We start from the raw sequence: 42,774 nt of genomic DNA on the forward strand, positions 1-42,774 counted from the left end.
GCCACCTCCTATGGAGGTGGATTTTTACTTTCAGAATACTTGATTGGCTACATTTTTATACAAAACCACACAGTTACTACACGGCATTTGACGCTATAGTTACAGTTAACAGTAAACTTATCGGCCATAGTTTGTTCTAATCTTAGCTATAACAGCTAAACCACGTCAGGTTTCAGGAGGTCGTAATGCGAAATATACTACTGGCTTGCAGCATAGCTGCACTGGCTGCCGGTGCTGTGCAGGCAGCAGAAGTAAAAGTACAGTGGCAGGAACCGGAAAAATTTACCGACATCCGCCCCGCCAATGATAGCCGTAAAGCATACCGTGAACGGGTAATGAAAAAGTTTGACGGCTTTTTTACTGAGATGGCCGCCAAACTACCGGAGGGTTACAGCTGGCAGGTAACCGTAACAGACATTGATCTGGCCGGTGATATTGATTACTTCGCCGGTGGTGCCGGTAATGCCCTACGGATTGTCAAAGATATCTATTCGCCGGCAATCAAGTTCAGCCATGTGCTGCGCGATAAGCATGGTGAAGAGGTGATCAGTAACGAAGAAAAACTGCGCGATATGGGCTTTATGCATTCATTGCGTTCTGTTGGCGACAATGAAGAGTTCCGCTATGAAAAGCAGATGCTTAGCAGCTGGTTTGATAAGGAGCTTCTGCCCAAGGTAGAGCAATACGCGCTGGCGTTGCCTAAAGTGAGCACTAACTAAGCTAGAGCAAACTGGCTATCTGACGGTAAATATCTAACGCCTCCTGCCGGCTTAACTGGCCGGCAGAGGCCGCGCGGCCAATACTGCTGGACACTCTTACTGATTCACTGCCGCTGTTGTCTGCTGTAACCGCGGCGGTATTGCCGCTTGCGGCAGCAGAAGAAGCATTGAGTAGCGTGGGTTCGCGGCTAACGTTGTTGCTGTCAGCCGCAACTTGTTGGCCAAGCTGCGTAGCGCTGCGATTTACGGCAACCTGCGGGCTTACACTTATCGCTGACATAACTACCTCCAATCATCTTTTAGACTAGTGTAGGCGTCGGTTAGCGTTAGATTATTTTTTGATCAAAATTACCCTGTTATTTTATTTTGTTATAACAGCGCGAAACTCTGCCAGGGTGCTGTGGAGTTGTTTTAACTGCTGCACAACCCGCTGTAGTGTCGCAGTATTAAACTGCTGGCTTTGGCGCATGGCGGCGACTTGTTCAGCTGTTTCGGCCAAGTAAGGCATAAAACGGTTGGCGGATACCTGAAACAGTTTGTTATCGGCAAAAATGCGCTGATGTTTGGCATGGCCTTGCTGCTGCAGGCTATCGAGCAGGGCGTCAGCGTCCAGCGCTTTGCGGTACAGCTCTTTTAAGTTGTCATCAAGTTGGTTAAGTAAGGTATCCATAATACGACTACGCAGTAAAAAGTGGCGTTATTATGCCACAAAGCCACTTTGGCTTCAGCAGACTTAGGCTGGTGCCGGGCCGTTGCAGCATTATTTTTTTTCGCTGAGCATTTCTTTAGCAAACGTTTTGTTATATTATCTCGTTTCTTTATTTTCAGCTGCCAGAGTACGCCAAGTGTTAGCAACAGTAAGAAACGTATTTGATAAAGTAGGTATTACAGTGACGTCGCTTTGCGCCATTCACTGCATTATGCTGCCGATCATTCTGCCGGTTTTGCCGTTACTGGGCCTCAGCGTTGGCCATAATCATGCGTTTGAGCGCGTGATGTTGCTGGTTACTATAGTACTGGGCTTTATTGCGTTGTTTATTGGTTTTCATCGCTATCACCGCAAGCTGTATCCGTTTTATTCATTATTTTTAGGTGTGTTTATCTACTGGCAGCGCGATGTGTGGGGCCATGAATATGAGCATGCGGTGCTGATTGTTGGTGCATCGCTGGTGGTGTTAGCGCATGTGATGAATATGCGTTTGTGTAATAGCTGCAAAAGCTGTCACGATCATTAGGCAGCAAAATATATAAAAAATCCCGCTACGGCGGGATTTTTGCTTTATAGCCTCAGTTTTGCTCTGTTAACCGCTGCCGGCTGCGGGCCGGATAATTACTGAAAATGCCGTCTACGCCGTAGTGTTGCATGCGGGCAATATCATCCTGCTGGTCAACGGTATACACATACACCTTTAAACCCCGCGCCTTAGCATCATCCACAAATGCCTGATTAATAAAACTGACATCGCAGTTGACGGAGTAAGCCTGCAGGGCTTGGGCAAAGGCGGCGTAATCCAGAGGCAGGCTGGCGGTAAGCGCGCCCAGCTTTAGCTCTGGCCTGTGTCGTCTGAGCTCTGCCAGCAGGTGATGGTTAAAAGATGAGATAAGCAGCCGCTGGCTGTCAAACTGGAGCTCTTGCTGTGCTTTATCCAGCAGGGCCAGCAGTGGTGCTACCGTATTGTCGCCTTTAAGCTCTATATTCAGCCATAAGCCTGTTGCTGCCAGCCGCTGCAATATCTGCCACAGCTTAGGAATACGCTCGCCGTGGCCGGCGTCGAGTTGCATCAGTTGCTCTACACTGTATTGATAAATACTGCCGCTGCCATTGGTAGTGCGCGCCAGATGATGATCATGAATAACAATAAGTTCGCCTTGCACGGCGAATACGTCTATTTCTATGGCGTCGGCACCCTGAGCTATAGCCTGCTCAATAGCCAGCAGGGTATTTTCCGGGTAGTCGCCACTGGCACCACGATGAGCAATGATTTGCATGTCAGGTCCTGTTCGTAGGAATTAAAGATAAAACCGGCAGAAGTGAATGCAGAGTATTTTTTTCGGCGACCGTTGCAGGCCAGGATGCTGACAAATTCGCCTGGAGCGAATTTGAACAGCTGCGCTGGTCCGTAGGATAAACTTCATGGATGAAGTTTATAATCGAGCCCCCAAGGATGGGTTCACGGCGTGTTGCAGAAAAAATATACGGCGCATTCACGTTTTCGAAGCGCCGTAGCTGAAGACTAGCTTTAAATTGCTGTATTAGCAAAAGGCGCACCCATGCGGGTAACGCTGCCAGGCTGCTGATCTTCTGGAAATTGCAGCTTGTCCGCCGCAAAGGCCAGTACCACAGTTGACCCCAGCTTGAAGCGGCCCATCTCCGCGCCTTTTTCCAGCGTAATGGCATTTTTGCCGTGCGCCGGGTAGGTCCAGCGGAACACATTTTTACCGGCCGGCGGCGTAACGGTGCCGGCCCAGACAGTCTCAATACTGGCAACGATAGTTGCACCAACCAATACCAGCGCCATCGGGCCCAGTTCCGTGTCAAAAATAGTCACTACGCGCTCGTTACGGGCAAATAAGTCCGGCACGTTTTCTGCGGTTAGCGGGTTTACCGAGAATAAATCGCCCGGCACATAAATCATCTGGCGTAAGGTGCCGCTAACCGGCATATGAATACGGTGATAATCTTTCGGTGCCAGATAAATAGTGGCAAAGTCGCCACCCATAAAAGGCTCTGCGGTAGCCATATCGCCGCCCAGCAGAGCTTGCAACGAATAGTTGTGATTTTTCGCTTGCACCAACTGCCCCTGCACAATGGGGCCAAGCTGGCTGATACAGCCATCTACCGGATGCGCCACTATATCGGCTTCTGTCGCCAAAGGGCGAATGCCGTCTTTTAACGGCCGGGTAAAGAACTCATTAAAACTGGCATAATCTTGCGCCCGTTCAAACTGCGCCTCGGCCATATTAATGCCATAGGCTTTAATAAAGCGGTTAATTAAAAAGTGTGTAAACCAGCCCAATTTTGCGGCGGCTAATTTACCCACCAGGCGTGAAATTAAATGCTTCGGCATCAGGTATTGCAGGGTAATTTTTAAATTATCCATTATGGTCTCGTGAAAGGTTAAAAGTAATTTGGTTTGTCCTGCGCCATGCTGGCGAGGATTTTCAGATAACTGTCGTAACGCTCTGTGCTGACATCGCCGTTCTCAACTGCGTGTTGAATGGCACAGCCCGGATCGGAAATATGCTTACAATCACGGAATTTGCAGCGCCCGAGCCAGGGCGTAAATTCAGTAAAGCCTTGAGTTACTTCTTCCGGCGTTAAATGCCACAAAGCAAACTCGCGGATACCCGGCGAATCAATTAAATCGCCGCCTTCCGGCAGATGGTACAAACGCGATACTGTTGTAGTGTGTTGGCCCAGGCCGGAGTTGCCGGATACTTCCTGTGTGTGCGCTTCAAGCCCCGGCATTAAGTGATTCATCAATGATGACTTGCCCACACCGGACTGGCCGACAAAAATACTGGTACCGCTGTGCAAGTAATCCAGCAGTTGTTGCATGCCAACGCCGCTTTTGGCACTGACAGCTAAAAAGTTATAGCCAAGTTTGCGGTACAACGCCAATTGTTGTTCGGTTTGTGCCAGCTCTGCGCTGCTGAGCAAATCCACTTTGTTAATAACCAGCAAGGGTTTAATGCCGGTCATTTCTGCGGCAACTAAATAGCGGTCGATAATATTCAGCGACAACGCCGGTAATACCGCCGAGACGATAATCATTAAATCAATATTGGCCGCTACCGGCTTTAAGCCGTCGTAGAAATCCGGCCGCAACAGCACGGAACTGCGCTCTTCTACTGCGTCTATTACACCATCGACACCGCCGGTAGGCTGCAGCGAGCGGCGCCAGACTACGCGATCACCGGTAACTAACGACGCCACCGAACGGCGCATATTACAGCGCACAACGGTGCCCTCGCTGTCTTCAACATCGGCGTGTTGGCCAAAACGGCTGAGTATTAACCCGGTTTCGGCTGCAGCGAAGCTGGTGTCATCGACAGATTCGACACCCTTGTTTTTCGGCGCGCGCAAGCGCTTGCCGGCGTTATCGACAATACGTTGCTGTTGGCGCTGAGTGAGATGTTTTTTCTTTGTCACTGCTGCTTTTTTCGCTCTGATATAAAGGATGCTATTACTGCTAAGCTTAGGGCGTGTATGATACCTGTATTCTGTAAATGAACAAAGCAGCAAGCTGCGTAAGGGTTTTTCATGAGCGTAAATGACAACAATTTGATTTGGCTGGATCTGGAAATGACCGGGTTAGAACCCAAGACCGATGTCATTCTGGAAATGGCTACCATAGTAACCGACAGCCAGCTGAATATTCTTGCTGAAGGGCCGGTATTTGCCATTAAGCAACCGGATGCGGTATTGGACAATATGAGCGCCTGGTGTGTCGAGCAACATGGCAAAAGCGGTTTGACGGCGCGTTGCCGCGCAAGTACTACTACGCTGGCAGATGCAGAACAGCAAACCATCGCGTTTTTAAGCCGGTATGTAGCTGCCGGTAAATCGCCGATGTGCGGTAACAGTATCGGTCAGGACCGGCGTTTTCTGGCGGAATATGCGCCAACGCTGGAAGCATTTTTCCATTACCGTAATTTAGATGTCAGCACTGTAAAAGAACTGGCGCGGCGCTGGCACCCGCAGGTGCTGAATAAAGTACAAAAAGCCGGCAGCCATTTGGCACTGGATGATATTCGGGAGTCGATTGCTGAATTAGTAACCTATCGCGAGCATTTTTTTAAATTACCGCAATAAAGTGCTTGCATAAGCTAACTGATTTTGTAAAATGCGCGCCATCACGACGTAACAACGTTAGTTGATGCGAGTATAGCTCAGCTGGTAGAGCGCGACCTTGCCAAGGTCGAGGTCACGAGTTCGAACCTCGTTACTCGCTCCAAATTCGATAAGAAACCGCACCTTGCGCAAGCACAGTGCGGTTTTTTGTTTTCTGCGATATAGTTAATGCATTTTTAACACACTACCGGCCCGCTATGTCTGAGTCTCCCTGTGTGCGCAATTGTTGTTTGGATCAGCAAGACTGTTGCCTGGGTTGCGGTCGCTTGTTGCAGGAAATTATTGAGTGGCACACTGCAGATGTATTGCGGCGTGAGCAAATTTTACACCAGGCTGCACAGCGTATGGCACAACGTGAAGCCAGCGGTGCGGTTATGCGTCCCGCGGTAAGCCTTTTTGAATAATCCGCACCAGCCGCTCTGTACTGCGCGGCAATAACGATTCAGCCTGCCAACTTTTGCGTTTTTGTTGTGCTAACGCCCAGTGAATATGTTCGGCCACCAGCTCGCTGGCGCTATCAAGTTTAGTTGTTAATGCCTGGATAATTTCCACCTGATAAGGCGCATTACCCAAAGCGATGGCAATATTGCGCTGCCAACGCTCAAAACCAATACGGCGGATGGCACTGCCTTCGGTATAGTTTAAAAATTCATGCTGCTGCCAGGCAAATAAACTGAGCAGACTTTGGCTTTGCCATTGTGGCCGGCGTTGAAAATCACCTTCTATACTCAGCGGTGCGTCACGGTTTTCCGGACACACCAGTTGGCAATCATCACAGCCATATATGCGGTTGCCCAGCAGAGGCCTGAACTCTTCCGGTATGGCCCCTTTTAACTCGATGGTCAGATAAGAAATGCAGCGTCTGGCGTCGACAACATAAGGTTCCACGATAGCGCCGGTGGGGCAGCTTGTTATGCAGGCAACACAGCTACCGCAATCACCTTGGTGCGGTGTATCGATGGGCAAAGGCAGGTTAACCAGTAACTCGCCTAAGAAAAACCATGAGCCGGCACTGTTATTGAGTAACAAACTGTGTTTGCCAACCCAACCCAGCCCGGCTTGTTGTGCCAGCGGCCGCTCCATAATGGGTGCAGAATCGGTAAAAGGCCGGTAACCCAGCTCAGCCACCTGTTGATTAATACGCTCGCCTAATTGCTTCAGCCGGCTGCGTATCAGCTTATGGTAGTCGCGGCCCAGTGCATAGCGGCTGATATAGGCTTGTGTCGGGTCGGCCAGGTTGGTAGCAAAACCGGCGCCTTGCGGCAGATAATCCATGCGCACGCTTAATACCCTTAAAGTACCGGGTACCAGCTCTGCCGGGCGGGCGCGCAACATGCCGTGGCTGGCCATATAGTCCATTTCGCCGTGGTAGCCGGCATCCAGCCACTTTTGCAACTGGCGCTCAGCATCCGGCAAGGACACGCCGGTAATACCCAGTTGGGCAAAGCCGAGTTCTTTTGCCCATTGTTTTATCTGCTGCGCTAAAGTGGCGTAATCTATAGTCATGCTGTTGGTAGTTAAGAAATCACAGTGCAATTTAACACATAGTACACTAAGGCGGGTGATGGGCGGGAACCTTGCTGCGTTGCGGGCAGTCATAAACACGGCCGGCAGTTTTACTGGCTCAGCAGATGATTAATTTGTTAACATAGCGCCGGTAATGCCTTGGCAATCGTAAGAGTGGTGGTAAGTGGCGCAAATTCAGTGTGTATTAAAGGATGAGGCGGCAACCTTGTTGTTGGCGCAGCAGTTAGCCCGCCATATCAGCGGTGGCCTGACCATATTTTTACATGGTGAACTTGGCGCCGGTAAAACTACGTTTAGCCGGGGGTTGATTAATAGCCTGGGGCATAAAGGCAACGTAAAGAGCCCGACTTATACTCTGGTAGAACCCTATCAGTTGGCGCAGTTGGTGGTGTACCATTTTGATCTGTATCGCTTGCGCGACAGTGAAGAGCTGGAGTTTATGGGTATCCGCGATTATTTTCGTGCCGATAGTCTTTGTCTGATTGAATGGCCGCAGCGTGGGGCCGGATATTTACCTGTGGCGGATCTCGACATACACTTAATTTTTGAACAGGAGCACCGGCGGGCTGAATTAACAGCCAATACTGCTGCCGGGCACCGCATATTAAAAGCTGTAGCGGATGATGAAAAATAATTATTACAAAATCAAAAGCTGGTTGCTGCTGAGTCTGACGCTGCTCAGCTTTAGTACTGTAGCCGCGAACCAGGTGCAAAGTGTGCGCGTATGGCCATCCCCTGACAACACCCGGGTAGTGTTTGATATGTCAGCAGCACCTGAGCACAAGAGTTTTAGTTTGGATAAGCCTGACCGGCTGGTGATTGACTTAAGCAATATTAAAGGCGGCAGCAGTTTGCCGGAGATATCCGGCGAGTCCGCGTTAATTAAAGCCATTCGCAGCAGTGGCGATGCTAACAGTATGCGTATTGTGCTGGACTTAGCCAAGCAAAGTAATGCCAACGTGTTCACCTTACCGCCAACACCGCCTTACGGTCATCGTTTAGTGGTCGATTTACCTGACAATCAGCCGGTGCAAAATTTACCGCCGCCGGCCATCAGAGCTGCGCGCGATATTGTTATTGCCATTGATGCCGGCCATGGTGGTGAGGACCCGGGCTCGATTGGGCCAAGTGGTTTTTACGAAAAGAACATTACCTTGCCCATCGCTAAACAACTGGCGCAGTTAATTAACAACCAGCCCGGCATGAAAGCTATGATGGTGCGCACCAACGATTACTATATTCATGTTAACCGCCGTACCGAGATTGCACGCGGCCAACAGGCCGATTTATTAGTATCGATCCATGCTGATGCTTTTACCACGCCACAACCACGTGGTGCTTCGGTGTGGGTGCTATCGCTGCGGCGTGCGACATCAGAAGTGGGCCGTATGCTGGAGCAAACCGAACGCCATTCTGAATTATTGGGTGGTGTCGCGGAAATTATTAAAGACTCAGCTAACGAGCGTTATCTGGCACAAACGGTGCTGGATTTGTCGATGAACCATTCGATGATCACCGCATACCAGGCCGCAAATGAAGTCTTGCAGGAGCTGGGTAAGGTGGCTTATCTGCATAAAAAAGAACCCCAGGCTGCCAGTTTAGGTGTGTTGAAAGCGCCGGACATTCCGTCTATTTTGGTCGAAGTCGGTTTTATTTCCAACCCGAAAGAGGAGCGGCAGTTACGCTCGTCTGCTTATCAAACCAAATTAGCGCAATCATTGTTTACGGCGTTAAAACGTCATTACGAAAAATCGGCTCCGGCAGACTCGCTGTTTGCTCAGCAACGGGCCCGTGAGCACAAAGTCAGCGCCGGTGAATCGCTGTCGCTACTGGCACAGCGTTATAACGTTTCTGTGGATGATTTACGCAATATTAATCAATTGGCTAACGACAGCATTCGTGTCGGTCAAACGCTGCGGATCCCTTAATTATGCCTATCCGTATTTTGCCGCCGCAGCTGGCTAACCAGATTGCGGCCGGTGAGGTGGTTGAACGTCCCGCTTCCGTTGTTAAAGAGCTGGTAGAAAACAGCCTGGATGCCGGGGCCGGCCATATTGAAATTGATATTGAAAAAGGTGGCAGCAAGCTGATCCGCGTGCGTGACAATGGTAGCGGTATTGCAGAGCAAGAGCTGGTATTAGCGCTGAGCCGGCACGCCACCAGTAAAATTACCGATCTGGACGATCTGGAAGCTATTAACAGCCTGGGTTTTCGCGGTGAGGCTCTGGCCAGTATCAGCTCGGTATCACGTCTTACGTTAACATCAAAAACTGCAGAACAAAGTGCCGCCTGGCAGGCCAGTGCTGCCGGCAGAGAGATGCAGGTGGACGTGCGTCCGGCAGCGCACCCGGTGGGCACCAGTATTGAAGTGCTGGATTTATTCTTTAACACCCCGGCCAGACGCAAGTTTATGCGCACCGATAAAACCGAATTTGGCCATATTGACGAGCTGGTAAAACGCTTAGCGCTTAGCCGCTATGATGTCAGTTGGCAGCTAACACATAACGGCCAGAGTGTGCGACGCTTAAAAGCAGCGGTTACTGATGAGCAACGGCAAAAACGGGTCGCCATGCTGTGTGGCCGCGCTTTTGCCGGGCAGGCAGCCTTTATTGAAAACCGCTACGGTGATGTGCGGATTTGGGGCTGGATAGTGCAACCGCAAGCCTGCTCAGCGCAGCTGCAATGCCAGTACAGCTATGTAAATGGTCGTATGATGCGCGACAAGTTGTTAAATCATGCTATTCGTCAGGCCTACGGTGATAGTCTGGGCCCAGAGCAACAGCCGGCTTTTGTGCTGTATCTGGAGCTGGATCCCCGTCAGGTAGACGTCAATGTGCACCCGGCCAAGCACGAAGTACGCTTTCATCAGGCGCGGTTAATTCATGATTTTGTGGTATCGGCACTGGCAGATGCCCTGGCGCAGCTAAGGCCTGTTGCCGTTGCAGCCGCGGCGGTATCTTCCGGCTATGCTGAAGACCATGTGCGGGAAGCCGCAGGTGGAGGATACCGTGCGCACGGCGGCTATCAGGCACATCAGCCGGCAGCTGCGCGGGTAAACCGCGAGCTGTCATACTGGCAGCACAGCAACAACGCCGGACAGACTGATACCGCCGCGCAAAAACAAATTGCGGCAACGACAGCTGATACCCGGCTGGCAAAACCACTGATTGCCCGCAACCGTTATTTATTGCAGCAGCATGGTGATGATATTGTGTTGACTGACCTTGCCGCTTCAATGGCTGCTTATTGTGCGGCGCAGCATATTTCGCCGGTGCCGTTATTATTACCGCAACGGCTGAAACTCGACCGTGAGCAAACATTAGTATTAACGCAGCAGGCCGGCATGTTTAGTGCCGCCGGTTTTGATATGGTACTGACCGACGATACCTTAATTGTCCGCGCTGTGCCCGACTGGCTGCGCCATACCACATTAAGCCATTGGTTACCGTTATGGTTAACGCAGCTGGCACAGTCGCCGCACGACAATCCGTTGTTTTGTTTGTTGTCTATGCTACTGAATGCAAACGGGCTGGATGCTGCACGTTTGTTAGAATCTTGCCCGCAATTAACCGCAGATGCTCACAGAGTATCTGTGCCACTGCAGTTAGATGCCAGCATAGCGTTTTTGCAGGAACAAATCGCATGAGCCACAACTCAACCGGGGTAATTTTCCTGATGGGGCCTACTGCCGCCGGTAAGACTGCGCTGGCAACAGAACTGTATCAGCGGCTGCCGGCAGAATTAGTCAGTGTCGACAGTGCGCTTATTTACCGAGGTATGGATATCGGCACTGCCAAACCAACGGCTGAAGAATTGCAACTGGCGCCGCATCACCTGATTGATATTCGCGACCCTGCACAAAGCTATTCTGCGGCAGACTTCCGCGCAGATGCGTTGCATTTAATTGCTCAAATTCAACATCGTGGTAACATTCCCATCCTGGTTGGTGGTACAATGCTGTACTTCAAAGCGCTGCTTGAAGGTATATCACCGCTGCCGCAAGCGGATCCTGCTGTGCGTCAGCAGTTGGAACGGGAAGCGGCAGAAAAAGGCTGGCCGGCGTTACATGCCGAACTGGCGATAGTTGACCCGGTTTCGGCGCAGCGGATCCACCCGAATGATCCACAACGTATTAACCGTGCATTAGAAGTATTCCGTATTACCGGACGCAATTTAACGCAACTTACAGCAGAAAAAGGGGAACCTTTTGGCTTTCCGGTGCACCAATTTGCTGTTGCACCGGAAGATCGCGCAGTGCTGCACCAACGTATAGCGTTAAGATATGAGCAAATGTTGGCGGCGGGGTTTGAGCAAGAAGTTGTCAAACTGAAGCAACGGACAGATTTGCATGCTGATTTACCCGCCATGCGCTGCGTGGGCTATCGCCAGATGTGGCAGTATCTGGACGGTGAATGCAGTTATGCTGAGATGACAATGCGTGGCATAGCGGCAACCAGGCAATTGGCAAAACGTCAGCTTACCTGGTTAAGAAGTTGGCATGATTTGAACTGGCTAAAAAGTGATGCGCCAATGTCGGAAAACTTGCAAGCCGTTTTATCTTCGCTAAGCTAAACAAGATGGATAAAAAAGACGTTTTAACAACTTGAAATAAAAAAAATAATACCAATATAAGTCGGACTAATAAAAAAAGGAAAGCGGCACATGGCAAAGGGCCAATCTTTACAAGACCCATTTTTAAACACCTTGAGACGGGAACGTATTCCGGTATCAATTTATTTGGTGAACGGCATTAAACTTCAGGGTCAAATCGAGTCTTTTGATCAGTTTGTGATACTGCTGAAAAACACTGTGAGCCAGATGGTATATAAACATGCCATTTCCACAGTAGTACCGGCACGGGCTGTCAACACTATGGTGGCTCAAAGCAATGGTCAAAGTGACGAAGACGACACGGAATAACAGCAGGGGTTTCCCGCTTGTCTGACATTAGCGCGTTACCGGAACAAGCGATCCTTGTCCATGTGAACTTCTCGCAACAGCATACCAGCGAAGATTTAGCTGAGCTTAAGCTATTGGTGTCGTCGGCTGGTGTTAACAGTATTGATGTGGTTAGCACCAATCGCAGCGCCCCTGATGCAAAGTTCTTTGTCGGTTCAGGCAAAGCGCAGGATATTGCTGATTTGGTAGAACAGCATCAGGCCTCAGTGGTTATTTTCAACCATGCGTTAAGCCCGGCACAAACCCGTAATTTGGAGCGTTTGTGCCTGACGCGTGTCATCGATCGTACCACGCTTATTCTGGATATTTTTGCGCAGCGCGCCCGTACTTTTGAGGGCAAGCTGCAGGTAGAGTTGGCTCAGCTAAAGCATTTAGCCTCGCGTCTGGTGCGTGGCTGGGACAGTCTTGACCGGCAAAAAGGTGGTATAGGTTTACGCGGGCCCGGCGAAACTCAGTTGGAAACAGACCGGCGCTTGTTACGCGAGCGGGTAAAGGCATTACAACTACGACTGAATAAACTGGAGCGGCAGCGTGAGCAGGGCCGTCGGGCACGACAACGTTCTGCTGTGCCGGTGGTGTCGGTGGTGGGTTATACCAATGCCGGTAAATCGACTTTGTTCAACCGTGTTACCCACGCGGATGTCTACGCTGCAGATCAATTGTTTGCCACGCTTGACCCCACCTTACGTAAGTTAAAGCTCAAAGGCGTTGGCGAGATAGTATTGGCCGATACCGTGGGCTTTATCCGCCATTTGCCGCATGACCTGGTAGCAGCATTTAAATCTACTTTGCAGGAAACCCGCGAAGCAGACTTACAGTTGCATGTTGTTGATGTTGCTGATCCGCGCAAAGACGACAACATGCAGCAAGTGGCTGCCGTGTTGCAGGAAATTGAAGCAGATCAGATACCGCGATTGGTGGTGTACAATAAAATTGACCTGCTTGAGCAACAGCCACGTATTGAATACAACGAATTTAATCAGCCGGTAGCAGTATATTTATCTGCGGTAACCGGTGCCGGTATTGAACTGCTGACGCAGGCCATAGCGCAGTTGTTATCAGAGCGTTATATCGATATCACTTTGGCCCTGCCGCCTGACAAGGGGGCATGGCGTGCCCGTTTTCATCAACAGCATTGCATAATGCAAGAGCAGTTTGATACTGACGGCTATTGCCAACTTACACTCAGACTGAGTGAGTCAGTTTGGCAACGCTGCGTAAAGCAATCGCAGGGGGCATTGGAAAACTATGTCGTCAGCGCAGCGGTTATTTGATACATTAACCCTTATTTTGCAACTTAAACTGGAGTAGAGCATGGCTTGGAATGAGCCGGGCAACAACGGCAAGAATAACGACCCCTGGAAACAGGGTGGTCGTGATCAAGGCCCGCCCGATTTAGATGAAGTGTTTCGTAACTTAGGCAAAAAGTTCGGCGGCATTTTCGGTGGAGGCAAATCTTCAGGCGGTAGCAGTAATGGTGGTGCTTCAGCGGCACTGATATTGGTACTGATTGTGGCAGCTTTGGTATGGGCGTTTAGTGGCTTTTATACCATTAAAGAATCTGAGCGTGGTGTCGTGCTGCGTTTCGGCCAGTATCTCGATGAAGTTGGCCCCGGCATTCACTGGAAACCTACTTTTATCGATACTGTGCTGCCGGTAGATGTTACCAGTGTGCGTTCTTTGCGCAGCGACGGTTTTATGCTGACGCAAGATCAAAATCTGGTGCGGGTCACTTTTGAAATTCAGTACAAAGTATCAGATGCCAGATTGTATAAATTCTCGGTTGTCGATGCCGACAGCAGCTTGCATCAGGCAACAGATGCGGCACTGCGTTATGTTATCGGCCACTCCATTATGGATGACGTACTAACCCGCGGCCGTGAAGTGGTGCGGCAAAACACCCGCCAGGAACTGGAAGGCATTATCGAGCCCTACAAGATGGGTATTGTGCTGGTAGATGTTAACTTCCGCGATGCGCGGCCACCGGAAGAAGTGCGTGACGCTTTTGACGATGCCATTAAAGCACAGGAAGACCAGGAGCGGTTTATCCAGGAAGCTCAGGCTTACGCCCGTGAAATTGAGCCGCGTGCCCGTGGCCAGGTTAACCGCGTGATGCAGGAAGCCGAAGCGTATAAGCAGCAAATTGTGTTAAAGGCACAAGGTGAAGTAGCCCGCTTTGAAAAACTGTTACCAGAGTATCTGGCTGCACCTAAGGTAACCCGCGACCGTATGTATCTGGAAACTATGGAGCAGGTATACAGCAATACCTCCAAAGTGCTGGTTGACGTTAAAAATGGTAATAACATTATGTATTTACCATTAGACAAGATGTTAAATCAGGGCAGTAGCGGTACCGCACAGTCATCAGGTGCTATGCCATTAATTCCGTCGCGCAGCACTACGGACAGCAGCAGTCAAAATCGTACTGACAGTTCTCGCGGCAGTTCTACACGCAGTGGCAGGGGGTAAGTGATGAAGAATTTTACAGTTGCCATTATTGTTGTTATTGGTTTTATTTTTTTGTCAGCGTTGTTTGTCGTGCCGGAAGGCCAGCGTGGCATAGTGATTCAATTTGGTAAAATTCAGCGTGATGCTGAGCAAAATGTCGTGGTGTATCAGCCGGGTTTGCATTTTAAGTTGCCGCTAATTGAAACCGTACGCAAGCTGGATGCCAGGGTGCAAACGCTTGATGATTCACAGGACCGTTTTGTTACCGCAGAGAAAAAAGACTTGCTGGTGGACAGTTATGTGAAATGGCGTATTAATGATTTTGGCGCTTACTTTTTGGCTACCGGCGGTAATACCAGCAGAGCAGAAGACTTGTTAAAGCAATATATTAACAACGGCCTGCGTACTGAGTTTGGTGCTCGCACCATTCAGGAAATTGTCTCAGGTGAGCGTACGCAGTTAATGCAGAGTGCGTTACAGCAAGCCGGTCAGGCTTCGAAAGAGCTGGGTATTGCAGTGGTAGATGTGCGGGTTAAGCAAATTAACCTGCCACAAGAAGTCAGCAGCTCAATTTTTGCCAGGATGGAAGCTGAGCGTCATGCTGTAGCGCGTGAACACCGCTCTAAAGGTATGGAAGAAGCTGAAATTATCCGTGCAGACGTAGACGCCCGGGTTACCGTAATGGTGGCAGATGCTGAGCGTAATTCACGTAGTGTGCGCGGTGAAGGTGATGCCTTAGCCGCTAATGTGTATGCCGAAACCTTTAATAAAAACGCTGAGTTTTACTCTTTTATCCGCAGCCTTGAAGCTTATAAAAACAGCTTTAACAGCAAGGATGATGTGTTAGTAGTACAGCCGGACAATGATTTTTTTAAATATATGAAGTCAGACAAGGTGCAAAACTAACAACTACAGTGTTTAAAAAAGGCCCGTAAGGGCCTTTTTTGTCTGTAACGGCCGAACGGGGGAGCCATGTATCAGCAGTTTTATCAGCGTTTCTTGCAAGCTAATCAGGGCAAGCAGCATTTCGCCTGCCACTCGCATCATTATTGGCCGGATGTCAGTCGTGATGCCATGTTGGAATACTGGGACGATACCGCGCGCCTGGTCGATGACAAATGGCGCTATATTTTCGGTGAAAAAGTACCGCAAACTCAGCAGCTAATCGCAGACATTTTACAGTTGCCACAGCCGGAACAAATTGTGTTTGCACCGAACACTCACGAGCTGGTGATGCGCCTACTCAGCTGCTTTGACCTGCGCCAACCGCTGCGTATTTTGACAACCGACAGTGAGTTTTACAGTTTTTCGCGCCAGGTAAAACGCTTGGCCGAGTACGATAATGTTCAGCTGGATATTATTGCCAGCGAACCTTTTGCCAGTTTTGAACAGCGTTTTGCCGACGCTGCGGCAGCACATCATTATCAGCTGATTTTCTGTAGCCAGGTGTTTTTTAATTCAGGTGTCGCAATTCGTGATTTAACCGGTTTTGTGCAACAAATTGCTGCCGTCAGTGATGCGATGATCGTAATCGACGGCTATCATGGCTTTATGGCGTTACCAACCGATTTATCGGCTATTGCTGAGCGCATTTTTTATCTGGCCGGCAGTTATAAATATGCCCAGGGTGGTGAAGGCTGCTGCTTTATGGCAGTGCCGTTAGGCAGCACAGAGCGGCCGCTGTACACCGGCTGGTTTGCTGAGTTCGGTACTTTGGCGGCAGAGAAGTCAGCTACTGTATTGTACAGTGAAGACGGTTATCGCTTTGCCGGTGCCACCATGGATTTTTCTGCTTTATATCGTTTAAATGCGGTGCTGAGATTATTCAAACAACAAGGCATCAGTGTCGGACGCATCCATCAGTATGTGCAGCAGTTGCAGCAGGTATTTTTGCAAAAGCTGGCCTCAGTGCAACATGCTGACTTGCATGCCGGCAATCTGCTGCTGCAAGACTTCAGTTGCCATGGCCACTTTCTGACGTTCCGACCAGGCAATGCAGCAGAAGTGGCAGAGCTGGCGGCTTTTTTGAAACGTGCCGGTATCGAAACAGACTATCGGGCAGACCGTTTACGTTTTGGCTTTGCGTTATACCACAACAGCGCAGAATATGATCTAACTTGTTTAGCTTGATATATTGTTTAACTGGTTGATTAAAAACCACTAAATAAGCCGCTGTGAAAAAAGCGGCTTTTTTTCATCCGGACGGCTGAAACTTGGCTGGCTATTTGGTAGAATCCACGCCTGATTTTTTCCATGATGTAGGAACCATGGCCAAGAACGTAGTAGTGCTCGGCACCCAATGGGGTGACGAAGGTAAAGGTAAAATCGTCGATTTATTAACAGATAAAGCCAGTTTTGTGGTGCGCTATCAAGGCGGCCATAACGCAGGGCATACTTTGGTTATTGACGGTGAAAAAACCGTATTACATTTAATTCCCTCAGGTATTTTACGTGCTAACGTAAAATGCGTGATCGGTAACGGTGTAGTGTTATCTCCTGAAGCGTTCTTAAAGGAAATGACCATGCTGGAGCAGCGTGGCGTGCCGGTAAAAGAGCGTTTACTGCTAAGTGAAGCTTGTCCGTTGATCCTGCCGTTTCACGTTGAGCTGGATAAAGCGCGTGAACTGGCGCGTGGCGACAAGCCTATTGGTACTACAGGCCGTGGTATTGGCCCGGCTTATGAAGATAAAGTAGCGCGCCGCGGTTTGCGGGTTGGTGATTTATTCAATCCTGCGCTGTTTGCTGAAAAGCTGAAAACCGTGATGGAATTGCATAACTTTACGCTGACGCAGTATTACAAAGTGCCGGCAGTGGATTATCAAACCACGTTGGACAATGCCTTGGCGATTGCAGAAATTTTAAAGCCACTGGTAGTAGATGTTACCGATTTACTGGATCGTGCCCGCAAAGCCGGCCAGGAAATTATGTTCGAAGGTGCTCAGGGTACCTTGCTGGATATTGACCACGGTACTTATCCTTATGTTACCTCGTCCAATACCACTGCAGGTGGCGTAGCAACCGGTGCCGGTTTTGGCCCGCGTTATCTCGACTATGTGTTAGGTATTGTTAAAGCTTATACCACCCGCGTGGGTTCGGGCCCGTTCCCTACCGAACTGGGTTGTGCTGTGGGTGAACACTTAGGTGTTAAAGGCCATGAATTCGGTGCTACTACCGGCCGTAAACGCCGCTGTGGCTGGTTTGACGCTGTTGCAGTTAAACGTGCCGTGCAGTTAAACAGTATTTCCGGTTTTTGCTTAACCAAGCTGGATGTTCTGGATGGCCTGGACAGCATTAAAATCTGTATCGGTTACCGTGACGCTGCCGGCAACGTCAGCGAAGTGCCACCATTGGCAGCAGAAGGTTTTGATTTGGTTACGCCGGTATATGAAGAAGTGCCGGGCTGGCAGGACAGCACTTTTGGCGTACAGTCGCTGGATAAGTTACCGCAAGCTGCGCGTAACTATATTACGCGGTTAGAGCAATTGACCGGTGTACCGGTTGATATTATCTCTACCGGACCTGATCGCGTACAAACGATAGTTCTGCGTCATCCGTTTGCCTGATCCTGACGTAAAGCTATAACAGGATAAAAAACGCTGCCACCAGGCAGCGTTTTTGATTTATGCTGGCTAAAACAGCAGCAGACGGAGTTATGGCTATGCGTATACTGATATTGATTACCGCGTTATTTACCCTCAGTGGCTGTGGCGGAGGCGGCAGCGATGCTACGCCGGCAGCGACAGCGGCTTGCCAGCGTGCTGATATTAATTCTCAGGTGTTTTGTGCGCTGCAACAAGATTATCTGTGGTACAGCGAGCTACCCGCTGATATCAATCCCGGCAGTTATGCGTCCCCCGGCGCAATGTTAGATGCTGTAGCAGCACCGCAAGACCGCTATAGCTTTATTTTAACGCGCCAGGAATATGAAGACCGTTTTATAAACGCCACATTTTTCGGTTACGGCTTCTCCAGCGTCAGAGCCGACAATAACACTGCCTTGCAAATTGCCTATGTGTATGACGATGGCTCAGCAGCGCAAAACGGTTTGCGTCGCGGTGATAAAATTATCGAAATTGAAGGTATCAGCGTCACCGAATGGCTAAGCCGGCTGGATGCCGGTACCGCGACCAATGATGATGTGTATGGTCCCAACGAAGCCGGTGTTATGCGCCAGTTTGTCTGGAAAAAGCCGGATAACACCGAACAAGTTGCCACTTTCAGTAAGAGTGAAGTCAGTACTAATACCGTATTACACCGCTCAGTTAGTACTGTGGGTGATAAGCGCGTAGGCTATTTGGTGTTCAACACCTTTATTGAGCTGTCGGAAACTGAGCTGGAACAGGCATTTGCATATTTTGTTGCCGAAGGCGTTGATGAGCTGGTGCTGGATGTGCGCTACAACGGTGGCGGTTTAATCCGCGTTGCGAATCAGCTGAGTACGCAAATTGCGCTTAATGCTGTGCTGGGCGAAGTATTTGTTAAGTATCAATACAATGATAAAAACAGCAGCAAAAATACCACAACGCTGTTTTCGTTAGGCGCCGCTGACAGTGCATTAGATTTGGGGCGGGTGTTAGTGCTGACAACTGCCGGCAGTTGCTCTTCCAGTGAATTGGTGGTTAATTCCCTGGCACCTTTTGTCGATGTGGTGCAAATCGGCGCCACTACCTGCGGTAAACCTGTTGGCCAACAGCCGGATATTATCGGTGATTATGTATTGTTTGCTATTAACTTCCAGACGGTAAATGCGCTGGACCAGGGCGAATATTTTGACGGCTTACAACCTAACTGTCCGGTTACTGAAGTGATTACCGGCGACTGGGGCGTAGCTGATGATCCGTTATATGCCGAAGCCATTAACTACATAACCAACGGCAATTGCAGCGATGTGGCAGTAAGCAGCGCCGCAGTTAACACTAAAGCCGTTAAGCCGCGACTGGCTGCCCCCTGGGTGTTAAACAATGAGCAATAACAGGCGCGAAACTTGCTTTAAAAAAGCGGGTAGCAGCCGATAAGGCTTAAAGTGACAATTTTCAGGCGCATAAAATGAGTAAAAAATGTTGGATGCTGGCGATAGGGTTACTGTTGCCGGCGGTCACTCAGATACAAGTACAGGCACAGGAGCTGGAAGCAGTGCAGTTGTACAGCCAGGATGAACTGTTGGCATTAATCCAAGCCAACAGTCACCTGAAACGGGTGCGTGATGACGACTGTCAGCTGGTACGTGATATCGATGCCCGCGCCGACATTATGCAATTACCGGCTTATCAGTTTTTGTATGGTGATATGCTGGCCTATGCGGTCTGTGTGCCGCGTAACGTTGAACGTGGCTGGGATTTAATGTTGCAAGCCGCAGCCCAGGGCTTGCCGGAAGGACTGGAGCAGGTAGGTCGCTATTATCATATTGGCCGCTTTGTGCAGCCTGATATTGATAAGGCGATAGTATACTTACGTGAAGCTTCGGCATTGGGTAATTTAAAAGCGCAATTACGCCTGGCGCAAATTTTGGCTGATGGCCACGGCAGCCCGGTTGATTTTGAACAAAGCTATCGCTGGCTGCATAACGCCATTACGGCCGATAGCGCTACACACAAGCAAATACAGCAACTGCTTAGCCGGCTAGCGCAGAAGATGCCACCACGGGTGGTAGCCAATGCGAAAAAGCCGGTAAAATGAAGTTCATACTCATAAGGCCGTTTAGCTGTTACACTTAACACAATTCAGGAAACAAAAGATAACTTAATGACGGTAAATGATCCGCATCTTGCGCGTGAGCAGGAAAAATATGACAACCCTATCCCCAGCCGTGAATTTATTCTCGAGCACATCGAAAAACGCCAGAGCCCCGCTTATTTTGAAGAATTAGTTGCCGAGCTGGGTTTAACTGATGATGATGCCATTTTCGCGCTGAAAAAGCGCCTGCGCGCCATGGAGCGCGATGGCCAGTTAATCTATACCAAAAACCGTCGCTACGGCCTGGTCGATAATATGGACCTGGTAAAAGGTACGGTATTGGGCCATCGCGAAGGTTTCGGCTTTTTAAAGCTGGAGCAGGGCGGGCCGGACTGGTTTATCCCCAATTTTGAAATGCAGCGCTTGTTGCATGGCGACATCGTGCTGGCAACAGCACAAAGCGTAAACAGCAAAGATAAAATTGAAGCCCGCGTGGTGCGCGTGTTAGAGCCGCGCAGCGAGCCGATAGTCGGCCGCTATTACAAAGATTTCGCCTTAGGTGTAGTGGTACCGGACGACCCGCGCATTACCCAGGATATTGTCATTCCCGACGGTGCGCAGGGCGAAGCCCGGCACGGTCAGGTGGTGCTGGTGGAGATAACCCAACGCCCATCCAAGCGCGTTAACGGCATTGGCAAAGTAACTGAAGTACTGGGCGAGCATATGGCGCCGGGTATGGAAATTGAAATAGCCATTCGTAACCATCAAATTCCGCATGTGTTCTCTGATGCCGTGCTGAAACAAGTGGCCAAGTACGGCGAAGAAGTGCCGGCAGAGGCTAAACAAGGCCGTGTTGATTTAACTCAATTGGGTTTAATTACCATTGATGGTGAAGATGCACGCGACTTTGATGATGCGGTATATGCTGAAGCCAAAGACAATGGCGGCTGGCGCTTATGGGTGGCGATTGCCGATGTCAGCGCTTATGTGTTGCCTTATACAGTGTTGGATAACACCGCTATTGAACGCGGTAACTCGGTGTATTTCCCTGACCATGTAGTACCTATGCTGCCGGAAGCGTTATCGAACGGCCTGTGTTCACTTAACCCGCATACCGACCGGTTGTGTTTGGTTGCTGATATGCATATCAGCGCCAGCGGTAAGCTGGACAGCTACCAGTTTTACGAAGCGGTAATGCACTCCAGTGCGCGTTTAACCTATAACAAGGTGCATAAGATACTGCAGGGCGACCCGGAATTACGCGCACAATACGCAGCGAATTTAACCAATATTGAAACCCTGAACAGCCTGTATAAAAAGCTGGCTAAAGTGCGCGGCCAACGCGGTGCTATTGAATTTGAAACGGTAGAAACCCGTTTTGTGTTTAACAGCCACCGTAAAATTGAGCAAATTGTACCGGTGCACCGCGTAGAGTCGCATAAGATCATTGAAGAATGCATGATCATGGCCAACGTGGCGGCGGCACGCTTTATTGAAAAGCACGAAGCCCATACGCTGTTTCGTGTGCACGAGCGCCCCGATGCCGACCGTTTTGATAACTTCCGCCGATTTTTAGCTGAGTTGGGTATCGACGCGAATTTATCGGCTGAGCCAACCCCGCTGGAGCTTACGCAAACGCTGGAAAAAATCGGCGACCGACCGGATCGCGAGCTAATTGAAACCACTATGCTGCGCTCGATGAAGCAGGCGGTATATCAGGGCGATAACCAGGGCCACTTTGGTTTGGCACTGGAAGCTTATGCCCACTTTACCTCGCCAATCCGCCGTTACCCGGACTTAGTATTGCACCGTGGCATTAAAGCCTTACTGGCCAAGCAAGGCCAGAAAGTCACAGGCGCGCGCGAATACACCGAAGCGGAAATTACGCCACTGGGCGAGCAGTGCTCAATGACTGAACGCCGCGCCGATGATGCCACCCGCGAAGTCGCCGACTGGCTTAAATGCGAGTATATGCAGGACCACTTAGGTGCTGAGTTTGATGGCGTAGTGTCTACTGTTACCAGCTTTGGCCTGTTTGTGCGCTTAACCGAGTTGTATATTGAAGGCCTGGTGCATGTCACCTCGTTGCAAAACGACTATTACCACTTTGACGCCGAGCGTCATACCTTAAGCGGCGAGCATGGCAAAGTCACTTATCGTATGGGTGATTTACTTAAAGTGAAGGTGGCTGCGGTTAACCTGGAAGCGCGTAAAATTGATTTAGTGTTGGTCGGCGAGCCAAGACGGATTGTTAGCAAAGAGCAAATTAAAGCGTCCAAGCAAGGTGCTGCCAAAGGCGGTAAACGTGCGACCGGTAAAGCAGCAAGCGCACCGGCCAAAGCAGGCGAAGCCAAGCCTAAAGGCGCGCGTAATATTACTGCGCGTAAAAAGCCACGGCGTAAGGCTAAGTAACGATTGGTTTAAGCACTAACGAACCAGTATGCCCACGCCAACACGCCGTGAATATGTCCCTATAGGCTCGACTCAGGCATCCATGCCTTCAACGGTTGGCTTAGAGCATACTGGTTCGCTAATTTCGGAATCTAAGGTAAACTGCCGGCCTTTTTTACGTGTCGGCATTAAGGGTTAACAATGAACGCAGATCTGGTCTTTGGTATTCATGCGGTAGGCGCATTACTGCAACGTGCACCGCAGGATGTGCTGGAATTGTTCGTGATGAAAGATCGCGACGACAAGCGGATGCAGCCGTTAATTCAGGAAGCACGGCAAAACGGCGTATCAGTGCAGTTTTGTAACCGCAAAACCCTGGACGATATGGTCGGCGGCCAGCATCAGGGCATTATTGCTAAAGCCCGGTTGCAAAGCAGCGGCAGCGAAGCCGATTTAGCCGCTATTGTTGCGCAGCATGAAAAACCGTTTCTTCTGATCCTTGATGGCGTAACTGATCCGCATAACCTGGGCGCTATTTTACGCAGTGCCGATGCTGCCGGTGTGCATGCGGTGGTATCGCCAAAAGATCGTTCAGTAAAGCTTACCTCAGTAGTGCGTAAAGTGGCCTGTGGCGCAGCAGAGAGCGTGCCTTTTATTACCATAACCAACTTAGCCCGTACCTTGCGCGAATTGCAGGATGCCGGTGTGTGGGTGGTGGGTACTGCCGGTGAAACGGAAACGACGATTTACCAGGCTGATTTTAAAGGCCCGTTGGCGATAGTGCTGGGTGCTGAAGGTGAAGGCCTGCGCCGCTTAACCCGCGAAACCTGCGACAGTCTGGTAAAAATCCCGATGTTTGGCAGCGTATCCAGCCTTAATGTATCGGTAGCCGCGGGTATTTGCTTGTTCGAAGCGGTACGCCAGCGCCAGTAAACTTCACGCCCGATTGCTTTTGGGCGATAGCAAAGGCTAGGTGTTTCGATTGCGCAGCCACAGAGTGTCTGAGTGAGCGCGTAAGCAGCGAACGAGTTGCTGTGGCGAGCACAGCGAAATAGCTGGCCTTGCTGTATCTTTAGCGGTGCCTCTTAAGTTAGGTTGCAAACCGGTTAGCACAGCCACAAACCCTTTTCGCGCTAGCGAAGGCGGGTAACAAATTCGTCAGGAACGAATTTGGTCAGCGTTAGCTGGCCCGCCAGATTGAGGGCAGGATTGCCCGAAATTCCGTTGTGGCGAGCATAAGCGGAGTTGCAACCGGCAAGCTATCACTCACTTTTACCTGCTATGTCTATTTAATCAAACTACTTTGTAGCTTTCTGCTTGTTATTTACCCGCCGAGTCCGTAAAATACGCGACCTTCGGCCATACACTAACGTTCCTTGCCTCCATGAGAACCCCGGCCGAGTTCCCCCGAGGCTTACTAACCGTAAGGAGCTACAATGCGTCATTACGAAATCGTTTTTATGGTTCACCCTGATCAGAGTGAACAAGTACCTGGCATGATTGAGCGTTACACTGGCGCAATCAAAGAAGCGGGTGGTTCTATTCACCGTCTGGAAGATTGGGGTCGTCGTCAACTGGCTTACCCAATCCAGAAGTTGCATAAAGCTCACTATGTTCTGATGAACGTAGAAGCACCACAAACTGTGATTGATGAGCTGGAAACTAACTTCCGCTACAACGACGCAGTATTACGTAACCTGATTATGCGCACAGACAGTGCCGTAGTTGAGCCATCACCAATGGCTAAAGTACGTGATGAACGTCGTGAACGTGCTCCTCGCGAAAATGAAGAGCAAGTAGCAAACGAAGAGTAAGTTGTTGTTAATGGACAATAGCACCGTACTGGTTGGCAGTATCTGCCGTCAACCGGAGCACAGCGAAAGTCCTGCGGGCATCCCGCATACGGTTCTGGTGTTAGAACACCGCAGTAACCAGACAGAGGCCGGTTTAAACCGCCAGGCTTATGTCAGGATCCAGGTAGTACTGACCGGAGCCGCACTAACACAGCATACCCGACAGTTAACGTTGGGCAACATGGTAAAGGTGACAGGTTTTTTAAACCGCCACCAAAGCCGCAGCGGACAAGCAAAGCTGGTGCTGCATGCGCAACAAATTGAACATATAAGTTAGGAGACAGGCAAATGTCACGTTTTTTCCGTCGCCGTAAATTCTGCCGTTTTTCTGCAGAAGGCACTGTAGAGATTGATTACAAAGATACCGCTGTTCTGAAAAACTACGTTACAGAAAGCGGCAAGATCGTACCTAGCCGTATTACTGGTACCAGCGCTAAGTATCAGCGCCAACTGGCTCGTGCTATCAAGCGCGCACGCTACCTGGCTCTGTTACCGTACAGCGACTCACACAGTTAATACAGAAGGGGTATAAGTAATGCAAATTATTCTGTTAGACAAAGTCGCTAACCTTGGTGGTTTAGGTGACAATGTAGCTGTTAAGTCTGGCTATGCACGTAACTTCTTATTCCCACAGGGTAAAGCAGTTCCGGCTACCAAGGCTAACATCGAGAAATTCGAAGCCCGTCGCGCTGAATTAGAAGCTAAATTAGCTGCTGATTTAACTGCTGCAAACGACCGTGCTGCTAAAATTGCTGCGCTGGGTGAAGTGACTATCGCTTCTAAAGCCGGTGACGAAGGCAAACTGTTCGGTTCAGTTGGCACCCGTGATATCGCTGATGCGATCACTGAAGCCGGCGTTAAAGTATCTAAAGCAGAAGTTAAACTGCCTACAGGTACTTTACGTGAAACTGGCGAGTTCGAAATCGACGTTCAGTTACACGCTGAAGTTACTGCAACTGTAAAAGTTGTCGTAATCGCAGAAGCTTAATAAGCTTTAAAGCGCACTGTATCTGCAGTGCGCTTTTCCCTTCGTTTTCCCCGCTGATGTTTACCCGCTCCGTTTCGTTAAACTACTAAAAAATATCTGACACTTCGCTTTGTGATCTGCCGTAGGCGGGTTAGCATTATGCTGTTTTCGCCAACTGAAACAGGTGTTATGAGTAGTATTAAAGACAAGCAGGTTGCAGCGGTTAAAATGCCGCCCCATTCAATAGAAGCTGAGCAGTCGGTTCTTGGCGGCTTAATGCTGGACAATGAAGCCTGGGATCGGGTGGCAGAAAAAGTGGTCGAGCAGGATTTTTACCTGCGCGCGCACCGGTTTATTTTCGCGGCTATGTCACGTTTGGCTGAGGCTACCCAGCCGATAGATATCATTACCGTATCCGAAGATTTAGAAGCCAACCTGCAGCTGGATGATGTTGGCGGTTTTGCCTATTTGGGCGAAATTGCCAAGAACACCCCCAGTGCGGCCAACATTCTGGCCTATGCCGAAATCGTGCGTGAGCGTGCCGTTGTGCGCGACATGATTTCTGTGGCACACGACATTGCCGACGCCGGTTACGACACCCAGGGCCGTACCTCGGCCGAACTGCTGGACTTTGCCGAGACCAAAGTCTTTAAAATTGCCGAACAGCGCACTAACGCCAATGAAGGCCCCGAGCCAATCAATAGTATTCTGGCCAAAACCATTGAGAAAATTGATGAGCTGTTTCGCTCGCCGTATGACGGTGTTACCGGTGTATCAACCGGTTATGTCGATTTAGACAAAATGACCAACGGCATGCAGCCGTCAGATTTAATTATCGTCGCAGCCCGGCCATCGATGGGTAAAACCACCTTTGCTATGAACCTGTGTGAACATGCCGCCATCACCTCAGATAAGCCGGTACTGATTTTCAGCTTAGAGATGCCGTCAGAACAAATTATGATGCGTATGCTGGCCTCCTTAGGCCGCATTGACCAAACCAAGGTACGTACCGGCCAGTTGGAAGATGAAGACTGGGCGCGGTTATCCTCGGCTATTGAGCTTCTGAACACCAAAGGCAAAATGTATATTGATGACGGCTCCGGCTTAACGCCTACGGAAGTACGCTCACGGGCGCGGCGTGTGGCGCGTGAACATGGCGGCTTAAGTATGATCATGGTCGACTACCTGCAGTTAATGACCGTGCCTGGCATGAGTGAAAACCGTACGCTGGAAATTGCCGAAATTTCCCGCTCGTTAAAAGCTTTAGCAAAAGAGCTGAAAGTGCCGGTAGTGGCGCTGTCGCAGCTGAACCGTTCATTGGAGCAACGCGCCGATAAACGGCCGGTGAATTCTGACTTACGGGAGTCCGGTTCTATCGAGCAGGATGCTGACTTAATTATGTTTATCTACCGCGACGAAGTGTACAACGACGATAGCCCGGATAAAGGCACGGCTGAGGTCATCATTGGTAAGCAGCGGAATGGCCCGATTGGCCGCGTGCGGCTAACCTTCCACGGCCGTTATTCGCGCTTTGATAACTACGCCGGTAGTGCGCGGTTCGAGGAAGATTAATGCACAGCCGACGGCCACAGGCCATTATTGATCTTAATGCCTTAAGCCATAATTATCAGCAGGTAAAGCAGCTGGCACCCGACAGTAAAGTGTTGGCGGTGCTCAAAGCTAACGCCTATGGCCACGGTATGCTGGCCGTAGCGCAAGCCTTAAAGCATGCTGATGCATTAGGCGTGGCTCGCATTGATGAAGCTTTAGCATTGCGGGCAGGCGGTATAACCAAGCCTATAGTGTTGCTGGAAGGCTTTTTTCACGCCGATGAATTACAGCAGGTGGTGGCGTCTAACCTGCAGCTGGTTATCCACCATCGCGAGCAGGCTGAAGCGTTGTTGGCGGCAGTTTTGGATGCACCAGTAAGGGTGTGGCTAAAAATTGATTCTGGTATGCACCGGCTGGGTATTTATCCGCATGAATTTGCCGGGCTACATCAGCGTTTACAGCAAAGCCCGAATGTACAAGGGCCAATGCGGCTGATGACGCATTTTGCCAGCTCAGATGAACTGCAAAACCCGGCCACACTAAAACAGCTACAGCTGTTTCAACAGACCTTGCAAGGTGCGCCTGGCGAGTTATCGCTGGCAAACTCAGGTGCTGTGCTAAATTGGCCGCAAAGCCATGCTGACTGGGTACGGCCGGGGCTAATGTTGTACGGTGTATCACCTATGGCTGAGCTATACGGTGCCGATCATCAACTGCAACCGGTCATGACACTTTGCAGTAGCGTTATTGCGGTGCGTGACGTTAGCGCAGGTGATGCTGTTGGGTACGGTGGTAGCTGGATAGCCGCACACAACACACGTTTAGCCGTTGTAGCCATGGGTTATGGCGACGGCTACCCGCGTGGCGCAGGAAACAACGCCGATGTGCTAATTAACGGCAAACGGCATCCTATTGTTGGGCGGGTATCAATGGATATGATTACGGTAGATATTGGTACTGCCCCTGTTGTTGTTGGCGATAAGGTGATCCTTTGGGGCGCTGATTTACCGGTAGAAGAACTGGCCCGGCGGGTTGACACCATTCCTTACGAGCTGCTATGCAATATCACCAGCCGCGTGCAGTTTAGCTATATTAGTTAACCACAATAAACAAAAAAGCCGGCATCAGCCGGCGTTTTCTGAAAAAATCGTCGCTACTTATCAAAGCTGACTTCGATATGCACCTTGCCAAAATCCGAATCAAACGGCATTAAAATCTTAGCGCCTTCAGATTTATGCGAAATAGTATGGTTTTTACCGGATACCACTACCGGGGTGGCCATGGTGAAGTCGTAGCCTTTCTCGCCCAGCACGCGTTTGGCACCGCCGGTAACCATATTGGTGATTTCACCGACCATGTCGGTAACGTCGGCCGTAATGCCTTTTGGCCGCTCACCGAGCATACGAAACATAATTTCTACCGCCAGTGACTCTTCAAAGGTAATAGAAAACGAGCCTTTGGTTTGCGGGCTTACCATACCAATTAAGCCGGATACGTCGCCGCGGGCCACTTCATCCTTTTTAATTCTGGGTTGCCCCGGAACAATAGTGGTATTGGCCATGGTGCTGAGCACATTTACTAACGAAGATAAAAACGGGTTTATAAATTCAACATTCATGTCAATGCCTATCAAAGAAAACGAAACACAGGATAAAGCTTGCTTAAGAGTAGAAATATTTTAGTAAATGCACAAGCCATAGCGTTGTTTTTAGTAAGGTTTATTCAGCGACTTTACAATTGGCACAAAGGCCATGCGCTTCAATGGTTTGATGTTTAATAACAAAACCATGTGTTACTGCCTGACGGTTGAACTCTTCTTGCAGTAAGCTTGAGTGTAACTCGGTTACGTTACCACATTGGTCACAGATCAACAGCTGCGCCGGATGATGCTGGCCGAAATGATGACAGAGTAAAAAGGCATTGCTGGACTCTATTTTATGAATAAAGCCTTGCTCGGTAAGAAACTCCAGTGCACGGTAAACCGTGGCAGGCTTAGCGCCGGGTTCAGTTTGCTTTAACTGTTCCAGCAATTCATAAGCACCGATACCACCATTAAGATTGGCCAGCAGTCGAAACACTTTTTCGCGTATTGATGTAAAGCGGGCGCCGTTATTTTCACAAATAACGCGGGCGCGGTTAACCAGAGTTTCCGTCGACATTGTCAGCTCCTGTCAGCAGTTACCGGCAGTGTAACATATCAGCCGCCAACTGCCACACAGTCGCGATAGCTAAAACAACAGCCGTTACAAACGGTTGATCTGATCTTTAAGCTGATACGATTTATCGGTGACAATGCTTTCCAGCGTGGCAATACGTTGTTTCAGTTTTTCCTGCTCAGCTTTGAGTTGCTCTAATTCTGCGCTGCCCGCTTTGCCCTTATTATCGTTGTATACCTTAAAGGCCGATAATCCTATACCGCCGATAATGGCCAGTGCTGCTATTTCAAAAGGTCCCATTGTGTACTCCTGTTATTCTTTGTATTAGTTTGACCACGCTATCTGCAACTCAGGTTTGCAAATCAGATGCCAATTAACAATATGTTTATATATCAATATATTGAGTTGCACGCTTAATTGGCGAAAACAACAAACGCACAAAAGTTTAGCTAAATTCACCAGAATATAGTGGTAAACTCAACGGCTATTCCAGCAATTAATTGTAAGCCGTTATGACTGATGACGATTGGATGCGACAGGCTATCAGGTTAGCAGCCAAAGCAGAACAGCAAGGCGAGGTACCGGTAGGCGCCTTACTGGTGAAAGACAATAAAGTGCTTGGCGAAGGCTGGAACCAGATGATTAGCCTGAATGACCCTTCAGCACATGCTGAAATGCAGGCAATACGCGCCGCTGCAACTAACATGGGTAACTACCGTTTGCCGGATTGCACCTTATACGTGACACTGGAACCTTGCAGTATGTGCGCCGGGTTAATGGTACACAGCCGCATTAAGCGGCTGGTGTTTGGTACTACAGACATAAAAACCGGCGCGGCAGGCTCGGTATTAAACCTTGTGCAGCAGCCACAGTTTAACCATCAGCTTGAGGTAGTGCAGGGCGTGTTAGCCACAGAATGTGCCACCCAGTTATCGGCGTTTTTTCAGCGCCGGCGCAGGGAGCAAAAGGCGGCTAAACAGGCTCGTCTGTCTGATTAAAAAAGCTCAGGTAGTGCCGGCGACGTTGATGCAATTTAGCCACAGCGATATGGCGTTTTATCCGTCGTCTGCTGGCTGCAACATCAACCAGCCGGCGGCGCAGGCTGCTTAGCCGCGGTTTTTTACGTTTTAACATAGCATCTCTTACTCAGTTAACTATGCCTGTACTATGGGCTTGTCGTGACAAACTTTCAAGCACCCGGCTGTGTGCCGGCTGGCGGATTGTCCGGCAAGTTTTCGGTACCCAGTTGCTCAGACAACCGCTGTTTTTGCTGCTCTAAGCGTTGCTCAGCCTGTTGGCGTTCATCAACCCAGAGTAAGGTGTCATAGTAGCGACGGATGTTTTCTACGTAACTAACGGCTTCATCACCACGGGCATAACCGTATTTGGTAGTTTGATACACGCTTTTTTGCCGCAATAACGGCAGACGCTGTTTAACGTCGAGCCATTTATCCGGGTCAGCGCCCTGCTGCTGGGTAATAATACGTGCATCTTCAACATGGCCCCAACCCACATTGTAAGCCGCCAGTGCAAACCAGAGCCGGTCCGGCATGCCAATACGCTCTGGTATGCGCGTTACTAACCGGTGCAGATAGCGGCTGCCGCCGCGGATACTTTGCTCGGGGTCAAGCCGGCTGGCAACGCCCATTTGCTGCGCGGTAGGCAGAGTCAGCATCATCAGACCGCGCACTCCTGTGGGGCTTTTGGCTTTAGGATTCCAGTGCGACTCCTGATAACTCAGCGCCGCCAATAAACGCCAGTCCAGTTCGCCGGCATAATGTACAAACCAATGTTTAAATTTCGGCAAACCGGTTTCTATGGCTTCAATATATGCCAGCGTATCGACATAATCGAATTGCTGCACATGGCCAAAATAGCGATCTTCCAACGCAATAAGTTCGCCGCTTTGATACATGGTGCCGAAAAATTCTATTAACACCGCATACAGTGAGTCATCAGTGTTATCGGCCAGCAGCCAACTCACCGGCAGATTATCCCTGACAGTAAAGGCAATGCTCAGATTGGGATAAAAGCGCCGGTTCAGCGCCAACTGATTTGAGTCTGTGATGGTGTAGGCAATATTACCGTCGATAACCTGCTGCAGAATTTCGTCGGCATCCAGTGTCGGGTGTTGTTGCCAGTCTAATCCGGGGTGCTCTGCACTAAGCTGTTGCAGGGTTTCGGCGTGGCTGCTGTCTTTTACCACGACTATGCTGTCGGTTACTTCGTCCAGGCTGCGTGGCCAACTGTTACCTTGCTTAAATACCAGCACTTCGTTGATCCAGCGGTAAGCGGGGGAGGCACGATACATACCGCGGCGCTGTCCGGTCAACGTTAAACCGCCGGCAATGTAGTCAACCTGGCCGTTTTGCAGTTTGTGCAGTAACTCGTCCAGGTGATAACTGGGAAAAAGTGCTAATTCGACGCCAAGTTTATCTGCCAGCGCCTGGCTGAGCTCCAGCTCAAAACCCGTAGGGCCATCAACGCCGACATAATAGCTGGTAGGGCCGTGCAGTATGCCAACCTTTATTTTATCGCGTTGATATATATCATAAAGCTGGCTTTGTGTTGGCTCGGGTGTACAACCTGCGAGGCAGAGCAACAACACTAACCAGGCCAAACTTTTCTGCATCCGCATCCATCCGTTACTGCTTAATCTGCGCTGTTATAGCAAACTTCTGTCGTTACGTCAGTGTTTACTCATACCACTTAGGCAGAAATTTCTTTATAATGGCGCGCCTGTTTCAGGTTCCATCGTCGTTCAACCCACGGGAAAAGAAAGCCTATGTTGATCCTGCGTGGTGCGCCAGCACTGTCCGAATTCAGAATTCAAAAGTTACTCGACCAATGCGCCCAAAGTGGCTTAACCATCAGCGGTATTTATGCTGAGTTTATGCACTTTGCTGATGTCAGCAGCGCCTTGACTGACGCACAACAGCAAACGCTGGATAAACTGTTAACTTATGGTCCGGCTATCGCCAGCCACGAGCCTCACGGCCAGTTAATTCTGGTTACGCCACGGCCGGGCACCATTTCGCCCTGGTCATCTAAAGCGACAGATATTGCCCGTAACTGTGGTTTAACGCCGGTGTCGCGTTTAGAGCGCGGTATTACCTACTATATTGAAGCCGCCACCAGCTTAACCACAGCACAGCTGCAGCAGGTTGCTGCCTTACTGCATGACCGCATGATGGAAGCGGTGTTTACGGAGTTAACGCAAGCGCAGGCTTTATTTACCAAAGCTGAGCCTGCAATGCTTAGCTCAGTGGATATTAAAAACGGTGGCCGTGCTGCGCTGGCTGCGGCCAATATCGACATGGGCCTGGCGCTGGCCGATGATGAAATAGATTATCTGTTTGATAACTTTACTGCGCTGGGGCGTAACCCAAACGACATCGAACTGTATATGTTTGCCCAGGCAAACTCTGAGCATTGCCGGCACAAAATTTTTAATGCTGACTGGACTATCGATGGTGTTAAACAGCCGAAATCGCTGTTTAAGATGATTAAAAACACCTTTGAGCAAACACCGGATTATGTGTTGTCAGCCTATAAAGACAACGCAGCGGTAATGGAAGGTTCTACCGCCGGGCGCTTTTTTGCCCAGCCGGGTAACCTGACGTATCAGTATCACCATGAGCCTATTCATGTACTGATGAAGGTAGAAACCCATAACCACCCCACCGCTATTTCACCTTACCCGGGCGCGGCAACCGGCTCTGGCGGTGAAATTCGCGACGAAGGTGCTACCGGTGTTGGCTCTAAACCTAAAGCCGGTTTAGTTGGTTTTTCGGTGTCTAATTTACGTATTCCGGGTTTTGAACAGCCGTGGGAAACCGATTTTGGTAAGCCGGATCGTATCGTATCGGCGCTGGATATTATGCTTGAAGGCCCGCTGGGCGGCGCGGCCTTTAACAATGAATTTGGCCGGCCGGCAATTAACGGTTATTTCCGTACCTATGAAGAAAAAGTGCCTAGTCATAACGGCGACGAAGTTCGCGGTTACCATAAGCCGATTATGTTGGCCGGTGGTTTGGGTAATATCCGTGCCGAGCACGTACAAAAAGGCGATTTGCCGGTAGGTGCGAAGTTAGTGGTATTGGGCGGCCCGGCGATGAATATTGGCCTGGGTGGCGGCGCGGCATCCTCTATGGCGTCTGGTCAATCAGCAGAAGATTTAGACTTCGCTTCAGTACAGCGCGAGAACCCGGAAATTGAACGCCGTTGTCAGGAAGTAATCGACCGCTGCTGGCAATTGGGTGACGACAATCCGATCGTATTTATCCACGACGTTGGCGCCGGTGGTTTATCTAATGCCTTCCCTGAGCTGGTAAACGACGGTGGTGTCGGTGGTAAGTTTGAACTGCGCAATGTGCCGAACGATGAACCGGGTATGTCGCCGCTGCAAATTTGGTGCAATGAGTCACAAGAGCGTTATGTGATGGCGATACCGGCGGATAAAATGCCGGTATTCGAGCAAATTTGTAAGCGTGAGCGTGCCCCTTTTGCTGTGGTGGGTGAAGCTACCGGCGATCAGCATTTAACCCTGAGCGACAGCCACTTTGGCAGCACTCCAATAGATTTACCGCTAAATGTATTACTGGGTAAAGCGCCGAAAATGCACCGCGATGTACAAAGCGTGCAAACCGCGGGTAAAGCGTTAGATTTAGCCGGCGTAACGGTAAAAGACGCCGCCGAGCGTTTACTGCGTTTACCGGCGATTGCAGAAAAAACCTTTTTGGTGACCATTGGCGATCGCAGTGTTACCGGTTTGGTAGCGCGTGATCAGATGGTTGGCCCCTGGCAGGTACCGGTAGCTAACTGTGGTGTTACTGCGGCCAGCTACGACACTTACCATGGTGAAGCTATGGCAATGGGCGAACGCACGCCGGTGGCACTGCTCGACTTTGCTGCCTCAGCCCGGTTAGCGGTGGCAGAAGCTATTACTAACATCGCTGCGACTGATATTGGTGAATTAAAACGCGTTAAGTTATCGGCAAACTGGATGGCCGCGGCCGGTCATCCGGGTGAAGACGCCGGTTTATATGCAGCGGTGAAAGCCATAGGCGAAGAGCTGTGCCCGGCACTGGAAGTGACTATTCCGGTGGGTAAAGACTCGATGTCGATGAAAACCAAGTGGCAGCAAAACGGCGCTGAACATGCCGTTACCTCGCCGTTGTCGTTGGTGATCACCGCTTTTGCCCGGGTAGAAGATATCCGCAAAACGGTCACGCCACAGTTGCGCACCGATAAAGGCGACACCAGCCTGTTGTTAATCGACTTAGGCCAGGGCCAGAACCGTTTGGGTGCGTCCTGTTTAGCTCAGGTTTATAAGCAACTGGGCCAAACGCCGGTCGATTTAGACAGCCCTGAACTGCTGATTAACTTCTTTAATGCGCTGCAACAGTTAACGCGTGAACAAAAACTGCTGGCCTATCATGACCGCTCAGACGGTGGTTTATTTGTTACCCTGGCCGAAATGGCCTTTGCCGGTAAAGCCGGAGTGCGTGCCGACATCAGTGCCCTGGGCGCAGATGATATGGCGGTACTTTACAGCGAAGAGCCGGGCGCGGTGATCCAGGTAAGCAACAGCGAACTTGAGTACGTCAAGCAAGTGCTGGCACAGTATCAATTGGCCACTTGCAGCCATGTTATCGGTAGCGTAAGCACTGCAGACGAGTTGGTATTCAGCCGTGGCGATAAGCTGGTGTTAAGCGACAGCCGCACTCGTTTACGTTGTATCTGGGCGGAAACAACTTACCAAATGCAGGCGCTGCGGGATAACCCGGAGGGGGCTAAACAGGAGTTTGCCGCTAAAGCCGATGCCGCCGATCCTGGTCTGAATGTAAAACTCAGCTTTGATATCAACGAAGATGTTGCCGCGCCGTTTATCCTTAAAGGTGCCGCACCTAAAGTGGCTATTTTGCGCGAGCAGGGCGTTAACTCGCATGTTGAGATGGCGGCGGCGTTTAACCGTGCCGGCTTTACTGCTGTTGACGTACATATGAGCGATATTTTAGCCGGTCGCGCTAAGCTGAGTGATTTTAACGGCTTAGTTGCTTGTGGCGGTTTCTCTTACGGTGACGTACTGGGCGCCGGCGAAGGCTGGGCTAAATCTGTGCTGTTTAACGACATTGCCAGACAGCAGTTTGCTGAGTTTTTTGCGCGCCAAAGCACCTTCTCGCTGGGGGTGTGTAACGGCTGTCAAATGATGTCTAACTTAAAGAGCCTGATCCCTGGCGCTGAGCTGTGGCCACACTTTGTCCGCAACAAATCTGAGCGCTTTGAAGCCCGTTTCAGCCAGGTTGAAATTCAGCAAAGCCCGTCGCTGTTGTTTAGCGGTATGGCTGGCTCACGCATGCCTATCGCCGTATCGCACGGTGAAGGCCATGCTGAATTTGCCAGCAACGAAGCCTTTATGAAAGCCAACCATAGCGGCACAGTAGCGATGCGTTTTATTGACCACTACGGCAAGGTGACCGAGCAATATCCGCATAACCCGAATGGCTCTGCCGCCGGTATCACCTCGTTAACCACCACCGATGGCCGGGTAACCATTATGATGCCGCACCCGGAGCGGGTATTCCGCGCTGTGGCTAACTCCTGGCAGCCGGATGGCTGGCAGGAAGACAGCCCGTGGATGCGGATGTTCCGCAATGCCCGTGTCTGGTTAGGTTAAACCACCACAACTGACTAACCCTGCTACGGCAGGGTTAGTTTTTTCCGCAGGGTTAATTCGTATCCGGCTGTTTTTAAGCTGTATTAAATTGCGGCAACGCCGCATTGCAGCAGCTACACTTAGTAACATTTTAGCTTACTGTCTTCCCGGTCACTGAGGTGGCTATGCAAAAATCCGCGGTTATTACTTTACAACAAGCACTGCAGCTTAACGACGCCTATGTTGACGGTGCGCTGAATACTCAGACGCTGGCGGCATGCACACAATGGCTGCAGACAAACGGCGCGGCTGTGGCGGCGCTACACTGGCAAAGCTGGCCTTCACAGCGTCAGGCTGTGTTATGCCTGCAACTGTGTTGCCGCCAGGCCGGAGTGAACCCGGGCGAGCCGGACGGCTGGTGGGGGCCGCAAACCGCTTACGCCGCTGAGCAGTTAGCTGCTGTGCAACAACAGGGTAAATTGCCACCGGCATGGCGTGACAGCTTTACCACCCCCGGCAACCCGAATCAGTGGCCGCTGGATAGAGAAGCTGAACTGCGGGCATTTTATGGCGAACCGGGCAGCCAGCTGGTTAAGCTGAGTTTGCCTTATCCGCTGCGGCTGGCATGGGATTTATCTACAACGGTACTCAGCACCCAATGTCACAAAAAAGTGGCTGCCAGCCTGCAAAAGGTGTTAGAGCAGGTAGTGCTGTATTACGGCTTCGATGCCGTACAACAATTACGGCTGGATTTATACGGTGGTGGCTTTAACCTGCGCGCCAAACGCGGCGGTAGTAGTTTATCTACCCACAGTTGGGGCATTGCTTTTGACTTTGACCCTGAGCACAATCAACTGAAATGGAACAGCAGCAAAGCGGCATTTGCCGGGCCGGATTATGCTTACTGGTGGCAGTGTTGGGAAGACGAGGGCTGGGTAAGTTTAGGCCGCAGCCGCAATTTTGATTGGATGCATGTGCAGGCTGCGCGCCTGTAGCAGAAAATTACAGTTAAGTTTGGATATTTTATTATATTTTAATAGCTTGCATAATAAGTAGTGATTATAAGCTCGCCCCTTTTTTCCAGGATGGCGAAAGCAGCTTTAATTTTGATCTGATAATTATCTAGCCTGATTGGCCTTGTACGGCCTCCGGGTTAATAGCTATTTTTTGATTGCCGTCGAAAAATTCTATCACCATTGGAGCTCTGGATTTTTCTTAAAACTTATGACTTAAAACTGCCTTTAATTAAATGTTTTAGTGGTTTTGTAGGGCTTACACGTTAAATCTTAAGTAAATAACATCAACTCGTTCACTAACAATGAAAAAGCAACCTTACATATACTTATGAATTATATTATTTACAGTTGCCAAACTTAATTTAACTGTATTTTTTAATTTTTGTTTGAACAGTAACCCAATAGGTTGCTCGTCGTTCTTAATGCAGTTAAAAAACCACGCCCCCCACTAAAAAACCACGATTTTTACCACGTTTTGTTACTCGGTCCTGGTATAGGTTAGGTTGGATTTGTAACACTAGGGAATATAATCGCATGAGAAATATAGCAATTTTCACTCGTTCAGCAATAATGCTAACGTGCCTGAGCCTTAGCGCTTGTGGTGGTGATTCAGAATCACCACCAACTCAAGCTCAGCAACTGGCAACAACAAACGCTCAGTCTGTCGGGGCATTGCCCGATACAGCAGGATTAACCTCTACCGGTACCATAAATGAATCTGCACTCCCGGATGTTTGGACTAGTGTCGATGTGGGCACTCCGGACCTGGCTGGATCTGCCAGTTATAGCGATGGTCAAATCCTTTTATCAGGCAATGGTTATAGTTTAGACACTAATGACTCTTTGCATTTTATTTATCAGCCTTTACAAGGTGATGGGCAGATTGTTGCTCAATTAACCAATATCTCTGATGCCGGTAAATGGGGATATCATGGGTTGATGGTCAGGGAAACGCTTAATAATGACTCGCAATATGCGAGTAACCATTATTTCGAAGATGAAGCGATTTCGTTTTTTAAAGGACGCCGCGATGGCGTTGGGATCAATGTTCCTATTGAAGACAAACAGGTCCATTTGCCAAATGTATGGCTAAAATTGGAAAGAGTGAGCGATGTTTTTATTGCCTCTATTTCTAATGATGGTGAAACCTGGCAAGAAACACATCGAGAAACCGTAGTGATGAGGGAAAATGTGCTTATTGGCCTGGCCGCTAATGCTCATCATAAAAGGAAAATAACCACAGGTACTTGGCAAAATGTCGAGGTGTCATCCACAGGCAATTCACCTGATATTGTAAATTCACCAACCAATTTAACCGCTGTGGCACGTGGGATGAAAGCAGTGGCATTAACTTGGCAAGATAATGCTGATAATGAAACAGGGTATAGAGTAGAAAGAGCCGAAGACGCTGACTCGCTTGAGTTTGAATCATTTGCGGTGCTGTCGCCGAATTCTACCTATTTAGTCGATAATGCCTTAGAGCCAGAGACGACCTATCATTACAGAGTAAGTGCTTTAATGGGCGAGATCGCCTCAGGTTACAGTAATGTGGTCAACAGGACGACGATGGCAGATGAGTCGAAATTGCCTGATGCCTGGAGCAGTACCGACATTGGCTCTCCCGCCATAGCCGGTTTCGCAACTTATACTGACGACCAGTACTCTGTATCAGGTAACGGATATATTCGCGGTACCTTCGATTCTTTTCATTTTGTTTATCAACCTTTAGAAGGAAATGGTGAGATTGTTGGTCAGTTACTAAGTGCTGAGAATACTGGGACGGTGGGTTATCACGGAATTATGATCAGGGAAACGTTAGATACTGACTCACAATTCGTGAGTAATATGTACCATAGAAGCCGTGCTTTTTTTAAAAGTCGTAGTAACGGGGCAATAGAAGAACAGAGTGAAGAAACAAAAAACCTATTACCTTTATGGTTCAAATTAGAACGGTTAGATGACCTGTTCATTACTTATATTTCAGATGATGGTGAAACCTGGCAAGAAACACATCGAGCCACTGTAGTGATGGGCGATAATGTGTTTATTGGTTTAACTGCTAACGCACATTCCCTGGATAAAATCACCAAAGGTACTTGGCAACATGTACAAGTGTTTGCAGATGCAGAACGATTAGCACCACCAACAAACGTAACAACCGAGGCAAGTATTAATGATGAAGTAACATTGACTTGGCAGGATAACTCTAATAACGAAACCGGTTTTAGAATTGAAAGGGCCGTCCGGGGCAATCCATTGGTGTTTGAAGTCGTGGCCGAAGTAGGGGCTAATACAACGTTCTATCAAGACGATGGTTTAACACTTGGTACCCACTATGTTTATCGAATAGTCGCTGTAAAAGGTAACGCATCATCACATTTTAGTGAACAAACTACAGTCGAAGTACTTGCGTATGAAAATGCAATTCTTTATATGCAACGATTAGCCGGCGATTATGATAAAACCGATAGACATAATAGCATCAGCGTCACGACGACCGGGGATAGTGCCAATAACTTACTAAGACACCCCGGCATGATAGGTAAAGAGATAAACGTTGAATTAGAGAGGAGCTTATCTGCCTCAGACGGCACTATCTCTTTTAAAATAAAGCCTAATACGCATCAGCAAACGACAGAGTTTTTTAGCTCCGACGCACTTACTATTAGTCAAGTTGAAGAGCAGTTGCTTATCAGTGCTAATGGCATAAATAATATTTATAATGTGCGACTGGATACACTCACATGTAATCACGTGGCTATCCGTTTTAAAAACGGCGTTATGTCGCCGTATGTAAATGGTAAATGGTTTGATGATGTTAATGTCGGCTCGTTAGAGATTGATTCTTTTAACCTGCAAGAATATGACGGAAACGTTTGGGATGTATTATTAACTAACTCGCAAATATCCGACGAGGTTATTTATGAGCGCAGTGCGCGTTGTACAGAGGCAGTAGAGCCAACCCATCTTCCTTTTGCAGATTACCCATTCAGACTCTGTGGTGTATATACATGTCTTTGGCTAAAAAGTGAGGAACAACTGCTGGAAGAGAAAAAGCGAGTTTATCTTCATGCACTTGACATAGCATATGACCGGAATACATTTGAAGCCCAAATGTTTAAGTATGATGATGTAGATCGTCAGGCTAGTCTGGATCGTTGGGTTAATCGAGAGAACAATTCTTTATCTAATAGCGCTACCAGAAGGTTTGAGATTTTCACTTTGGATAACCTGTTTAGTACAGATGGTAGTGTGAATACTCATTACTGGCTGCATGAGAACTTCCACGGTTATCAAATGCCCTTGTTCGGAGGTGGTAGATGGCTGGCCGAAGCAACGGCAAGTTGGGCCTCATGGAATTTTAACCATAAATCTCCTGCAGGTTATAGCCATGGAGCATTTACCTTGAATCCTCATTTGGGGATGTATGAATTGACTAAAGAGCTGGGTAAGAAAAGATATTACCATACTTCAATAATGTTTGCTTATATAACGGCTTTTGTTACAGGTGATAGCATTATAGGAAAGTTATATAATTCACCTGAAATTGAATCGGATGCTTTCAAAGCGCTTATAAAAGTGGTCGAAGATGAAGGGCATGACTTCCCTCAGGTGTTTGCTGAATTTGCCGCCAGAACGACAGTTTGGGATTACCCGGACCCTAAAGTTAGCGATGACTTAAAAGCAGTTCAGAAAAAAGCGATTGTTGTCGGTGAAGAAGATAATACTCTGGCGGCAACCTGGCCGGCAGAAGGCACTTATGGTATTTACCATTTGGCACCAAAACGCTATTTGCCTGGTGCCTATGGATGGAATAGCTACAAAATCGAGTCGACAGCAGCTGGTACTTATACGTTAAAAGTAAAAGGCAGTGATCAAAATACCGGAGACTTAAACTTCATCGGCAAAGTGGTTAAAGGAAAGCCTGGTGCTTATGAATATGTTGATTTACCTATCGGGACTGAAGTCTCATTAGGCAATGGCGAAGCGGAACTTGAAGTAACAACGCAGGAAGGCGAAGAACTATTCTTAGTCGTTGTTGCCATAAGTGAAGATCATCTTTCAGGTGAAAACGTAGACTTTGTTTATGAATATGCCATTGAGTCAAGTGCACATCCATTACCTAATGATCATATCCGTACCTTTGTTTTGCCTGAGCAAACAGGGCCTGCGATTGTTGATCATAAAAACTACATTGTGACCAGTGAAGTTCAGCGTGGTACTGATGTGTCGGTATTATCGCCAACGGTTACGCTTTCTGATGGTGCGTTTAGTTCAATTCCAAACGGTACTCTAGTCGACTTTACCCACCCGGTTGTTTATTCAGTTACAGGATTGAGTAATGCTGAAGCCAAAGATTGGGTAGTAACGGTTGAAGCTGTGCCACTGCGAACTGACACTGATTTTGTTACTTTTGAGATAGAAAATATCACCCCGTTTTTTACCGTTGATAAAACAGAACATACTGTATCTGCCAATTTATTATCGGTGGCAGATTTAACCGCAGTGAGGCCTGTCTTTAGCTTGTCTGATGGCGCAACTAGTGTCCCTGAAAGTGGTGAAATAGTTGATTTAACAAATCCTGTCACTTATACGGTGACTGCTGAAGATGGTACAACGATACAAAGTTGGACCGTTTTGGCTAGAGATTTTCGACCATATATTACCACTTGGCAAACCGATGAAGCCAATACTGACATTAACCTGAGTTCTGGTGACTTTGATGGTAACTACGAGTTTACATGGAAAGATGCCTACGGGTTACCCGTACAAAGTGGTAGCGTTTCGTCTGAAAAAGAACAGTTTTTTCAGACTACCTTAGTGGAACCAGGAACGTATACTCTTGAGATTAAAGGTTATTATCCTTATTTCCATACTCCTGACATTGAGTATCTAAAGGATGTAAATCAGTGGGGAGACATTCCCTGGAAAAGTTTGACTTTTGGTGGATGGAACGGGGATGGCTTTAGCGCGACTGATTTACCAAATCTCTCCAACGTAACTTCTATGTACCAGATGTTTGCTCGTGCTAAAAACTTTAATAGCGATATTAGCCAATGGGATACAAGCAACGTCACCAATATGACCAGTATGTTTTCCAGGGCTGCTGCATTTAACAGTGATATCAGTGGCTGGGATGTTAGTAACGTGACCTCGATGGACAGTATGTTCAGAGAAGCCTTCGCTTTTAATAGAGATATTGGTCAATGGGATACAGCTCATTTACAGATCACATCACAAATGTTTTTTGGAGCAAGAACTTTTAATCAAAATTTAGGATCTTGGAATATAACCAGTATTGTAAATATGGAAAAAATGTTTAGCAGTGAGACTTTTTCTCAGATTAATTATGATAAAACGTTGACGGGCTGGGCTGGGCAAAATGCTCGGGGATATGTTGTTTTTGGTGCAGAACGCCTGAGATATTGCGAAGCAGAAACGTCTCGTTATTTCTTGATCAATGAACTAAATTGGACGATTACCGGCGATGAGTTAGTATGCCCTTAATATGTAGCGATTAACTTATTAAGTACATTAGAAGCGGAGGTTGTTTCGCTTCAAAATAAGTTTATTGCGATAAAAAGAGAAAAGCATAAAAGGCACCTCGTTATATAATGCCGTTCACTTAAGGTGAGCGGCATTTTTTCATTTGGTTCCCCTTTTTCCGGGTCAAGAGTTACCGGCCGGCAACGGATTTATCACGCTATGCCGGGCCTGGTTGCGGCCTTGTTGCTTGGCCTGGTACAGCAGCAAATCTGCCTGTTGCATTATTTCGCCGGATGTCAGCTGGTGGCCGGGATAATTCAGTGTTACCACGCCGATAGACGCGGTAAGCACGCCAAGCGGCGAAGCGCGGTGCGGTATCGCTTGTGCAACCAGTTGTTGTGGTAATTGCAGTAAGCCGGGCGGCTGAGCGGTTGCATGTTGTTCTACCAGAATAAATTCTTCCCCACCAAAGCGCACTACGGTAATACCCCCTAAAAATAACTGACGTCAAAAG

General features: G+C 49.0%; 40 protein-coding genes and 1 tRNA gene. 29 read left to right on the forward strand and 12 right to left on the reverse strand.

Translation table 11 applies throughout. From position 1 onward, the window contains the following. Window positions 1-185 precede the first annotated feature (185 nt). Window positions 186-719, forward strand: a complete 534-nt coding sequence (locus tag HRH59_RS17260; protein ID WP_173502522.1) for a DUF3016 domain-containing protein — start codon at window positions 186-188, stop codon at window positions 717-719. 1 nt (window position 720) lies between these two features. Here the strand turns inward: HRH59_RS17260 and HRH59_RS17265 are convergent, their stop codons facing one another. Both HRH59_RS17265 and HRH59_RS17270 read right to left on the reverse strand, forming a co-directional pair. Beyond that, a complete protein-coding gene (locus HRH59_RS17265; protein WP_173502523.1) occupies window positions 721-999 on the reverse strand; it encodes a hypothetical protein in 279 nt (92 codons plus the stop codon). Window positions 1,000-1,080: 81 nt separating this feature from the next. Further along, the gene (locus tag HRH59_RS17270) at window positions 1,081-1,389 is read right to left on the reverse strand and encodes a primosomal replication protein PriC (protein ID WP_173502524.1); all 309 of its coding nucleotides are present in this window, start codon (window positions 1,387-1,389) and stop codon (window positions 1,081-1,083) included. A gap of 175 nt (window positions 1,390-1,564) precedes the next feature. On the opposite strand from HRH59_RS17270, the gene HRH59_RS17275 reads away from it, so the two are divergent. After that, window positions 1,565-1,954 carry a MerC domain-containing protein gene (locus HRH59_RS17275; RefSeq protein WP_068228461.1) on the forward strand — a complete coding sequence of 130 codons (390 nt, stop codon included), beginning with the start codon at window positions 1,565-1,567 and terminating at the stop codon, window positions 1,952-1,954. Between the two features lie 52 nt (window positions 1,955-2,006). Here the strand turns inward: HRH59_RS17275 and HRH59_RS17280 are convergent, their stop codons facing one another. The 3 genes from HRH59_RS17280 to rsgA form a co-directional block, all read right to left on the reverse strand. Further along, on the reverse strand, window positions 2,007-2,708 hold the full coding sequence (locus HRH59_RS17280) for a glycerophosphodiester phosphodiesterase (protein WP_173502525.1): 702 nt from the start codon (window positions 2,706-2,708) through the stop codon (window positions 2,007-2,009). A 251-nt stretch (window positions 2,709-2,959) separates the two neighbouring features. Then, window positions 2,960-3,820, reverse strand: a complete 861-nt coding sequence (asd, locus tag HRH59_RS17285) for an archaetidylserine decarboxylase (RefSeq protein WP_173502526.1) — start codon at window positions 3,818-3,820, stop codon at window positions 2,960-2,962. 17 nt (window positions 3,821-3,837) lie between these two features. Continuing rightward, window positions 3,838-4,872, reverse strand: coding sequence for a small ribosomal subunit biogenesis GTPase RsgA (rsgA, locus tag HRH59_RS17290; protein ID WP_173502527.1), 1,035 nt, complete (start codon window positions 4,870-4,872; stop codon window positions 3,838-3,840). Between the two features lie 111 nt (window positions 4,873-4,983). Between rsgA and orn the strand changes: the two genes are divergently transcribed. From orn to HRH59_RS17305, 3 genes are all read left to right on the forward strand, one after another. Then, window positions 4,984-5,535 carry an oligoribonuclease gene (gene orn / locus HRH59_RS17295; protein WP_173502528.1) on the forward strand — a complete coding sequence of 184 codons (552 nt, stop codon included), beginning with the start codon at window positions 4,984-4,986 and terminating at the stop codon, window positions 5,533-5,535. Between the two features lie 66 nt (window positions 5,536-5,601). After that, window positions 5,602-5,677: transfer RNA gene (locus HRH59_RS17300), tRNA-Gly, on the forward strand. Between the two features lie 94 nt (window positions 5,678-5,771). After that, complete coding sequence (locus tag HRH59_RS17305; RefSeq protein ID WP_173502529.1) at window positions 5,772-5,978, forward strand: DUF1289 domain-containing protein; 207 nt, start codon at window positions 5,772-5,774, stop codon at window positions 5,976-5,978. Here HRH59_RS17305 and queG read toward each other — a convergent pair. Further along, window positions 5,947-7,080 (reverse strand): tRNA epoxyqueuosine(34) reductase QueG, encoded by a 1,134-nt coding sequence (gene queG, locus HRH59_RS17310; RefSeq protein WP_173502555.1) that lies wholly within the window; start codon window positions 7,078-7,080, stop codon window positions 5,947-5,949. The two genes, HRH59_RS17305 and queG, sit on opposite strands and share 32 nt — an antisense overlap. Before the next feature lie 184 nt (window positions 7,081-7,264). On the opposite strand from queG, the gene tsaE reads away from it, so the two are divergent. From tsaE to alr, 20 genes are all read left to right on the forward strand, one after another. Further along, window positions 7,265-7,735, forward strand: a complete 471-nt coding sequence (gene tsaE, locus HRH59_RS17315) for a tRNA (adenosine(37)-N6)-threonylcarbamoyltransferase complex ATPase subunit type 1 TsaE (RefSeq protein ID WP_173502530.1) — start codon at window positions 7,265-7,267, stop codon at window positions 7,733-7,735. After that, entirely contained in the window at window positions 7,722-9,029 is a 1,308-nt protein-coding gene (locus tag HRH59_RS17320; RefSeq protein WP_231702552.1) for an N-acetylmuramoyl-L-alanine amidase, read from the forward strand. The genes tsaE and HRH59_RS17320 overlap by 14 nt, the downstream gene beginning before the upstream one ends. A 2-nt stretch (window positions 9,030-9,031) precedes the next feature. Next, complete coding sequence (mutL, locus tag HRH59_RS17325) at window positions 9,032-10,747, forward strand: DNA mismatch repair endonuclease MutL (RefSeq protein WP_173502531.1); 1,716 nt, start codon at window positions 9,032-9,034, stop codon at window positions 10,745-10,747. After that, on the forward strand, window positions 10,744-11,673 hold the full coding sequence (gene miaA / locus HRH59_RS17330) for a tRNA (adenosine(37)-N6)-dimethylallyltransferase MiaA (RefSeq protein WP_173502532.1): 930 nt from the start codon (window positions 10,744-10,746) through the stop codon (window positions 11,671-11,673). Before mutL ends, miaA begins: the two co-directional genes overlap by 4 nt. Before the next feature lie 90 nt (window positions 11,674-11,763). Beyond that, the gene (hfq, locus tag HRH59_RS17335) at window positions 11,764-12,021 is read left to right on the forward strand and encodes an RNA chaperone Hfq (RefSeq protein WP_173502533.1); all 258 of its coding nucleotides are present in this window, start codon (window positions 11,764-11,766) and stop codon (window positions 12,019-12,021) included. Between the two features lie 17 nt (window positions 12,022-12,038). Continuing rightward, window positions 12,039-13,334, forward strand: coding sequence for a ribosome rescue GTPase HflX (gene hflX / locus HRH59_RS17340; RefSeq protein ID WP_173502534.1), 1,296 nt, complete (start codon window positions 12,039-12,041; stop codon window positions 13,332-13,334). A 40-nt stretch (window positions 13,335-13,374) separates the two neighbouring features. Then, on the forward strand, window positions 13,375-14,529 hold the full coding sequence (hflK, locus tag HRH59_RS17345; RefSeq protein WP_173502535.1) for an FtsH protease activity modulator HflK: 1,155 nt from the start codon (window positions 13,375-13,377) through the stop codon (window positions 14,527-14,529). A gap of 3 nt (window positions 14,530-14,532) precedes the next feature. Continuing rightward, window positions 14,533-15,414 carry a protease modulator HflC gene (hflC, locus tag HRH59_RS17350; protein ID WP_173502536.1) on the forward strand — a complete coding sequence of 294 codons (882 nt, stop codon included), beginning with the start codon at window positions 14,533-14,535 and terminating at the stop codon, window positions 15,412-15,414. Window positions 15,415-15,480: 66 nt separating this feature from the next. Then, window positions 15,481-16,638 carry an aminotransferase class V-fold PLP-dependent enzyme gene (locus tag HRH59_RS17355; RefSeq protein WP_173502537.1) on the forward strand — a complete coding sequence of 386 codons (1,158 nt, stop codon included), beginning with the start codon at window positions 15,481-15,483 and terminating at the stop codon, window positions 16,636-16,638. Window positions 16,639-16,775: 137 nt separating this feature from the next. Further along, a complete protein-coding gene (locus HRH59_RS17360) occupies window positions 16,776-18,071 on the forward strand; it encodes an adenylosuccinate synthase (RefSeq protein WP_173502538.1) in 1,296 nt (431 codons plus the stop codon). 95 nt (window positions 18,072-18,166) lie between these two features. Beyond that, on the forward strand, window positions 18,167-19,480 hold the full coding sequence (locus HRH59_RS17365) for a S41 family peptidase (protein WP_173502539.1): 1,314 nt from the start codon (window positions 18,167-18,169) through the stop codon (window positions 19,478-19,480). 74 nt (window positions 19,481-19,554) lie between these two features. Beyond that, window positions 19,555-20,184: a tetratricopeptide repeat protein gene (locus HRH59_RS17370; RefSeq protein ID WP_231702553.1), complete on the forward strand. Its 630-nt coding sequence runs from the start codon at window positions 19,555-19,557 to the stop codon at window positions 20,182-20,184. A 66-nt stretch (window positions 20,185-20,250) separates the two neighbouring features. Beyond that, window positions 20,251-22,593 (forward strand): ribonuclease R, encoded by a 2,343-nt coding sequence (gene rnr, locus HRH59_RS17375; protein ID WP_173502540.1) that lies wholly within the window; start codon window positions 20,251-20,253, stop codon window positions 22,591-22,593. Window positions 22,594-22,773: 180 nt separating this feature from the next. Continuing rightward, a complete protein-coding gene (gene rlmB / locus HRH59_RS17380; RefSeq protein ID WP_173502541.1) occupies window positions 22,774-23,505 on the forward strand; it encodes a 23S rRNA (guanosine(2251)-2'-O)-methyltransferase RlmB in 732 nt (243 codons plus the stop codon). A 503-nt stretch (window positions 23,506-24,008) separates the two neighbouring features. Beyond that, window positions 24,009-24,386, forward strand: a complete 378-nt coding sequence (gene rpsF, locus HRH59_RS17385) for a 30S ribosomal protein S6 (protein ID WP_173502542.1) — start codon at window positions 24,009-24,011, stop codon at window positions 24,384-24,386. A 10-nt stretch (window positions 24,387-24,396) separates the two neighbouring features. Next, a complete protein-coding gene (gene priB / locus HRH59_RS17390; RefSeq protein ID WP_173502543.1) occupies window positions 24,397-24,702 on the forward strand; it encodes a primosomal replication protein N in 306 nt (101 codons plus the stop codon). A gap of 11 nt (window positions 24,703-24,713) precedes the next feature. After that, window positions 24,714-24,941, forward strand: coding sequence for a 30S ribosomal protein S18 (rpsR, locus tag HRH59_RS17395; RefSeq protein ID WP_008218940.1), 228 nt, complete (start codon window positions 24,714-24,716; stop codon window positions 24,939-24,941). Window positions 24,942-24,960: 19 nt separating this feature from the next. Next, entirely contained in the window at window positions 24,961-25,413 is a 453-nt protein-coding gene (gene rplI / locus HRH59_RS17400) for a 50S ribosomal protein L9 (protein WP_173502544.1), read from the forward strand. 168 nt (window positions 25,414-25,581) lie between these two features. Then, window positions 25,582-26,964, forward strand: coding sequence for a replicative DNA helicase (dnaB, locus tag HRH59_RS17405; RefSeq protein ID WP_173502545.1), 1,383 nt, complete (start codon window positions 25,582-25,584; stop codon window positions 26,962-26,964). Then, a complete protein-coding gene (gene alr / locus HRH59_RS17410; protein WP_173502546.1) occupies window positions 26,964-28,043 on the forward strand; it encodes an alanine racemase in 1,080 nt (359 codons plus the stop codon). The genes dnaB and alr overlap by 1 nt, the downstream gene beginning before the upstream one ends. 53 nt (window positions 28,044-28,096) lie before the next feature. Here alr and HRH59_RS17415 read toward each other — a convergent pair whose 3' ends face one another. From HRH59_RS17415 to HRH59_RS17425, 3 genes are all read right to left on the reverse strand, one after another. Next, window positions 28,097-28,561, reverse strand: a complete 465-nt coding sequence (locus tag HRH59_RS17415; protein ID WP_027672328.1) for a chemotaxis protein CheX — start codon at window positions 28,559-28,561, stop codon at window positions 28,097-28,099. A gap of 100 nt (window positions 28,562-28,661) precedes the next feature. Next, the gene (locus HRH59_RS17420) at window positions 28,662-29,102 is read right to left on the reverse strand and encodes a transcriptional repressor (RefSeq protein ID WP_173502547.1); all 441 of its coding nucleotides are present in this window, start codon (window positions 29,100-29,102) and stop codon (window positions 28,662-28,664) included. 84 nt (window positions 29,103-29,186) lie between these two features. Beyond that, entirely contained in the window at window positions 29,187-29,399 is a 213-nt protein-coding gene (locus tag HRH59_RS17425) for a hypothetical protein (protein WP_173502548.1), read from the reverse strand. Window positions 29,400-29,611: 212 nt separating this feature from the next. Between HRH59_RS17425 and tadA the strand changes: the two genes are divergently transcribed. Then, window positions 29,612-30,097, forward strand: coding sequence for a tRNA adenosine(34) deaminase TadA (tadA, locus tag HRH59_RS17430; RefSeq protein ID WP_173502549.1), 486 nt, complete (start codon window positions 29,612-29,614; stop codon window positions 30,095-30,097). Here the strand turns inward: tadA and HRH59_RS17435 are convergent. After that, entirely contained in the window at window positions 30,072-30,233 is a 162-nt protein-coding gene (locus tag HRH59_RS17435; protein ID WP_173502550.1) for a hypothetical protein, read from the reverse strand. The genes tadA and HRH59_RS17435 overlap by 26 nt on opposite strands. A 55-nt stretch (window positions 30,234-30,288) precedes the next feature. Then, complete coding sequence (mltF, locus tag HRH59_RS17440) at window positions 30,289-31,731, reverse strand: membrane-bound lytic murein transglycosylase MltF (RefSeq protein ID WP_173502551.1); 1,443 nt, start codon at window positions 31,729-31,731, stop codon at window positions 30,289-30,291. Window positions 31,732-31,884: 153 nt separating this feature from the next. Between mltF and purL the strand changes: the two genes are divergently transcribed. The 3 genes from purL (at window position 31,885) to HRH59_RS17455 (ending at window position 42,281) form a co-directional block, all read left to right on the forward strand. After that, window positions 31,885-35,778 (forward strand): phosphoribosylformylglycinamidine synthase, encoded by a 3,894-nt coding sequence (purL, locus tag HRH59_RS17445; protein WP_173502552.1) that lies wholly within the window; start codon window positions 31,885-31,887, stop codon window positions 35,776-35,778. A gap of 164 nt (window positions 35,779-35,942) precedes the next feature. Then, window positions 35,943-36,752, forward strand: a complete 810-nt coding sequence (locus HRH59_RS17450; protein ID WP_173502553.1) for a M15 family metallopeptidase domain-containing protein — start codon at window positions 35,943-35,945, stop codon at window positions 36,750-36,752. Between the two features lie 555 nt (window positions 36,753-37,307). Beyond that, on the forward strand, window positions 37,308-42,281 hold the full coding sequence (locus HRH59_RS17455) for a BspA family leucine-rich repeat surface protein (RefSeq protein ID WP_173502554.1): 4,974 nt from the start codon (window positions 37,308-37,310) through the stop codon (window positions 42,279-42,281). Between the two features lie 162 nt (window positions 42,282-42,443). On the opposite strand, the gene HRH59_RS17460 is transcribed toward HRH59_RS17455, so the two are convergent. Next, window positions 42,444-42,737: a diguanylate cyclase gene (locus tag HRH59_RS17460; protein ID WP_331460207.1), complete on the reverse strand. Its 294-nt coding sequence runs from the start codon at window positions 42,735-42,737 to the stop codon at window positions 42,444-42,446. Window positions 42,738-42,774: the final 37 nt, after the last annotated feature.

Source organism: Rheinheimera lutimaris (assembly GCF_013283795.1).
Classification (GTDB): Bacteria; Pseudomonadota; Gammaproteobacteria; order Enterobacterales; family Alteromonadaceae; genus Alishewanella; species Alishewanella lutimaris.

Coding starts and splice junctions, on each gene's coding strand:
- HRH59_RS17320 (WP_231702552.1), top strand. CDS start 7,722: ATGATGAAAAATAATTATTACAAAATCAAAAGCTGGTTGCTGCTGAGT.
- alr (WP_173502546.1), top strand. CDS start 26,964: ATGCACAGCCGACGGCCACAGGCCATTATTGATCTTAATGCCTTAAGC.
- hflK (WP_173502535.1), top strand. CDS start 13,375: ATGGCTTGGAATGAGCCGGGCAACAACGGCAAGAATAACGACCCCTGG.
- rpsR (WP_008218940.1), top strand. CDS start 24,714: ATGTCACGTTTTTTCCGTCGCCGTAAATTCTGCCGTTTTTCTGCAGAA.
- HRH59_RS17420 (WP_173502547.1), bottom strand. CDS start 29,102: ATGTCGACGGAAACTCTGGTTAACCGCGCCCGCGTTATTTGTGAAAAT.
- HRH59_RS17455 (WP_173502554.1), top strand. CDS start 37,308: ATGAGAAATATAGCAATTTTCACTCGTTCAGCAATAATGCTAACGTGC.
- HRH59_RS17270 (WP_173502524.1), bottom strand. CDS start 1,389: ATGGATACCTTACTTAACCAACTTGATGACAACTTAAAAGAGCTGTAC.
- rplI (WP_173502544.1), top strand. CDS start 24,961: ATGCAAATTATTCTGTTAGACAAAGTCGCTAACCTTGGTGGTTTAGGT.
- dnaB (WP_173502545.1), top strand. CDS start 25,582: ATGAGTAGTATTAAAGACAAGCAGGTTGCAGCGGTTAAAATGCCGCCC.
- HRH59_RS17415 (WP_027672328.1), bottom strand. CDS start 28,561: ATGAATGTTGAATTTATAAACCCGTTTTTATCTTCGTTAGTAAATGTG.
- HRH59_RS17450 (WP_173502553.1), top strand. CDS start 35,943: ATGCAAAAATCCGCGGTTATTACTTTACAACAAGCACTGCAGCTTAAC.
- HRH59_RS17360 (WP_173502538.1), top strand. CDS start 16,776: ATGGCCAAGAACGTAGTAGTGCTCGGCACCCAATGGGGTGACGAAGGT.
- queG (WP_173502555.1), bottom strand. CDS start 7,080: ATGACTATAGATTACGCCACTTTAGCGCAGCAGATAAAACAATGGGCA.
- purL (WP_173502552.1), top strand. CDS start 31,885: ATGTTGATCCTGCGTGGTGCGCCAGCACTGTCCGAATTCAGAATTCAA.
- miaA (WP_173502532.1), top strand. CDS start 10,744: ATGAGCCACAACTCAACCGGGGTAATTTTCCTGATGGGGCCTACTGCC.
- priB (WP_173502543.1), top strand. CDS start 24,397: ATGGACAATAGCACCGTACTGGTTGGCAGTATCTGCCGTCAACCGGAG.
- HRH59_RS17305 (WP_173502529.1), top strand. CDS start 5,772: ATGTCTGAGTCTCCCTGTGTGCGCAATTGTTGTTTGGATCAGCAAGAC.
- hflC (WP_173502536.1), top strand. CDS start 14,533: ATGAAGAATTTTACAGTTGCCATTATTGTTGTTATTGGTTTTATTTTT.
- mltF (WP_173502551.1), bottom strand. CDS start 31,731: ATGCAGAAAAGTTTGGCCTGGTTAGTGTTGTTGCTCTGCCTCGCAGGT.
- HRH59_RS17280 (WP_173502525.1), bottom strand. CDS start 2,708: ATGCAAATCATTGCTCATCGTGGTGCCAGTGGCGACTACCCGGAAAAT.
- HRH59_RS17260 (WP_173502522.1), top strand. CDS start 186: ATGCGAAATATACTACTGGCTTGCAGCATAGCTGCACTGGCTGCCGGT.
- rlmB (WP_173502541.1), top strand. CDS start 22,774: ATGAACGCAGATCTGGTCTTTGGTATTCATGCGGTAGGCGCATTACTG.
- tadA (WP_173502549.1), top strand. CDS start 29,612: ATGACTGATGACGATTGGATGCGACAGGCTATCAGGTTAGCAGCCAAA.
- HRH59_RS17425 (WP_173502548.1), bottom strand. CDS start 29,399: ATGGGACCTTTTGAAATAGCAGCACTGGCCATTATCGGCGGTATAGGA.
- hfq (WP_173502533.1), top strand. CDS start 11,764: ATGGCAAAGGGCCAATCTTTACAAGACCCATTTTTAAACACCTTGAGA.
- HRH59_RS17370 (WP_231702553.1), top strand. CDS start 19,555: ATGAGTAAAAAATGTTGGATGCTGGCGATAGGGTTACTGTTGCCGGCG.
- orn (WP_173502528.1), top strand. CDS start 4,984: ATGAGCGTAAATGACAACAATTTGATTTGGCTGGATCTGGAAATGACC.
- HRH59_RS17435 (WP_173502550.1), bottom strand. CDS start 30,233: ATGTTAAAACGTAAAAAACCGCGGCTAAGCAGCCTGCGCCGCCGGCTG.
- HRH59_RS17355 (WP_173502537.1), top strand. CDS start 15,481: ATGTATCAGCAGTTTTATCAGCGTTTCTTGCAAGCTAATCAGGGCAAG.
- rnr (WP_173502540.1), top strand. CDS start 20,251: ATGACGGTAAATGATCCGCATCTTGCGCGTGAGCAGGAAAAATATGAC.
- HRH59_RS17365 (WP_173502539.1), top strand. CDS start 18,167: ATGCGTATACTGATATTGATTACCGCGTTATTTACCCTCAGTGGCTGT.
- mutL (WP_173502531.1), top strand. CDS start 9,032: ATGCCTATCCGTATTTTGCCGCCGCAGCTGGCTAACCAGATTGCGGCC.
- asd (WP_173502526.1), bottom strand. CDS start 3,820: ATGGATAATTTAAAAATTACCCTGCAATACCTGATGCCGAAGCATTTA.
- HRH59_RS17265 (WP_173502523.1), bottom strand. CDS start 999: ATGTCAGCGATAAGTGTAAGCCCGCAGGTTGCCGTAAATCGCAGCGCT.
- rpsF (WP_173502542.1), top strand. CDS start 24,009: ATGCGTCATTACGAAATCGTTTTTATGGTTCACCCTGATCAGAGTGAA.